58 protein-coding genes, 1 tRNA gene and 1 pseudogene (2 of these 60 running past the window's edge) are annotated in these 54,699 nt (G+C 69.1%); 36 read left to right on the top strand and 24 right to left on the bottom strand.

Annotated elements, in window-relative coordinates; translation table 11 throughout:
• Positions 1-522: the 3' portion of a Fe-S cluster assembly ATPase SufC gene (gene sufC / locus FHG54_RS09590; protein ID WP_139417072.1), read on the top strand. It extends 261 nt beyond the left edge of the window; only the last 522 of its 783 coding nucleotides appear in the window; its start codon lies off the left edge, out of view; it ends in the stop codon at positions 520-522.
• Between the two features lie 20 nt (positions 523-542).
• Positions 543-872 carry a metal-sulfur cluster assembly factor gene (locus FHG54_RS09595; protein WP_139417073.1) on the top strand — a complete coding sequence of 110 codons (330 nt, stop codon included), beginning with the start codon at positions 543-545 and terminating at the stop codon, positions 870-872.
• Between the two features lie 74 nt (positions 873-946).
• Here the strand turns inward: FHG54_RS09595 and FHG54_RS09600 are convergent, their stop codons facing one another.
• Complete coding sequence (locus FHG54_RS09600) at positions 947-2,992, bottom strand: M3 family metallopeptidase (RefSeq protein ID WP_139417074.1); 2,046 nt, start codon at positions 2,990-2,992, stop codon at positions 947-949.
• Between the two features lie 53 nt (positions 2,993-3,045).
• On the opposite strand from FHG54_RS09600, the gene FHG54_RS09605 reads away from it, so the two are divergent.
• Both FHG54_RS09605 and FHG54_RS09610 read left to right on the top strand, forming a co-directional pair.
• Entirely contained in the window at positions 3,046-3,873 is an 828-nt protein-coding gene (locus FHG54_RS09605) for a methyltransferase domain-containing protein (protein WP_139417075.1), read from the top strand.
• A gap of 61 nt (positions 3,874-3,934) precedes the next feature.
• Positions 3,935-4,486, top strand: coding sequence for a cupin domain-containing protein (locus FHG54_RS09610; RefSeq protein ID WP_139417076.1), 552 nt, complete (start codon positions 3,935-3,937; stop codon positions 4,484-4,486).
• 45 nt (positions 4,487-4,531) lie between these two features.
• On the opposite strand, the gene FHG54_RS09615 is transcribed toward FHG54_RS09610, so the two are convergent.
• From FHG54_RS09615 to FHG54_RS09645, 7 genes are all read right to left on the bottom strand, one after another.
• Positions 4,532-4,756, bottom strand: a complete 225-nt coding sequence (locus FHG54_RS09615; RefSeq protein ID WP_139417077.1) for a hypothetical protein — start codon at positions 4,754-4,756, stop codon at positions 4,532-4,534.
• Positions 4,756-5,202, bottom strand: a complete 447-nt coding sequence (locus FHG54_RS09620) for a GNAT family N-acetyltransferase (RefSeq protein WP_139417078.1) — start codon at positions 5,200-5,202, stop codon at positions 4,756-4,758. The genes FHG54_RS09615 and FHG54_RS09620 overlap by 1 nt, the downstream gene beginning before the upstream one ends.
• 8 nt (positions 5,203-5,210) lie before the next feature.
• Positions 5,211-7,793: a valine--tRNA ligase gene (gene valS / locus FHG54_RS09625; RefSeq protein WP_139417079.1), complete on the bottom strand. Its 2,583-nt coding sequence runs from the start codon at positions 7,791-7,793 to the stop codon at positions 5,211-5,213.
• Positions 7,794-7,919: 126 nt separating this feature from the next.
• Positions 7,920-9,542, bottom strand: a complete 1,623-nt coding sequence (locus tag FHG54_RS09630) for a dipeptide ABC transporter ATP-binding protein (protein ID WP_139417080.1) — start codon at positions 9,540-9,542, stop codon at positions 7,920-7,922.
• Positions 9,539-10,414 carry an ABC transporter permease gene (locus tag FHG54_RS09635; protein ID WP_415858935.1) on the bottom strand — a complete coding sequence of 292 codons (876 nt, stop codon included), beginning with the start codon at positions 10,412-10,414 and terminating at the stop codon, positions 9,539-9,541. The genes FHG54_RS09630 and FHG54_RS09635 overlap by 4 nt, the downstream gene beginning before the upstream one ends.
• Entirely contained in the window at positions 10,411-11,322 is a 912-nt protein-coding gene (locus tag FHG54_RS09640) for an ABC transporter permease (RefSeq protein ID WP_233437740.1), read from the bottom strand. The genes FHG54_RS09635 and FHG54_RS09640 overlap by 4 nt, the downstream gene beginning before the upstream one ends.
• A 49-nt stretch (positions 11,323-11,371) precedes the next feature.
• Positions 11,372-13,033, bottom strand: a complete 1,662-nt coding sequence (locus FHG54_RS09645) for an ABC transporter substrate-binding protein (RefSeq protein WP_139417082.1) — start codon at positions 13,031-13,033, stop codon at positions 11,372-11,374.
• A 127-nt stretch (positions 13,034-13,160) separates the two neighbouring features.
• Here FHG54_RS09645 and FHG54_RS09650 point away from each other — a divergent pair, with 127 nt between their 5' ends.
• The 5 genes from FHG54_RS09650 to ndk all read left to right on the top strand — a co-directional run bounded on the left by FHG54_RS09650 (position 13,161) and on the right by ndk (position 19,356).
• Positions 13,161-13,556 (top strand): GntR family transcriptional regulator, encoded by a 396-nt coding sequence (locus tag FHG54_RS09650; protein ID WP_139417083.1) that lies wholly within the window; start codon positions 13,161-13,163, stop codon positions 13,554-13,556.
• A 232-nt stretch (positions 13,557-13,788) separates the two neighbouring features.
• A complete protein-coding gene (ileS, locus tag FHG54_RS09655; RefSeq protein ID WP_139417084.1) occupies positions 13,789-17,106 on the top strand; it encodes an isoleucine--tRNA ligase in 3,318 nt (1,105 codons plus the stop codon).
• Entirely contained in the window at positions 17,103-18,473 is a 1,371-nt protein-coding gene (locus FHG54_RS09660; protein WP_139417085.1) for a bifunctional folylpolyglutamate synthase/dihydrofolate synthase, read from the top strand. The genes ileS and FHG54_RS09660 overlap by 4 nt, the downstream gene beginning before the upstream one ends.
• The gene (locus tag FHG54_RS09665; protein ID WP_168197153.1) at positions 18,470-18,940 is read left to right on the top strand and encodes a DUF4233 domain-containing protein; all 471 of its coding nucleotides are present in this window, start codon (positions 18,470-18,472) and stop codon (positions 18,938-18,940) included. Before FHG54_RS09660 ends, FHG54_RS09665 begins: the two co-directional genes overlap by 4 nt.
• Positions 18,937-19,356: a nucleoside-diphosphate kinase gene (ndk, locus tag FHG54_RS09670; RefSeq protein ID WP_139417087.1), complete on the top strand. Its 420-nt coding sequence runs from the start codon at positions 18,937-18,939 to the stop codon at positions 19,354-19,356. Before FHG54_RS09665 ends, ndk begins: the two co-directional genes overlap by 4 nt.
• Positions 19,357-19,360: 4 nt before the next feature.
• On the opposite strand, the gene FHG54_RS09675 is transcribed toward ndk, so the two are convergent.
• Complete coding sequence (locus FHG54_RS09675; protein WP_139417088.1) at positions 19,361-19,987, bottom strand: vitamin K epoxide reductase family protein; 627 nt, start codon at positions 19,985-19,987, stop codon at positions 19,361-19,363.
• Between the two features lie 274 nt (positions 19,988-20,261).
• Between FHG54_RS09675 and FHG54_RS09680 the strand changes: the two genes are divergently transcribed.
• Positions 20,262-22,988: an Rne/Rng family ribonuclease gene (locus tag FHG54_RS09680; protein ID WP_139417089.1), complete on the top strand. Its 2,727-nt coding sequence runs from the start codon at positions 20,262-20,264 to the stop codon at positions 22,986-22,988.
• On the opposite strand, the gene FHG54_RS09685 is transcribed toward FHG54_RS09680, so the two are convergent.
• On the bottom strand, positions 22,977-23,270 hold the full coding sequence (locus FHG54_RS09685; protein WP_139417090.1) for a DUF4031 domain-containing protein: 294 nt from the start codon (positions 23,268-23,270) through the stop codon (positions 22,977-22,979). The two genes, FHG54_RS09680 and FHG54_RS09685, sit on opposite strands and share 12 nt — an antisense overlap.
• A 268-nt stretch (positions 23,271-23,538) precedes the next feature.
• Here FHG54_RS09685 and rplU point away from each other — a divergent pair, with 268 nt between their 5' ends.
• The 14 genes from rplU (at position 23,539) to FHG54_RS09755 (ending at position 33,529) form a co-directional block, all read left to right on the top strand.
• Positions 23,539-23,847, top strand: a complete 309-nt coding sequence (gene rplU / locus FHG54_RS09690) for a 50S ribosomal protein L21 (protein ID WP_139417091.1) — start codon at positions 23,539-23,541, stop codon at positions 23,845-23,847.
• Positions 23,848-23,865: 18 nt separating this feature from the next.
• On the top strand, positions 23,866-24,123 hold the full coding sequence (rpmA, locus tag FHG54_RS09695) for a 50S ribosomal protein L27 (protein WP_056009138.1): 258 nt from the start codon (positions 23,866-23,868) through the stop codon (positions 24,121-24,123).
• 72 nt (positions 24,124-24,195) lie between these two features.
• Positions 24,196-25,800, top strand: a complete 1,605-nt coding sequence (gene obgE / locus FHG54_RS09700) for a GTPase ObgE (RefSeq protein ID WP_139417092.1) — start codon at positions 24,196-24,198, stop codon at positions 25,798-25,800.
• Positions 25,797-26,615, top strand: a complete 819-nt coding sequence (proB, locus tag FHG54_RS09705) for a glutamate 5-kinase (RefSeq protein WP_139417093.1) — start codon at positions 25,797-25,799, stop codon at positions 26,613-26,615. The genes obgE and proB overlap by 4 nt, the downstream gene beginning before the upstream one ends.
• A gap of 9 nt (positions 26,616-26,624) precedes the next feature.
• Positions 26,625-27,893 carry a glutamate-5-semialdehyde dehydrogenase gene (locus tag FHG54_RS09710; RefSeq protein WP_139417094.1) on the top strand — a complete coding sequence of 423 codons (1,269 nt, stop codon included), beginning with the start codon at positions 26,625-26,627 and terminating at the stop codon, positions 27,891-27,893.
• A 51-nt stretch (positions 27,894-27,944) separates the two neighbouring features.
• Positions 27,945-28,163, top strand: a complete 219-nt coding sequence (locus FHG54_RS09715) for a hypothetical protein (RefSeq protein ID WP_139417095.1) — start codon at positions 27,945-27,947, stop codon at positions 28,161-28,163.
• Positions 28,164-28,179: 16 nt separating this feature from the next.
• The gene (gene nadD / locus FHG54_RS09720) at positions 28,180-28,779 is read left to right on the top strand and encodes a nicotinate-nucleotide adenylyltransferase (RefSeq protein WP_139417096.1); all 600 of its coding nucleotides are present in this window, start codon (positions 28,180-28,182) and stop codon (positions 28,777-28,779) included.
• A 35-nt stretch (positions 28,780-28,814) separates the two neighbouring features.
• Positions 28,815-29,900: a hypothetical protein gene (locus FHG54_RS09725; RefSeq protein WP_139417097.1), complete on the top strand. Its 1,086-nt coding sequence runs from the start codon at positions 28,815-28,817 to the stop codon at positions 29,898-29,900.
• A gap of 34 nt (positions 29,901-29,934) precedes the next feature.
• Positions 29,935-30,309 carry a ribosome silencing factor gene (gene rsfS, locus FHG54_RS09730; protein ID WP_139417098.1) on the top strand — a complete coding sequence of 125 codons (375 nt, stop codon included), beginning with the start codon at positions 29,935-29,937 and terminating at the stop codon, positions 30,307-30,309.
• Positions 30,310-30,412: 103 nt separating this feature from the next.
• Positions 30,413-30,488 (top strand) — tRNA-Ala (locus FHG54_RS09735).
• Positions 30,489-30,664: 176 nt separating this feature from the next.
• Positions 30,665-30,892 (top strand): helix-turn-helix transcriptional regulator, encoded by a 228-nt coding sequence (locus FHG54_RS09740; RefSeq protein WP_139417099.1) that lies wholly within the window; start codon positions 30,665-30,667, stop codon positions 30,890-30,892.
• A gap of 485 nt (positions 30,893-31,377) precedes the next feature.
• Positions 31,378-32,025 carry a tyrosine-type recombinase/integrase gene (locus FHG54_RS09745; protein WP_139417100.1) on the top strand — a complete coding sequence of 216 codons (648 nt, stop codon included), beginning with the start codon at positions 31,378-31,380 and terminating at the stop codon, positions 32,023-32,025.
• Between the two features lie 395 nt (positions 32,026-32,420).
• Positions 32,421-33,005 carry a helix-turn-helix domain-containing protein gene (locus tag FHG54_RS09750; protein WP_139417101.1) on the top strand — a complete coding sequence of 195 codons (585 nt, stop codon included), beginning with the start codon at positions 32,421-32,423 and terminating at the stop codon, positions 33,003-33,005.
• A gap of 143 nt (positions 33,006-33,148) precedes the next feature.
• Entirely contained in the window at positions 33,149-33,529 is a 381-nt protein-coding gene (locus FHG54_RS09755; protein ID WP_139417102.1) for a hypothetical protein, read from the top strand.
• Positions 33,530-33,585: 56 nt separating this feature from the next.
• Here the strand turns inward: FHG54_RS09755 and FHG54_RS09760 are convergent, their stop codons facing one another.
• Both FHG54_RS09760 and FHG54_RS09770 read right to left on the bottom strand, forming a co-directional pair.
• A complete protein-coding gene (locus tag FHG54_RS09760; RefSeq protein ID WP_139417103.1) occupies positions 33,586-34,635 on the bottom strand; it encodes a hypothetical protein in 1,050 nt (349 codons plus the stop codon).
• Between the two features lie 103 nt (positions 34,636-34,738).
• Positions 34,739-35,335: a TetR/AcrR family transcriptional regulator gene (locus FHG54_RS09770; protein WP_139417104.1), complete on the bottom strand. Its 597-nt coding sequence runs from the start codon at positions 35,333-35,335 to the stop codon at positions 34,739-34,741.
• Positions 35,336-35,428: 93 nt separating this feature from the next.
• Between FHG54_RS09770 and FHG54_RS09775 the strand changes: the two genes are divergently transcribed.
• From FHG54_RS09775 to FHG54_RS09790, 4 genes are read left to right on the top strand one after another with little or no spacing between them, the layout of a single operon-like run.
• Entirely contained in the window at positions 35,429-36,904 is a 1,476-nt protein-coding gene (locus FHG54_RS09775) for an MFS transporter (protein ID WP_233437741.1), read from the top strand.
• 12 nt (positions 36,905-36,916) lie between these two features.
• Positions 36,917-37,516 (top strand): hypothetical protein, encoded by a 600-nt coding sequence (locus tag FHG54_RS09780; RefSeq protein WP_139417105.1) that lies wholly within the window; start codon positions 36,917-36,919, stop codon positions 37,514-37,516.
• Between the two features lie 24 nt (positions 37,517-37,540).
• On the top strand, positions 37,541-38,023 hold the full coding sequence (locus FHG54_RS09785; protein ID WP_139417106.1) for a GNAT family N-acetyltransferase: 483 nt from the start codon (positions 37,541-37,543) through the stop codon (positions 38,021-38,023).
• Positions 37,921-38,556 (top strand): dihydrofolate reductase family protein, encoded by a 636-nt coding sequence (locus tag FHG54_RS09790; RefSeq protein WP_139417107.1) that lies wholly within the window; start codon positions 37,921-37,923, stop codon positions 38,554-38,556. The genes FHG54_RS09785 and FHG54_RS09790 overlap by 103 nt, the downstream gene beginning before the upstream one ends.
• A gap of 39 nt (positions 38,557-38,595) precedes the next feature.
• Here FHG54_RS09790 and FHG54_RS09795 read toward each other — a convergent pair whose 3' ends face one another.
• The 3 genes and pseudogenes from FHG54_RS09795 to FHG54_RS17140 form a co-directional block, all read right to left on the bottom strand.
• On the bottom strand, positions 38,596-39,150 hold the full coding sequence (locus tag FHG54_RS09795; RefSeq protein ID WP_139417108.1) for a hypothetical protein: 555 nt from the start codon (positions 39,148-39,150) through the stop codon (positions 38,596-38,598).
• Entirely contained in the window at positions 39,147-39,404 is a 258-nt protein-coding gene (locus FHG54_RS16785; RefSeq protein ID WP_232333790.1) for a hypothetical protein, read from the bottom strand. Before FHG54_RS16785 ends, FHG54_RS09795 begins: the two co-directional genes overlap by 4 nt.
• Positions 39,405-39,548: 144 nt before the next feature.
• Positions 39,549-39,656 (bottom strand): annotated as a pseudogene (locus FHG54_RS17140) (TetR family transcriptional regulator); the annotation flags it as partial.
• Positions 39,657-39,816: 160 nt separating this feature from the next.
• Here FHG54_RS17140 and FHG54_RS09805 point away from each other — a divergent pair.
• Positions 39,817-40,329, top strand: a complete 513-nt coding sequence (locus FHG54_RS09805; protein WP_139417110.1) for a glutathione peroxidase — start codon at positions 39,817-39,819, stop codon at positions 40,327-40,329.
• A gap of 108 nt (positions 40,330-40,437) precedes the next feature.
• Complete coding sequence (locus FHG54_RS09810; RefSeq protein ID WP_139417111.1) at positions 40,438-40,953, top strand: hypothetical protein; 516 nt, start codon at positions 40,438-40,440, stop codon at positions 40,951-40,953.
• On the opposite strand, the gene FHG54_RS09815 is transcribed toward FHG54_RS09810, so the two are convergent.
• From FHG54_RS09815 to FHG54_RS09840, 6 genes are all read right to left on the bottom strand, one after another.
• Entirely contained in the window at positions 40,954-42,423 is a 1,470-nt protein-coding gene (locus tag FHG54_RS09815; RefSeq protein ID WP_139417112.1) for a dihydrolipoamide acetyltransferase family protein, read from the bottom strand.
• On the bottom strand, positions 42,420-43,442 hold the full coding sequence (locus FHG54_RS09820) for an alpha-ketoacid dehydrogenase subunit beta (RefSeq protein WP_139417113.1): 1,023 nt from the start codon (positions 43,440-43,442) through the stop codon (positions 42,420-42,422). Before FHG54_RS09820 ends, FHG54_RS09815 begins: the two co-directional genes overlap by 4 nt.
• Complete coding sequence (pdhA, locus tag FHG54_RS09825) at positions 43,439-44,572, bottom strand: pyruvate dehydrogenase (acetyl-transferring) E1 component subunit alpha (RefSeq protein ID WP_139417114.1); 1,134 nt, start codon at positions 44,570-44,572, stop codon at positions 43,439-43,441. Before pdhA ends, FHG54_RS09820 begins: the two co-directional genes overlap by 4 nt.
• Positions 44,573-44,680: 108 nt before the next feature.
• Positions 44,681-45,175: an Lrp/AsnC family transcriptional regulator gene (locus tag FHG54_RS09830; protein ID WP_210415425.1), complete on the bottom strand. Its 495-nt coding sequence runs from the start codon at positions 45,173-45,175 to the stop codon at positions 44,681-44,683.
• Positions 45,175-46,008 carry an oxygenase MpaB family protein gene (locus tag FHG54_RS09835; RefSeq protein ID WP_139417116.1) on the bottom strand — a complete coding sequence of 278 codons (834 nt, stop codon included), beginning with the start codon at positions 46,006-46,008 and terminating at the stop codon, positions 45,175-45,177. Before FHG54_RS09835 ends, FHG54_RS09830 begins: the two co-directional genes overlap by 1 nt.
• 53 nt (positions 46,009-46,061) lie before the next feature.
• Positions 46,062-47,192, bottom strand: a complete 1,131-nt coding sequence (locus FHG54_RS09840) for an aggregation-promoting factor C-terminal-like domain-containing protein (RefSeq protein WP_139417117.1) — start codon at positions 47,190-47,192, stop codon at positions 46,062-46,064.
• Positions 47,193-47,270: 78 nt separating this feature from the next.
• On the opposite strand from FHG54_RS09840, the gene FHG54_RS09845 reads away from it, so the two are divergent.
• Both FHG54_RS09845 and FHG54_RS09850 read left to right on the top strand, forming a co-directional pair.
• Positions 47,271-48,443 (top strand): glycoside hydrolase family 3 N-terminal domain-containing protein, encoded by a 1,173-nt coding sequence (locus tag FHG54_RS09845; RefSeq protein ID WP_233437742.1) that lies wholly within the window; start codon positions 47,271-47,273, stop codon positions 48,441-48,443.
• 115 nt (positions 48,444-48,558) lie between these two features.
• Positions 48,559-49,122, top strand: a complete 564-nt coding sequence (locus FHG54_RS09850) for a YceI family protein (protein ID WP_139417118.1) — start codon at positions 48,559-48,561, stop codon at positions 49,120-49,122.
• Positions 49,123-49,183: 61 nt separating this feature from the next.
• Here FHG54_RS09850 and FHG54_RS09855 read toward each other — a convergent pair whose 3' ends face one another.
• Positions 49,184-50,290 (bottom strand): winged helix DNA-binding domain-containing protein, encoded by a 1,107-nt coding sequence (locus FHG54_RS09855; RefSeq protein WP_168197154.1) that lies wholly within the window; start codon positions 50,288-50,290, stop codon positions 49,184-49,186.
• 156 nt (positions 50,291-50,446) lie between these two features.
• Between FHG54_RS09855 and FHG54_RS09860 the strand changes: the two genes are divergently transcribed.
• The 4 genes from FHG54_RS09860 to FHG54_RS09875 all read left to right on the top strand — a co-directional run bounded on the left by FHG54_RS09860 (position 50,447) and on the right by FHG54_RS09875 (position 53,736).
• Complete coding sequence (locus tag FHG54_RS09860; protein WP_139417120.1) at positions 50,447-52,045, top strand: ABC-F family ATP-binding cassette domain-containing protein; 1,599 nt, start codon at positions 50,447-50,449, stop codon at positions 52,043-52,045.
• A 69-nt stretch (positions 52,046-52,114) separates the two neighbouring features.
• Positions 52,115-52,657 carry a PadR family transcriptional regulator gene (locus tag FHG54_RS09865; RefSeq protein ID WP_139417121.1) on the top strand — a complete coding sequence of 181 codons (543 nt, stop codon included), beginning with the start codon at positions 52,115-52,117 and terminating at the stop codon, positions 52,655-52,657.
• A gap of 68 nt (positions 52,658-52,725) precedes the next feature.
• Complete coding sequence (locus FHG54_RS09870; RefSeq protein ID WP_210415426.1) at positions 52,726-53,331, top strand: serine hydrolase domain-containing protein; 606 nt, start codon at positions 52,726-52,728, stop codon at positions 53,329-53,331.
• 27 nt (positions 53,332-53,358) lie between these two features.
• Positions 53,359-53,736 carry a hypothetical protein gene (locus tag FHG54_RS09875; RefSeq protein WP_139417122.1) on the top strand — a complete coding sequence of 126 codons (378 nt, stop codon included), beginning with the start codon at positions 53,359-53,361 and terminating at the stop codon, positions 53,734-53,736.
• A gap of 59 nt (positions 53,737-53,795) precedes the next feature.
• Here FHG54_RS09875 and FHG54_RS09880 read toward each other — a convergent pair whose 3' ends face one another.
• Entirely contained in the window at positions 53,796-54,662 is an 867-nt protein-coding gene (locus FHG54_RS09880; protein ID WP_168197155.1) for an SURF1 family cytochrome oxidase biogenesis protein, read from the bottom strand.
• Positions 54,659-54,699 carry the final stretch of a hypothetical protein gene (locus FHG54_RS09885; RefSeq protein WP_139417124.1) on the bottom strand. It continues 217 nt past the right edge of the window, so 41 of the gene's 258 nt are visible here — the last part of the coding sequence; the start codon falls outside the window, past its right edge; it ends in the stop codon at positions 54,659-54,661. Before FHG54_RS09885 ends, FHG54_RS09880 begins: the two co-directional genes overlap by 4 nt.

Here is a 54,699-nt window from a genome sequence, read left to right on the forward strand (position 1 = left end):
CTCGCGATGCAGTACCCCGTCGAGATCCCCGGAGTGACGGTCACCAACTTCCTCCGCACCGCCAAGACGGCGATCGACGGCGAGGCGCCCTCGATCCGCGGCTGGATCAAGGACGTCCGCACCTCCATGTCGAACCTCAAGATGGATTCGGACTTCGCCGAGCGCAACGTCAACGAGGGCTTCTCGGGCGGTGAGAAGAAGCGCAACGAGATCCTCCAGCTCGAGCTTCTGAAGCCGAAGTTCGCCGTGCTCGACGAGACCGACTCGGGCCTCGACGTCGATGCGCTGAAGGTCGTGTCAGAGGGCGTCAACCGCGCCCACTCGAACACGGGCCTCGGCGTGCTCCTCATCACGCACTACACGCGTATCCTCCGGTATATCAAGCCCGACTTCGTGCACGTCTTCGTCGCAGGCAGGATCGCCGAGCAGGGCGGTGCCGAACTGGCCGACCGTCTCGAAGAGGAGGGGTACGACCGGTACCACGTGGCAGAGGCTGCGGCCGAGGCCCTGCCCGCCGAATAGGCAGAGGGTAGAATCGCATCATGGTCACCTCACTCGCACCCGAACGCTTCGACGAGGTCACCGAAGCGCTGAAAGACGTGATGGACCCCGAGCTCGGAGTCAACGTCGTCGACCTCGGCCTCATCTACGACCTCGGCTGGGACGACGAGAACGACGCGCTCATCGTCCACATGACGCTCACGAGCGCGGGATGCCCCCTCACCGACGTGATCGAAGAGCAGACCGCAGAGGCGCTCGACGGCACCGTCGACGCATTCCGCATCAACTGGGTGTGGATGCCGCCGTGGGGCCCCGAGCGCATCACCGACGACGGCCGCGACATGATGCGGGCGCTCGGCTTCGCCATCTGAGCCTCGCGATCTAAGTCGCCACATCGAGATCTCCGGATGCCCCGGGCAGCACGCTGCTCGGGGCATCCGCCGTCTCAGGCGAGCCCGCGTCGCCGCAGCAGGGGTCCGATCGACGGCTCGCGCCCGAGGAAGCGGCGGATCGATTCGCGAGGGTCGCGCGAACCGCCGGGAGCGAGGATCTCCGCCCTGAAGCGCTCGCCGTTCTCGCGCGTGGCGCCGCCGTCGGCTTCGAACCGAGCCATGATGTCGGCGCCGGGCACCTCGCTCCAGATGTAGGAGTAGTACCCCGCGTCGTAGCCGCCCGCGAACACGTGCGCGAAGTACGTGCTCGAATAGCGCGGCGGCACGAGCGGGTCGTCGAGGCCGGCGGCGGTGAGGGCACGGCGCTCGAACTCGGCGACGTCGGTCACGGCGGCGGCATCCGCGGCGGAGAGGCGGTGCCACGCCTGGTCGAGCACGGCGGCCGCGAGGTACTCGGTGGTGGCGAAGCCCTCGCCCGACGTGCGCGACGCCAGCAACCGGTCGACGAACTGCTGCGGAATCCGCTCACCCGTCTCGTGGTGCACCGCGTACTCGCCGAGCACCTCGGGTCGCAGCGCCCAGAGCTCGTTGACCTGGCTGGGCAGTTCCACGAAGTCGCGGTAGACGTTCGTGCCGGCCACCGACGGGTGCACGACATCGGAGAGCAGACCGTGCAGCGCGTGGCCGAACTCGTGGAAGAGCGTCTCGGTCTCGTCGAGGGTGAGCAGGGTCGGCTCGCCCGCGGCGGGCCGCGCGACGTTCAGGTTGTTCACGACGACCGGGAGCGTACCGTCGAGCGTGGACTGGGCGACGAGCTCGCTCATCCACGCGCCGCCGCGCTTCGAATCCCGCGCATACAGATCGAGCAGGTAGAGGCCGACAGATGCGCCGTCCTCCTCGAACACCTCGAAGACGCGAGTCTCGGGATGGTAGCCGACGAGGTCTGGGCGCTCGACGAAGCGCAGCCCGTAGAGCAGCGTCGCTGCGCGGAACACGCCGCTGGCGAGCACGCGCTCGAACTCGAGGTACGGTCGCAGCTTCTCGAGATCGACATCGTGGCGCTCCCGCCGCACCGCTTCGCTGAGCAGCGCCCAGTCGGATGCCTCGAGCGCGCGCCCGCCCGAGGCCGTTGGCTGCTCGGCAAGGGCGCCGGCTTCGCGACGGGCGTTCGCCGTCGCGGGCGGGATGAGCCGGCCGAGCAGTTCGGCGACGGCCTCCGGGGTGCCGGCCGTCTGGTCGACCGTCACGGCGGCGGCGTGGTCGTCGAAGCCGAGGAGCCGGGCGCGTTCGGCACGGACGCGCACCAGTTCGAGCAGCGTGGCCCGCGTATCGTACGGCCCGCCGCGGCATCCGCGTGCCCGTGATGCACCGAACAGGCGGTCTCGCACGGCATCGTGCTCGAGAGCGGCGAGCGCCGGCTGCGCGGTCGGCAGCACGAGCGTGATGAGCCAGCCGTCGAGGCCGCGGGCGCGGGCCGCCTCCCGCGCCGCCGAGCGGCGACCCGCATCGAGGCCGGCGAGGTCGTCGGCGTCGGTGAGGTGCAGCGCCAGTTCGTTGGCGTCGGCGAGCAGGTGCTGCTGGAACTCGGTCGTGAGCTCGGAGATTCGGGTGTTCAGCGCGGTGAGCTCGGCGCGCTCCGCCGCTCCGAGCGCTGCACCGGCGAGGGTCGCGATGCGGTGGTGTCGCTCGAGCACGTACTCCGATTCCGGATCGAGCCCGAGCTCCGTGCGGGCGGCGTGCAGCGTTTCCACCCGCGCGTAGAGACGGGGATCGAGCAGGATCGCATCGCGATGGGTCGCCAGCAACGGTGCGAGCTCCATCTCGATGGCGTCGATCGTGGCGTCGCTGTCGGCGGCACTCGCGTTCTCGAAGACGGGAAGCACGCGGCGGAGCAGTGCTCCCGAGCGTTCGAGCGCGACGATCGTGTTCTCGAAGGTCGGCGCAGCGGCATCCGTCGCGACCCTCTCGACGGCGAGCCGTTGCTCGCGCATGCCGGTCTCGATCGCCTCTCGATAGTGTTCGGGCCGGATGAGTGCGAAGAGCGGGAGCCGGTACGGCAGCGGAGACGGCTCGAGGAACGGGTTGAAATGCTCGCTCATTCGTGCACCGTCCTTCGCTGTTGCGCGCGCCGTCATGAGCCTAGTCTCGAAGCATGAGCACCGATCGTCCCGAGCGCGTCGTTCGCGATGCGTACACCCACGGCCACCACGCGAGCGTGCTGCGCTCGCACTCCTGGCGCACGGTCGAGAACTCGGCCCGCTACCTCGTGCCCCACTTGCACGAGGGTGCGCGCGTTCTCGACGTGGGCAGCGGCCCGGGCACCATCACGATCGACCTCGCACGCCGCGTGCGACCCGGCACGGTCGTGGGCATCGACGCCTCGGCCGATGTGCTCGCCTCGGCGGCCGGTCTCGCCGAGAGTGAAGGGGTCGCGAACGTCGAGTTCGCCGTCGGCGATGCCTACGCGCTCGACTTCGCGGACGACACCTTCGACATCGTGCACGCGCACCAGGTGCTGCAGCACCTCTCTCGGCCCGTCGACGCTCTCCGCGAGTTTCGGCGTGTCACGAAGCCCGGCGGGGTGGTCGCCGTGCGCGACGTCGACTACGGCGGCGTGTTCTGGAACCCGGTGTCGCCGGGGCTGTCGCGTTGGCTCGAACTGTACCGATCGGTGCACGAGTGGAACGGCGGAGAGCCCGATGCCGGTCGCCGCGTGAAGGCCTGGGCCAGGGCTGCGGGATTCTCCGATGTCGTGGCCACGGGCAGTGTCTGGGTCTTCGCGACCGAACTCGAGCGCGAGTGGTGGGGCGGCGCCTGGGCCGAACGCATCACCGAGTCGCAGTTCGCCGCCCACGCGATCGAGTCGGGCCACTCGAACCCCGATGAGCTGCGGCGCCTCGCGGATGCCTGGCGGGAGTGGGCCGCCGACGACGACGGCTGGCTGCTCATGCCGCACGGCGAGATCATCGCGCGCGTGTAGCACTCCGGCCCGCCTGCGTGCGCCCGGCGGCGCGCCGGCTCTCAAGCGGTACAGTGTCGGCATGACCTCACGCCCCTCAGCGGAGGACATCCGCCGACGCCTCCAGCTCGAACCGAACCAGACCTGCGGATTCGTACGGGTGAGCTACACGAGCGACCTGCAGCTTGCTGCCGGCGCCCTCGCGTCACCGCTGGGGGCGCAACGCCCCGTCGGCACCGGGTTGCTCTTCATGGTCACGCCGGCAGCACCGGTGCGGCTTCACCGGATCCTGAACGACCAGCTGTACCACTACTACCGAGGAGACCCTCTGGAACTCCTGCTGCTCCACGCCGACGGCAGCAGCGAACGGGCGACCATGGGACCGGATCTGGAGCACGGTCAACATGTGCAGCTGACGATTCCCGGCGGCACGTTCCACACGGCACGGGTGATCGGCGATCGTGAGTGGTTCCTCGGCGGCAGCACCGAGTGGCCGGGGGTCATTCCCTCCGACGTCGAACTCGGCGACGTCGACGCGCTCTCGGCGCGGCATCCCGACGTCGCGGAGGACATCCGCTCGTTCCCGCTGCCGGTCCGCACCGCCGGCGGGCACCCGCGCCTGCGCAGAGGGTGACTTGGTCGGCGCCCGAAACCCGGGCCTACGACGGGGCCTGCGCGTCTACCAGTCCTCGTCGGCGTCGTGCGCGTCGACGATCGTGTCGCGCACGACCGTGCCGTCGTCGAGCTCGGCGATCGGTCGGCCTTCGAGCCACGTGAGCGTCCAGTGGCGATTCGCGCCGTCGCCGGTGAATGCCGTCTCGGCGGCCGCGATTCGCTCCCGCAGCTCGTTCGGCACGCTGACCGGCGGTACCGCGCCGAAGGCCCAGCGCGTGCCGAGACGCATCAGGAGTCCATCTCGTAGGTGACCCAGCTGGTGCGCCTCGCGAGCTGGTCGTAGACGCGCTGCGCCGGGGCGTTGTCGTCTGCGGTGATCCAGCTGACGCCGCCCTGCCCGATCTCGGCCGCACGCTCGTGGACGTACTCGATGAGAGATCGGCCGATGCCCGACCCGCGGGCGCTCTCGTCGACGTACAGGTCGTCGAGGAACATGCCGCGTGTCGCCGTCAGCGAGCTCGGCACCGCCCGGAAGTGGGCGAACCCGACCGGCTGCCCCTCGTCATCGACGGCGAGCGCGGCCTGCAGCGGCTCGGATTCGTCACGGATCCAGTTCCAGACGATGAGGGCCTTGGCATCGTCGAGTTCGGTCTCGTAGAAGCGGCAGTACGCCTCGAACAGCGGCAACCACCCGAAGAAGTCGTCGTCACCGGTCGGTCGGATCTCATAGTTCATGCTTCCCCCTATTCCGACAGCGCCTCGAAGACGACGTCGCGAACTTCGAACGACTCGGCCTCGACGAAACCGAGCCCCGCGATGCGCCCCACCGCACGCAGATCTGATGCGACCGACTCCAGCAACGCGATCGTCGCCGCCGGCGCTGCGATCGCGGCGGTCGCGACGGGCGTCTTCTGCGACGCCTTCACGTCGGTCTTCGCGCGACGGATGCCGGTGAGTGCGAGCCCGGCGAGTTCGAGGAGCTCGACACCGGCATCGCCACGGGCGGCGAGGTCGTCGACCGTCGGCCAGGCAGCCACGTGCACGGAGCCGTCATGCGACCAGCGCCACGCCTCTTCGGTCGCGAACGGAATGACCGGAGCGAAGAGCCGGAGCAGCACGTCGAGCGCGGTCTTCAGCGCCGCGACGGCCGAGGCCTGCTCCGGGCTCGGCTCACCGTAGGCGCGTTCCTTCACGAGCTCGAGGTAGTCGTCGCAGAAGGTCCAGAAGAACGTCTCGGCGAGCTCGAGCGCGCGTGCGTGGTCGTACGCCTCGAGCGAGCGGGTGGCGCGCTCGACGACGCCGGCGAGCTCGGCGAGCATGCTGCGATCGACCGGCACGGTCACCGGGGCATCCGCCCGCCCGTCGAAGCCGAGGATGAACTTCGCCGCGTTCAGCACCTTGATGGCGAGGCGGCGTCCGATCTTGACCTGTGTCGGGTTCTGCGGGTCGAAGGCGGCGTCGGTGCCGAGGCGCGAGGATGCCGCCCAATAGCGCACCGCATCGGAGCCGTGCTGGTCGAGGAGGCCGGCGGGCGTCACGACGTTGCCCTTCGACTTCGACATCTTCTTGCGGTCGGGGTCGACGATGAAGCCCGAGATCGACGCGTTCGCCCACGGCGCCACGCCGTGCTCGAGCTCGGCACGCAGCGTCGTCGAGAACAGCCAGGTGCGGATGATGTCCTGACCCTGCGGGCGCAGCGAGTATGGGAAGACGAGGTCGAAGAGCTCGGGGTCGCGCTCCCAGCCGCCCGCGAGCTGCGGGGTCAACGAGGAGGTCGCCCAGGTGTCCATGACGTCGTGCTCGCCGATGAATCCACCGGGCTCGCCGCGCTGGGCCTCATCGAAGCCCGGCGCGGCGGCCGAAGAGGGGTCGACCGGCAGCATCTCGCGGGTCGCGACGATCGGCTCGTCGAACTTCGGGTCGCCGGCCGCGTCGAGCGGGTACCAGACGGGGATGGGCACGCCGAAGAAGCGCTGACGCGAGACGAGCCAGTCGCCCGAGAGTCCGCCGACCCAGTTCTCGTAGCGCACGCGCATGAAGTCGGGGTGCCAGTCGATCTCACGGCCGTGGCCGAGCAGCCGCTCGCGCAGCGCCTCGTCGCGCGCGCCGTTCCTGATGTACCACTGGCGTGTGGAGACGATCTCGAGGGGCTTGTCGCCCTTCTCGAAGAACTTGACCGGGTGCGTGATCGCCTTCGGATCGGCGAGCAGGTCGCCCGAGTCCCTGAGCTGCTGCACCACGGCCTGCTTCGCCGAGAAGATGGTCTTGCCCGCGAGCTCGGCGAACGCCGCCGTGCCGGCCTCCGAGGTGATGGCCTCGGGGGCCTCGGCGATGACGCGGCCGTCGAAGCCGATGATCGCGCGGTTCGGCAGGTCGAGTTCGCGCCACCACACGACATCGGTGATGTCGCCGAACGTGCAGATCATCGCGATGCCCGTGCCCTTGTCCTTCTGGGCGAGGTGGTGCGCGAGCACGGGCACCTCGACGCCGAACACCGGCGTCGTGACGGTCGTGCCGAAGAGCGGCTGGTAGCGCTCGTCGTCGGGGTGGGCGACGAGGGCGACGCACGCGGGAATCAGCTCGGGCCGGCTCGTCTCGATCTCGATGTTGTTGCCGTCGGGGCGGTGGAACGAGACGCGGTGGTAGTGGCCCGGCTGCTCGCGGTCTTCGAGCTCGGCCTGTGCGACCGCGGTGCGGAAGGTGACGTCCCAGAGGGTCGGTGCGAGCGCCTGGTAGGCCTCGCCGCGCTCGACGTTGCGCACGAAGGCGAGCTGCGAGGCGAAGAGCGATTCGTCGCCGATGGTGCGGTACGTCTGGGTCCAGTCGACCGAGAGGCCGAGCTGGCGCCACAGCGCCTCGAACTGCTGCTCGTCTTCGACGGTCAGCCGCTCGCAGAGCTCGATGAAGTTGCGCCGGCTGATCGGCACCTGGTCGGCGGCCTTCGTCGACTTGCCGTCGCCGCCTTCGTACGGGGGCACGAACGCCTCGACATAGGCGAGGGTGGGGTCGCAGCGAACGCCGTAGTAGTTCTGCACGCGGCGCTCGGTGGGCAGGCCGTTGTCGTCCCAGCCCATCGGGTAGAAGACGCTCTTGCCGCGCATGCGCTGGAACCGCGCGACCACGTCGGTGTGCGTGTACGAGAAGACGTGGCCGATATGCAGTGAGCCCGAGGCGGTGGGCGGCGGGGTGTCGATCGAGTAGATGCACTCGCGCGTCGCAGAACTGCGGTCGAACCGGTACGTTCCCTCACGCTCCCATGCGCCGCCCCAGACCGATTCGAGTCCTTCGAGGGCGGGCTTGTCGGGAATGCGCGCAGTGTCGGTCATGATGCTCCGGTTCGATATCGGCGGCACCGTGTCGGTGGTGAGGTGCCTGAATATGCCACGTTGCAGCCTACCGGAGAGCGTGCCCCGAGCAGGCAGCCCGATCGTGGCGCGGCCCGGCCGTTCGAGTCAGTTGGGGAGGCGGGGCGAGTCGGCGACGAGCCGCGCGGTGTACGCGTGCTGCGGGCGGGTGAACACCTGCTCCGCGTCGCCGGTCTCGACGAGCTGCCCGGCCTGCATGACCGCGACGCGATCGGCCATGTGGCGCACGACGCCGAGGTCGTGGGAGATGAACAGCAGGGCGAGTCCGCGCTGCCGCTGGAGGTCGTCGAGCAGGTCGAGGATCTGCGCCTGGATCGTGACGTCGAGCGCCGACACCGGCTCGTCGCAGATCACGATCTCGGGCGAGGCGGCGAGCGCTCTGGCGATCGCGACGCGCTGCCGCTGACCGCCCGAGAGCGTCAGGGGCCTTCGATCCGCAACGGATGCCGCGAGCCCCACCTGCTCGAGCAGTGCTGCGACGGCACCGGGCGCGCTGCGGCGTGGGCCGTCCACGGCGTCGGCGAGGAGGCGCCCGACGGTCCACCTCGGGTCGAAGGAGCCGAGCGGATCCTGGTAGATCGCGCCGATGCGGCGGCGTGAGGGTCGCCGGCGCCGCTCATCGAGCGTCGACCACTCCTCGCCGTCGAGGTGCACCGTGCCGCGATCGGGCCTCGTGAGCGCGAGCGCGAGACGCGCCACCGTGGTCTTGCCCGAACCGGATTCGCCGACGAGGCCGAGCGTCTCGCCGCGGCGCAGCGACAGTGAGACGTCGTCGACGGCGGCGAAGCGGCCCCCCGGCACGCTGAACGTCTTCGTCAGGTGGGAGAGTTCGAGGAGCGGGGCCACGCCGGCGACCGGCCTCGGAGCCGGCGACGGCCTGTGCGATGAGGCCGCGGCGGGCGAGGCCGACAGCCGAGCCCCGCGAGGGATGTCGGCCGGCACCGCAGCGATGAGCGACCTCGTGTACTCCTCGCGCGGCGACTCCAGCACGTCGCGGGCAGCGCCGGCCTCGATGATCCGGCCCTGCCGCATGACGAGGATGCGGTCGGCCGTGCGCGCCACCACCGCGAGATCGTGACTGATGAGCAGCATTCCCGTTCCGCGTTCGCGGATCTCGTCGAGCAGGCCGAGGATGCGCGCCTGCACGGTGACGTCGAGGGCGGTCGTCGGCTCATCGGCGATGAGCAGCGGCGGATCGAGCGCGATGGAGGCCGCGATGAGCGCCCGCTGACGGAGCCCGCCCGAGAGCTCGCCGGAACGCCGACCGATCGCGAGGGCGGGATCGGGCATGCCGACTTCCGCGAGGAGTCGCAGTACGCGCTCCCGGCGCTCGGCCGCCGGCAGTCGCAACAGGATCCGGAGCGGGTCCTCGATCTCGCGACCGACGGTACGCAGCGGGTCGAGCGAGCCGAGCGCGTCCTGCAGGATGAGGCCCGCCCGGCGGCCGCGCACTCCTCGCCAGTCGCCTTCGGTCGCCGCGCGCAGTTCGACGCCGTCGATGCGCAATCGCTGTGCCGAGGTGTGGGAGTCGGCGCCGGCCAAGCCGAGGAGGGCGCGCGCGGTCACCGATTTGCCCGAGCCGGACTCGCCGACGATGGCGACGCATTCGCCCGGCATGATCGTCAGGTCCACGCCGTGCACGACGTCTGCGCCGCCGAATCCGACTCGCAACTGCGAGACCTCGAGCACGGGTGCCGGTGTGTTCGTCATCGCTCGCCCCGTCCGCGTCGGGTGAGCGCGCGCCCGAGCACCGTGGTCGCGATGGTCGTGCCGACGATCATGAGGCCGGGGAACACCGTCATCCACCAGGCGGTCGCCAGGTACGTGCGGCCGGCTGCGAGCATCGCCCCCCACTCGGCAGCGGGCGGCTGCGCGCCGAGCCCGAGATAGCTGAGGGCCGCCGCCCAGACGATCGCCTGACCGATGCCGAGCGTCGCGAGCACGAAGAGCGGGATGAGTGCGTTCGGCAGCACGTGTTGCGACAGGATGCGGGCGGGGGAGCGGCCGAGCACCCGGGCCGCCTCGACGTACTGCGACGATCGGATCGAGACGAGCTGGCCGCGAATGATCCTGGCGTAGCCCGGCGCCGTCGACAGGCCGACCGCGACGGTCGCCGTGACGGGCCCGGGGCCGTACACGACGATCACGAGCAGGGCGAGGAGCAGACCGGGGAAGGCGAAGAGCACCTCGACGAGCCGATTGACGCCGAAGTCGACGATGCGGCCGCCGAAACTCGCCAGCACGCCGAGCACGAGTCCGAGTGCGAGGCCGATCGCGGTCGCCGCGACCCCGATGAGGAGCGAGGTGGCGGTGCCGGCGACGACCCGGCTGTAGATGTCGCGGCCCGACTCATCGGTACCGAACCAGTGCGCGAGCGACGGCGACTCGAAGGCCTCGGCCGGGGCGATCTCGTTGGGGTTCTGGGTGGCGACGAGATCGGGCGCGACGGTCGCCGCGAGCAGGAAGAGCACGAACGTCGCGGCGATCACGGTGCCGAGACGGGGCATCCGGCCGCGCCGGCGCACCGGCGCGTGCGCGGCCGACGAGACCGCCGTGGCCTGCTGGAGTTCGAGATCGCTCACCGACCGGCCTCCTGACGCAGCCGCGGGTCGGCGATGCGGGCGACGAGGTCGGTGAGCACCGTCATGAGCACGTAGACGAGGGCGACCAGCAGCACCACGCCCGTGACGACGGGGATGTCGCGCAGGGTCACGGCCTGCAGCAGGGTGCGACCGAGCCCCGGCATCGCGAAGATCGTCTCGACGACGACCGCCCCCGACAGCAGCCAGCCGAGCGCCCACCCCGACAGGCTGATGGCGGGAAGGGCGGCATGGCGGATGGTGTGACGCACGCGCACGCCCACGGCGCTCTCGCCGCGGGCCCTGGCCGAGACCACGAAGGGCTGCTGCATGGCGCCCAGCAGGCTCTCGCGCATGACCTGGGCGAGGAAGCCCGAGAGCGGGATCGCGAGCGTCACGACGGGAAGCACGAGTCCGGCCGGGGTGCCGGTGGCGACCGGCGGCAACCAGCCGAGCCCGGCGGCGAAGACCGCGATGAGCACGGCCGCGAGCCAGAAGTGCGGGAGTGCGGCCGCCGTGATCTCGACACCCTCGCCGACGGCGCTCGCGATCCGGCCGCGCCCGGTCGACCAGATCGCGACGGCGAGCGCGAGAATCCACGCGAGCACGAGCGCGAGGGCCGCGAGCAGGAGGGTGCCGCCGAGCTGCGCGGCGAGCAGTTCGGCGACGGGGAGCTTGAGGGTGTACGACACGCCGAGGTCGCCCGTGACGAGCCGGCCGAGCATCGCGAAGTACTGCGTGATGAGCGGTTGGTCGAGTCCGTAGTCGCGCCGCACCTGGTCGAGGGCCTCCTGGGAGGCCTGTGAGCCGGGCCCGCCGAGGATCGCCTGTGCCGGGTCACCGGGAATGAGTCGGATCGCGAAGAAGGTGAGCGTGGCGACCGCCCACAGCACGAACACCGCGCCGGCCATGAGGAGGCCGGCGCGGCGAAGGGGTGCGCCGCGACGGGAGCGGCGGTGGTCAGCCGGCGAGCCAGGCGTCATAGAACGTCGGCGTCGAGACGGTGGGCATCGCGCGAGCGCCCTGCACCGAGGAGCTCAGCAGGAAGCTGTTCTGCTGGTCGTAGAGCGGCAGAAGGTAGGAGCCGCCGAGGATCAGCTGCTGCGCGCGCTCGTACATGTCGGCACGTGCCTCGGGGTCGCTCGTGGCCGCAGCCTCCTCGAGCAGCGAGTCGACCTCGGGGTCGTCGAGCTGCGCGAGGTTCGCGAAGTACCCGCTCGGTGCCGGGGTGATGCTGTCGGAGTGGTAGAGGATGCGCAGAACATCCGGGCCGACCTTGGTGTAGGGGGCACTGACGATCTCGTACTCGTGCGCCGCGAGCGCGCCGTACCAGCTCGAGAGGTCGAGCAGCTCGATGTCGACGTCGAAGCCGGCGACCTTCGCAGTGGCCTGGACCTGCTCGAAGAGCGATTGCTCGGCGGGAACCGACTGGTTCGTGCTCACCGGGAACCGCACGGTGAGGCGTGCGCCGTCTTTCACGCGATAGCCGTCGGCGTCGCGCTGCGCCCAGCCGGCCTCGTCGAGCAGTGCATTCGCCGTGTCGAGGTCGGGTTCGAAGAGGGACTCGTCGGAATATGCGACCGCCTCCACCGAGGAGAGGGCGGAATACGATCGTGCCGCAGTGCCGAAGAAGAGCGCGTCGATACCGTCGTCGACCTCGACCGCACGAAGGAAGGCCTCGCGCACCCGCTCGTCGTCGAAGGGCGCCTGGCCCGAGTTGAGTTCGATGCGGTTCGCCGCGCCGGGGCGGGGTGCGTCGAGCCAGACGAACGAGTCACTCGACTTCGCCGCCGCGATGGTGTCGGGCTGCGGGTTGTCGATGACGTCGACCTGGCCGCCCTGCAGGGCGGCGTAGCGCGATGCGGAGTCGGGAACGAACCGCCATTCGATCGCCTCGAGGTAGGCCGGTCCGTCGTGCGCGGCGTCGGCGGGCGGTGACGTGTAGTCGTCGTTGCGCACGAGCGACACGCGATCCTGCTTGACCCACTCGTCGACGATGAACGGTCCGGTGCCGATCGGCGCCTGGCAGTTCTCGTCCATGCCGCGAGCGAGTCCGGCCGGGGATTCGATCGCGAGCCACGGCTGGGTCAGCGATTCGAGCAACGCGCTGTCGGGCGCGCTCATCACGAATCGCGCGACCCGGTCGCTGACGACGTCGACCCGGTCGACCTTGCCGAGGGCGAGGTAACCCGTCGACGACTGCGTGGCCGGGTCCTTCAGATGTTCGACGTTGACCTTGACGGCCTCGGCGTCGAGCGGCGTGCCGTCGGTGAAGGCGACGTCGTCGCGCAGCGTGAACTCCCACGAGAGGCCGTCGTCGGATTCCGTCCACGACTCGGCGAGCCAGGGGATGATCTCGCCTGAGGTGTCGCGCGAGACGAGCGACTCCAGGAACTGCCCGGCGAGGAGCGCCTGCGGGTAGTTTCCGCCGACGTGCGGGTCGAGGCAGGTCGGTTCGGCATCACCGCTCGCATAGCTGAGCGTGCCGCCCGAGACCGGTTCGCCGGATGTTTCGGACGTCGGTGCCTGGCAGCCGGCGAGCACGATCGTCGAGACGAGGGCGACGCCGATGATGCCGAGCCTGCGGGCGGTCGGGGAAGTGGTCACGGGTGCAGCACGCATCGAGGTCCTTGCGGTGGGGAAAGTGGGGCCGGGCTCGCGTCGGCGTGGGCCCGCATTCATCCTGACACCGGAGCAGGGCCACGACAAGGAACTTGTTCTAGTTCACCTAGAAGAATAGTCTGAACCAATGCTGATCGGTCTCGATGCGACCCGCGACGCGCCGCTGTTCGAGCAACTCGCGTCGGGGCTGCGTGCGTCGATCATCGACGGGCGTCTCTCGGGCGGCGAGCGGTTGCCCCCGGCGCGAGAGCTCGCCGCGTCGCTCGACCTCAACGTGCACACCGTGCTCCGCGCCTACCACCGCCTGCGTGACGAACGCCTCATCGAGCTCCACCGCGGGCGGGGCGCCGTCGTGGCCGTGCGCGTCGGCGGGCACAGCGCACTCGCCGGCGCCGTGCACGATCTCGTCGACGAGGCGAAGAACCACGACCTGCCCGAGGCCGCGCTGCTCGCACTGGTCGGGGAGGCGTACCGCTCGGCGCCCCGTGCTTCGGGAGTGCTGCGCCCCACGCCGACGCGGTAGGCTTGACAGACACGACGTTGATCCGGCCATCACCGGGAAGTCTTCGGAAGAACCAGGGCGGGCGCCACGCGGCATCCGCTCGGCAGTAGAACCGAACGGGGCGGCCCGTCACAGCCGGCAATGAGGGGTGAGTCGGTCGCAAGGCGCGGCTCGCAAGCGAGGTGGTACCGCGGCGGCGCTCGATCGAGCACCGGCGTCCTCGTGAGAGCATCCGTCCCCGCAAGGAGCGAGCGTGTACCCCCGCACCCCAGACGACCACGGCGTCGCCCCCTCACCCGAGTTCCCCGCCGTCGAGCGCGACGTGCTGGCCTTCTGGAAGGCCGACGGCACGTTCCAGGCCTCGATCGATCGGCGCGAGGGCAACCCCGAGTGGGTCTTCTACGACGGCCCGCCGTTCGCCAACGGGCTGCCGCACTACGGCCACCTGCTGACCGGGTACGCGAAAGACCTGTTCCCGCGGTTCCAGACCATGCGCGGCAAGCAGGTGCACCGCCGTTTCGGCTGGGACACGCACGGGCTGCCCGCCGAGCTCGAGGCGGAGCGCCAGCTCGGCATCACCGACAAGAGCGAGATCGAGGAGATGGGCATCGCGGCCTTCAACCAGGCCGCTCGCGACGCAGTGCTCCGCTACACGAAGGAGTGGCAGGAGTACGTCACGCGTCAAGCACGCTGGGTCGACTTCGAGCACGACTACAAGACGCTCGACGTGACCTTCATGGAGAGTGTCATCTGGGCGTTCAAGACCCTGCACGAGAAGGGTCTCGCCTATGAGGGCTATCGTGTGCTGCCGTACTGCTGGCGCGACCAGACGCCGCTCTCGAACCACGAACTGCGCATGGACGACGACGTCTACAAGATGCGTCAGGACCAGACCGTCACGGTGACGTTCCCCCTCGTCGGGGCGAAGGCGGAGTCACTGGGGCTGACCGCCGTGCGCGCGCTCGCGTGGACGACGACCCCGTGGACCCTGCCGACGAACTTCGCCCTCGCGGTCGGCCCGGGCATCGAGTACGCCGTCGTGCCTGCGGGCCCGAACGGCACACCCGACGCGACGGTGCTCCGCGAGGAGATCGGCACGGCCGCCACAGGCGGTGCGGCATCCGACACCGAGGTGCTCGGCGGCGAGTACCTGCTCGCGATCGACCTCGTCGGCAACTACGCGAAAGAGCTCGGCTACGAATCGGCCGATGATGCTCGCGCCGCGGTCTCCCGCACCGTTCGCGGCAGCGAGCTCGAGGGCGTCGCCTACGACCGCCTCTTCGACTACTACGCCGACGTCGAGGAGTACGGCCTGCAGAACGCGTGGCGCATCCTCGTCGCCGACTACGTCACGACCGAAGACGGCACCGGCATCGTGCACCAGGCCCCCGCCTACGGCGAGGAGGACCAGAAGATCTCCGAGGCCGCCGGCATCCCGGTGATCATCTCGCTCGACGAGGGCGGCCGCTTCCTGCCTGCCGTGACGGATGTCGCAGGACTCCTGTGGAGCGACGCGAACAAGCCGCTCACCCAGCTGCTGAAGGCCGAGGGGCGCCTGCTCCGCCAGGCGAGCTACGACCACTCGTACCCCCACTGCTGGCGGTGCAGGAACCCCCTCATCTACAAGGCGGTCTCGAGCTGGTTCATCCGCGTGCCCGAGTTCAAGGGCCGCATGGGCGAGTTGAACCATGACATCAACTGGGTGCCCGACAACGTGAAAGACGGTCAGTTCGGCAAGTGGGTCGCCGGCGCACGCGACTGGTCGATCAGCCGCAACCGCTACTGGGGTTCGCCGATCCCCGTGTGGAAGAGCGACGACGCCGAGTACCCCCGCATCGATGTGTACGGCTCCCTCGAAGAGCTCGAGCGCGACTTCGGACGCCTGCCGGTGAACCCCGAGGGCGAACCCGATCTGCACCGTCCGTACATCGACGAGCTCGTGCGCCCGAACCCCGACGACCCCACCGGTCGCTCGATGATGCGGCGCATCCCCGACATCTTCGATGTGTGGTTCGACTCGGGCTCGATGCCCTTCGCACAGGTGCACTACCCGTTCGAGAACCGGGAGTGGTTCGACAGCCACAACCCCGCCGACTTCATCGTCGAGTACATCGGGCAGACCCGCGGCTGGTTCTACGTCATGCACGTGCTCTCGACGGCACTGTTCGACCGGCGCGCCTTCTCGAACGTCGTGAGCCACGGCATCGTGCTCGGCAGCGACGGGCAGAAGATGTCGAAGTCGCTGCGCAACTATCCCGACGTCTCAGAGGTCTTCGAGCGCGACGGCTCCGACGCGATGCGCTGGTTCCTCATGTCGAGCTCGGTGCTGCGCGGCGGCAACCTCATCGTCACCGAAGAGGGCATCCGCGAGGGCGTGCGGCAGTTCATGCTGCCGCTCTGGAGCACCTGGTACTTCTTCTCGCTCTACGCGAATTCGGCCCGCGAGGGCGGCTACGAGGCATCCGCTCGCACCGATTCGACCGACGTGCTCGACCGCTACCTGCTCGCGAAGCTCGGCGAACTCGTGACCGGCGTCACCGCGGACTTCGAGGCATTCGACTCGCCGCTCGCCGCGGCGAAGCTGCGCGACTTCGGCGACGTGCTGACGAACTGGTACGTGCGTCGTTCGCGCGACCGCTTCTGGGCGGGCGTCGCCGACGACGGCTCGGGCGGCGAGGCGTTCGACACGCTCTACACCGTGCTCGAGACGCTCACACGCCTCTCGGCTCCGCTGCTGCCGCTCGTCTCCGAGCAGATCTGGCGCGGCCTCACTGGCGGGCGCAGCGTGCACCTGGCCGACTGGCCCGACGCCGTGGCCTTCCCGGCCGACCACGATCTCGTGACCGCGATGGACTCGGTGCGCGAGATCAGCTCCGCTGCGCTGTCGCTCCGCAAGCAGTCGGGTCGTCGGGTGCGGCTCCCGCTCGCGCGCCTCACGGTCGTTGCGACGGATGCCGCGGCGCTCGCGCCGTTCGAGGCGATCCTGCGCGACGAGCTCAACGTCAAGGCCGTCGACCTCGTGACCCTCGATGCCTCGAGCGCCGAACGCTTCGGGGTCACCAAGCGTCTCACCGTCAACGCGCGTGCTGCCGGACCGCGACTCGGCAAGACCGTGCAGCAGGCGATCCGGGCCGCTCGTTCCGGCGACTGGAGCGCCGAGGGCGACACGGTCGTCGCCGGCGGCATCCAGCTGGAAGCGGGGGAGTACGAGCTCGTGCTCGAGGCCGGCGGCTCCGGCGACGCGGCGAACGCGCTCGCCTTGCTCGCCGACGGCGGCTTCGTGATCCTCGACACCGCGACGACCCCCGAGCTCGAGGCCGAGGGCCTTGCGCGCGACGTCGTGCGTGCGGTGCAGGAGTCGCGCAAGGCGGCCGGTCTCGAGGTCGGCGACCGCATCCGGCTCACGCTCACGCTCGATGAGGCAGGCGCCGCGGCGGCCGAGCGCCACCGCGAGCTCATCGGCGGCGAGACGCTCGCGATCGAGCTCGCCGTGATCGCCGGAACCCCGGGCGACGATGCGAGGCCGGTCGGGGAGTCCTCGCGACTGACCGTGGAGGTGGCGAAGGCATGACCGACGAACTCGACTTCACCGACGCGGCCGATGCCGTGTACCGGAGCCTGCTCGAACGGGTCGGCGAAGCCGCCCCCGAACGTCGGCTCGACGCGACGCGACGCGCCGTGGAGATCCTCGGCGACCCGCATCGTGCTGCGCCGGTGATCCACATCACCGGCACGAACGGCAAGACCTCGACGAGCCGCATGGTCGAGTCGATCCTGCGCGCCGGGGGCCTGCGCACCGGGCTCATGACGAGCCCGCACCTCGAGCGGTTCACCGAACGCATCCTCATCGACGGCGAGCCCGTCTCCGACGAGGCGGTCGCCCGCAACTGGGAGGAGATCGAGCCGTTCATCGCCATGGTCGATGCCCGGCTCGCCGCCGACGGCACGGCCCGGCTCACCTTCTTCGAGGCACTCACGGTGCTCGCGTTCGCCTGCTTCGCCGATGCGCCGGTCGACGTCGTGGTGCTCGAGGTCGGCATGGGCGGCGAATGGGACTCGACGAACGTGGCCGACGGCCAGGTCGCCGTGTTCACGCCCATCGCCCTCGATCACGAGTCGGCGCTCGGCACGACCGTCGAGCAGATCGCCCGCACCAAGGCCGGCATCGTCAAGGCGGAGGCCGCGGTGGTGACGGCCTTCCAGCCCCCCGAGGTGCTCACGGTGCTGCGCGACCGGGCCGCCGAGCATGGCGGAACCTTCGCCGTCGAGGGCGGGGCCTTCGCGGTGCTCGACTCACGCGTCGCCGTGGGCGGTCAGCTCATCTCGGTGAAGGGGCTCGCGGGGGAGTACCGCGATCTCGCGCTGCCGCTCTTCGGCCGCCACCAGGCCGAGAACGCCGCCGTGGCCATCGCCGCGGTCGAGTCGTTTCTCGGGGCCGGCACGATGCGCATGGCCGACGAGGTGCTCCAGCAGGGCCTCGGAGCGGTCACCTCGCCCGGGCGCCTGCAGATGGTCGGCACCGAGCCGCCCGTGCTCGTCGATGCGGCGCACAATCCGCACGGCGCGCTCGCCCTCGGCGCCGCGCTCGGGGAGTACTTCGACTTCGACGAGGTCGCGTTCGTGCTCGGGGTGCTCGGCGGCAAAGACGTCGCCGGCATCGTGGGGGCGCTCGCACCGCTCGCCACCCGGTTCATCGTCACCGCCCCCGAATCCGACCGGGCGATCGGGGCCGACGAGCTCGCGGCATCCGTCGCACGTGAGCTGGGGCCCGAGCGGGCCGGTTTCGTCGAGGCCGCCGAGCGACTCGACGACGCCCTCGACGAGGCTCGCGACTGGGCCGCGGCCGCGCCGAAGCGCGCGGTCGTCGTCGCGGGTTCCATCGTGCTCGCGGGCGAAGCCATCGCCATCGCCGCAGACCGTGGATGGGGGCGATCGTGAGCGACCCGACGTCTCCGCCCGAACCCGACGACACCGCGGGCACCGATTCCGGTGCCGCCGATTCCCGAGCCGGCGACTCGTCTGTCATGGCTCCGCGCTCCATCCGCCGGAGTCTCGCCACCATCGTGCTGGGCTTCGAGATCATCGTGGTCTTCCTCGCCGCACTCGTGATCTGGGGCCTCTCCAGGGGCGACAGCGAGGGCTCGCCGCCCTCATGGGTGTACCTCGCTGCGGGCGGCGTCATCATCCTCGCCCTGATCGCGACGATCGGGCTCCTGCGATTCAACTGGGCGTACGCGCTCGGCTGGGCGATCCAGGTGCTCATCATCGCGTCGGGCCTCCTCAACCCCGCGATGTTCTTCGTGGGTGCGCTCTTCGGCGGCATGTGGTGGTACTGCATGGTCGCCGGCGCACGAATCGACCGAGAACGCGCGGCCGCGGCCGCGCAATGGAAGGAACAGCAATGACCACACCCATCGAAGAGACCCTCGTGCTCGTCAAGCCCGACGGTGTCGCACGCAACCTCACCGGTGAGATCCTCCGCCGCATCGAGGCGAAGGGGTACTCGCTCGTCGACATCCGCCTGCTGCAGCCCGACCGCGAGCTGCTCGCCCGGCACTATGCCGAACACGAGGGACGGCCGTTCTACGAGCCGCTCATCGAGTTCATGGAGTCGGGACCGATCGTCGCGATGCGCGTCGCCGGCAACCGCGTGATCGAGGGCTTCCGGGTGCTCGCGGGCACGACCGACCCCACGACGGCGGCGCCGGGCACGATCCGCGGCGACTACGGCCGCGACTGGGGGCTCAAGGTGCAGCAGAATCTCGTGCACGGCTCCGACTCGGTGGAGTCGGCCGAACGCGAGCTCGCGCTCTGGTTCTGAGGTCTCAGCCCAGGGCGTTCTGCAGGTCGATGAGCACGCGCGGTACGGCATTCATCTGCGCTTGCGCGAGCAGCACGACCACCGCGTAGCAGACGACCGTGATGAGCGGCACCCACGACAGCCAGCTGCCCGCGAGTCGGCGAACACGTGCCGACACCGGAATATGTCCTTCGCGGAGGTTGTAGAGCGTCAGCGCCCAGAAGGTCGGAATGGTGACCGCCCACGTGAGCATGCACCACGGGCACAGCACGTCGAGCACGTAGATGCTCTGGTAGATGAGCCAGCCCACGAAGATCAGCGCACCGGCGACGCCGACGTTGAACGCCGCCCAGAACCAGCGCGAGAACGTCGCCCCGGCGAGTATCGCCACCGCGATCGTGATGACCACGGGCCATGCCATCAGACCCAGGAACGGGTTGGAGAAGCCGAAGACGGCGCCCTGCCACGAGGAGAGATTGGTGCTGCAACCGACGAGCACGCCGACATTGCAGGAGGGAATATGCGCCGGATCACTCAGCAGGAGCACCTTCTCCATCGAGAGTTCGAACGCGGCGAGGAGGCCGAGGGCCCCGGCGATCAGGAGGAAGACGGCGAGGCCGACGGGTCGGGAACGGCGGGGGGAGTCCGGCATGCTCGGATTATGGCATGCCGATTCCGCCCTCTGCTGCGAGAGCATGCGATAATCGAAGGAGTCGTCCGGGCCGCGCCCGGAACGACGCCAACGAGGGCTTTGAGGATGCAGCGCATCCGAGTGGGCGGTGAAGGCACCGCAAGACGTGGCGACACAGGCAACCTGCCGGTCGCAGTGATGAAGGATTCGGCGGCTCGGCGCAAGCGCGGGGCCGCTCCAGACGAGTACGGGACGACGGCGCGGCTGTCGGAACCGGCGTAGGAGTGCACCAGAGATGGTGGAAGGCAACGAGAAGAACACGAACGAACCCGAGGCCGGCAGCGGCTCGACCCGCCGGAGGGGCGGCCTCTTCGGCTCGCGCCGCGGCGGTCGCGCCAAATCCTCCACCAAGGCGGTGCCCGAGGTCACGACCCCGGCGGCGACTGAGAGCGCCGTGACGGATGCTGCGGCGCCCGTCGTCTCGGCTGACGAGAGCGCCGAGGCCCCGAGTGCCGATGCCGCGTTCGTCGAGGCGACAGGAACGCCGGAGGCCGGCGCTGCGGTCGATGCCGTGCCGGCCGAAGGGGCCGGCGCCGAGGCATCCGCTGAGCGTGACGCTGCTGCGACCGAGACCGCCGCGGCAGCGGGGCACGCCGCAGCCGACGAACCGGTCTCGCCCATTCCGGCGGCGCTCACCACGACGTCGCTCGTCTTCCACGCGCCGCCCGTGCTCGCGGGCTTCGACCGAGCCGAACACGACGGCCGTGACGGTCGCGAGCGAGACGGCCGCGGCGGACGCGAGCGCGACGATGACGAGTCGTCGTCCGTTCGCCGGCGCACGCGTCGTCGGAGCGGCGAAGAGGGTCGCTCGAACACCGACGAGCCGGCGAACACGGTCGTCAAGGTACGCAAGCCCCGTGAGCCCGAACTCATCACCGAGCCGCAGAAGGTCAAGGGTTCGACGCGGCTCGAGGCGAAGAAGCAGCGCCGGCGCGACGGGCGCGACGCCGGCCGTCGCCGTGCTGTGATCACCGAGGCCGAGTTCCTCGCCCGCCGCGAGTCGGTCGATCGCTCGATGGTCGTGCGCGAGAAGGGCGGCCGCATCCAGATCGGCGTGCTCGAAGACGGTGTGCTCGTCGAGCACTACGTGGCCCGCAATCAGGATGCCTCGCTCATCGGCAACGTCTACCTCGGCCGCGTGCAGAACGTGCTGCCGAGCATGGAAGCCGCCTTCGTCGACATCGGTCGTGGCCGCAACGCCGTGCTGTACTCGGGTGAGGTCGACTGGGAGGCCGCCGCCGAGAACGGCGAGAAGAACCAGCCGCGCCGAATCGAACTCGCGCTGAAGCCCGGCGACCGCGTGCTCGTGCAGGTCACGAAAGACCCGGTGGGCCACAAGGGCGCCCGCCTCACGAGCCAGGTCTCGCTGCCCGGCCGCTACCTCGTCTACGTGCCCAACGGCTCGATGAACGGCATCAGCCGCAAGCTCCCAGACACCGAGCGCGCACGTCTGAAGAAGATCCTCAAAGAAGTGCTCCCCGACAACCAGGGCGTCATCGTGCGCACTGCTGCCGAGGGCGCGACCGAAGAGCAGCTCACGCTCGACGTCAACCGCCTCATCGCGCAGTGGGCCGACGTCTCGACGCAGCTCGAGAAGGTACAGGCTCCCGCGCTGCTGCACTCCGAGCCCGACCTGCTCATCAAGATCGTGCGCGACGTCTTCAACGAGGACTTCCAGAAGATGGTCATCGAGGGCGACGATGCGCGGCAGACCATCGAACGCTACCTCCGCGCAGTGGCTCCCGACCTGCTCGAGCGAGTCGAGGCCTTCGCGGGCGAGCGCGACTCCTTCGACGAGTTCCGCATCAGCGAGCAGATCGAGAAGGCGCTCGACCGCAAGGTCTGGCTGCCCTCGGGCGGCTCGCTCGTGATCGACCGCACCGAGGCGATGACCGTCGTCGACGTCAACACGGGCAAGTTCGTCGGCTCCGGCGGCAACCTCGAAGAGACCGTCACGAAGAACAACCTCGAAGCGGCCGAAGAGATCGTGCGCCAGCTGCGCCTGCGAGACATCGGCGGCATCATCGTCGTCGACTTCATCGACATGGTGCTCGAGTCCAACCGCGACCTCGTGCTGCGCCGCCTCGTCGAGTGCCTCTCGCGCGACCGCACGAAGCACCAGGTGGCCGAGGTCACCTCGCTCGGCCTCGTACAGATGACCCGCAAGAAGCTCGGTCTCGGACTGCTCGAGTCGTTCAGCGAGCCGTGCGAGATCTGTGCCGGGCGCGGCATCATCGTGCACCACGAACCGGTCATGAAGCACCGCCAGACATCGCAGTCGCAGCCCGAGCGGCGACGTGGTCGCGGGGGCAACCAGCAGCAGTCGCAGGCTCCGGCCGCGTCGACCCACGCCGGCACCCACGCGATCACCGACGATGTGAAGAACGCGCTCGCGCAGATCGCGGCCTCGACGATCCCGCACACCGAGCACAAGCACGACGAACCGGCAGCGGATGCCGCAGGGCAGAAGTCGCCCGCTGCTGCGGCCGTCGACGGCGGCGCGCCGACGGCGGATGCCGCGGAGAAGCCGGCCGAGACCTCGGGTGGCGGCGGCCGTCGCCGCGGCCGCCATCGCCGGGTCTCGCAGGAACAGGGCGCGGCTGCCGCTGCCGCGGCCGTGCCGGTCGACGAGTCGTCGCCCGCGCCCGCCGCAGCGTCCGAGCCCGCTGCGGTGTCCGAGCCGGCAGGGGTGTCCGAGCCTGCCGGGGTCTCCGAGGTCGCGCAGATCCTCGACCTGCCCGTTCCGCCCGCATCGCGAAAGCGCCCCGCCCAGAGCGCAGAGACCGAGGTGCTCCTCGACTCGGTGCTCGATGCGCTTCCGGCCCCGAAGCGGGCCGGCGAAGGGCGCGCGCGCAGCCGTCGCGTCTCCACCGCGGCCCTCAGCACGACGGCCGGCGGCTCGCCCGTGATCACTCGGGCCGACGGCTCGGGTGACGACGCGGCATCCGACTCAGCCGAGTGACGACCGGGCTGCGCGCTCGCGCCGTTCACGCGGTGTGACGCGCAGCCCGCTGCTGCCCAGTCGCCGCACGAGCTCTCGCGGCGAGACCGGCACGGCCCCCGCCGCCACGAGGTCGTCGTATCGTTCGACCGGCACGTCGTAGTGGTCGAGATCGAACGATCTCGACGGCAGCCCGGCACTCTCAGCGAACTCGCGGAGTTCGGAGATCGACTCGTCGCTGACGAGATGCGCCCAGACGGTGCCGTGCTTCGGCCACAGCGGTGTGTCGATGAGCACGGTCATGGCCCGATCCTACGTGCATGCCCGCGACTCGCCGGTGGCTCTCGCGTTTGACCGACCCCCGCGACATCCGGTAAACTCGACCGTTGGTGCCGCCGCTTATCCCGGTGCGCCCATCCGCAGGCCTCCAGAACTCAGGTCCCTGAGTTCCAGAGACGCCTGCACACAGTTTTCTGGCAGTGACGACCCTCTCCTTCCCGCTGGGGTCCCGCGCAGTGACACCCCATCAGACAGTCGGAGCCCTCGGGTTCCCCAGAGATAGGTACGAGTAGTGGTTTACGCAGTAGTGCGCGCCGGCGGCCGGCAGGAGAAGGTCGAAGTCGGCACCATCGTCACGATGGACCGCATCAAGGCAGACGAAGACGGCAACGTCACGCTCGCCGCGGTGCTCCTCGTCGACGGCGACAAGATCACCTCCGACGCCAAGGCGCTCGAGAAGGTCACGGTCACGGCCGAGGTGCTCAACGATCTCCGCGGTCCGAAGATCGTGATTCAGAAGTTCAAGAACAAGACCGGCTACAAGAAGCGTCAGGGGCACCGTCAGGACCTCACGCGCGTCAAGGTCACCGGAATCAAGTAAGGGCCTGGGAGAAGCGAAATGGCACACAAAAAGGGAGCAAGCTCCACCCGCAACGGTCGTGACTCCAACGCGCAGCGCCTCGGCGTGAAGCGCTTCGGCGGCCAGGTCGTCGGCGCCGGCGAGATCATCGTCCGCCAGCGCGGCACCCACTTCCACCCGGGCGCGGGCGTCGGTCGCGGTGGCGACGACACCCTGTTCGCGCTCGAGGCCGGTGCGGTGCAGTTCGGCAACAAGGGCGGCCGCAAGGTCGTCAACATCGTGGCGGTCGGCGAATAGTCGATCGATGTTCATCGTGAGGGCGGGCTTCGGCCCGCCCTCACGTGTTTCACTCGGTTTGGAGAATGCAGCATGGTCAGCTTCGTCGACGAGGTGACGCTGTTCCTGCGTGCCGGTCACGGCGGGAACGGCTGCGTCTCCGTTCGCCGAGAGAAGTTCAAGCCGCTCGCGGGCCCCGACGGCGGCAACGGCGGCAACGGCGGCGACATCGTGCTCGTCGCCGACCCGCAGGCGACCACGCTGCTCGGCTACCACGGGCGCCCGCATCGCTCCTCGGCCAACGGTCAGCCCGGCATGGGTGACAACCGGTCGGGAGCCCTCGGCGAGACCCTCGAGCTCCCGGTGCCGATCGGCACGGTCGTGAAAGACGCGAACGGCGTCGAACTCGCCGACCTCACCGAGCCCGGCACGCGCTTCGTCGCGGCCGCGGGCGGCCTCGGCGGTCTCGGTAACGCCGCCCTCGCGACCACGAAGCGAAAGGCGCCCGGCTTCGCGCTGCTCGGCACCCTCGGCGACGAGGCCGACATCACGCTCGAGCTCAAGACCATCGCCGACGTCGCGCTCGTCGGCTACCCGTCTGCGGGCAAGTCGAGCCTCGTCGCCGCCATGTCGGCGGCGCGACCGAAGATCGCCGACTATCCGTTCACCACGTTGCACCCGAACCTCGGCGTGGTGCAGGCGGGCGACCACCGCTTCACGGTGGCCGATGTTCCGGGGCTCATCGAGGGCGCCAGCGAGGGCAAGGGGCTCGGGCTCGAGTTCCTGCGTCACGTCGAACGCTGCTCGGCGCTGTTGCACGTGCTCGACTGCGCGACCCTCGAACCCGGCCGCGACCCGATCACCGACCTCGAGGTCATCCTCGCTGAACTCGCCGCCTACCAGGTGCCCGAGGGACAGGTGCCGCTCCTCGAGCGCCCCCAGCTCATCGCGCTCAACAAGATCGATGTGCCAGAAGCGCATGAACTCGCCGACTTCGTGCGTCCCGAGCTCGAGTCGCGGGGCTACCGCGTCTTCGAGATCTCGACCGTCAGCCACGAGGGGCTCCGCCAGCTCGGCTTCGCGCTCGGCGAGCTCGTCGACACGGCGCGTGCCGAAGTCGCGGCGACGCCGGTGCCCGAGCGCATCGTCCTCCGGCCGAAGGCCTCGAGCGACCCGGGCTTCACCGTGCGCGCCGAAGGCGGCAGCTACGGCACCATGTACCGGGTGCTCGGCAAGAAGCCCGAGCGCTGGGTGCAGCAGACCGACTTCACGAACGACGAGGCCGTCGGCTTCCTCGCCGACCGTCTTGCGAAGCTCGGCGTCGAAGACGCACTCGTGCGCGCCGGCGCCGAAGCCGGATCGACCGTCGTGATCGGCAAGGGATCGGGCGTCGTCTTCGACTGGGAGCCCACGCTCACCTCGACGGCCGAGCTCATCACCGCGCCGCGCGGCACCGACGCCAGACTCGACGAGAACCGCCGCGCCACCCGCGCCGAGCGCCGCGACGAGTACTACGAGCGCATGGACGCCAAGGCCGAGGCCCGCGCCGAACTCGAGCGAGAGCGCGCCGCGGGCATGTGGTCCGAACTCGACGAGCAGACCGCGGCCGAAGCCGCCGAGGGCGATGCCGTCGACGTGCCGGCGAAGTCTGCACTCTCCGACGCCGGAGAGGACTCGAGCGACGAGGCACGGGAATGACCCTCGCCACGCGCGATGAGATTCCCGCGGCCACCCGCATCGTCGTCAAGGTCGGCTCCTCGTCGATCAGCGGCGACAACGCCGAGCAGATCGGCCTCCTCGTCGACGCACTCGCGACGGCGCACGCGCGCGGCGCAGAGATCGTGCTCGTCTCCTCAGGTGCGATCGCCACGGCGATCCCGTTCCTGAGCCTCGACGGCCGGCCCACCGACCTCGCCACGCAGCAGGCGGCGGCCGCCGTCGGGCAGAACGTGCTCATGTGGCGATACCAGACGAGCCTCGACCGCTACGGCGTGCTCGCGGGGCAGGTGCTGCTCACGGCGGGCGACCTCGAGAACGCGACGCCCCGATCGAACGCGCAGCGCGCGATGGACCGGTTGCTCGCCCTCCGCATCCTGCCGATCGTGAACGAGAACGACACCGTCGCGACGCACGAGATCCGCTTCGGCGACAACGATCGGCTCGCCGCCCTCGTTGCCGAGCTCATCGGCGCCGAGCTGCTCGTGCTGCTCTCCGACGTCGATGCGCTGTACACGAAGCCGCCGTACCTCGACGGCGCGCGCCGCATCGACCACGTCGCGCACGGTGACGAACTCGCCGGAGTGGAGATCGGTTCGGTCGGCCGGGCAGGGGTGGGCACCGGGGGAGCCGAGACCAAGGTCTCGGCCGCTCGCATCGCGGCCGACGCCGGCACGGCTGTGCTGATCACGGCCACGCCCCTCGTCGCCGAGGCGCTCGCGGGCCACGACGTCGGCACCTGGTTCGACGCGGCGTCCGAGGGGCGCACGGCGGAGCACGACGCGCCCCTCGCCTAGGCTGTTGCCATGGAGCAACCCGACCTCGACGTCTCGGTGATCGATGCCCGCCTCGCCGCGGCGAAAGACGCTTCGCGGCGCCTCGCGCGAGCGTCGACCGCCGAGAAGGACGCGGCACTCGAACAGGTGGCGCAGTTGCTCGCCGAGCGGTCGGCCGCGATCATCGAGGCGAATGCGCACGACCTCGAGGCGGGTCGCGCCACCGGCATCGGCGCTGGTCTGCTCGACCGCCTCGCCCTCGACGACCGGCGCGTCGCAGCCCTGTCAGGCGCGGTGCGCGAGGTCATCGGCCTCACCGACCCGGTGGGCGACACGGTCAGCGGCCGCTCACTGCCGAACGGGGTGCGCATCGACCAGATCCGGGTGCCGCTCGGCGTCATCGGTGCGATCTACGAGGCCAGGCCCAACGTCACGATCGACATCGCCGTGCTCGCCCTGAAGAGCGGCAACGCCGTGGTGCTGCGCGGCGGTACCGCTGCCGAGCAGACGAACCGAGTGCTCCTCGGCGTGCTCCGCGACGCGCTCGACGCCGTCGGCCTGCCCGCCGACGCCGTGCAGACCGTCGACGACTTCGGGCGCGCAGGTGCCCGCCACCTCATGCAGGCGCGCGACTACGTCGACGTGCTGATCCCTCGCGGCAGCGCCGGACTCATCCGGGCGGTCGTCGACGAGGCGAAGGTGCCGGTCATCGAGACCGGAGCCGGGGTCGTGCACATGTTCCTCGACGAGAGTGCAAGAGAAGACTGGGCGGTCGAACTCGTGCACAACGCCAAGACCCAGCGTCCGAGCGTGTGCAACGCGCTCGAGACCGTGCTCGTGCACGCCGATGCCGCCGCGCGGCTGCTGCCGCCGGTACTCGCTCGCCTCGAGGCATCCGGAGTCACCGTGCACGGCGACGAACGGGTCCGTGCGATCCGGCCCGAGGTGCTGCCCGTGACCGATGAGGACTGGGCGACCGAGCACATGTCACTCGAGATCTCGGTCGGCGTCGTGGATTCGATCGAAGATGCGATGCGACACATCCGCCGCTACTCGACGAAGCACACCGAGTCGATCGTCACGAACGATCTCGGCAACGCCGAGCGATTCCTGAACGAGGTCGACGCGGCCGCCGTCATGGTGAACGCATCGACCAGATTCACCGACGGCGCCGAGTTCGGCTTCGGCGCCGAGGTCGGCATCTCGACGCAGAAGCTGCATGCGCGGGGACCCATGGGGCTTCCCGAACTGACCAGCACCAAGTGGATCGTGCGTGGGGCCGGTCATGTGCGCGGCTGACTTCGCTAGACTGTCTGGAGCACGACCCGCAGGATTCGAAAGGAACGGCGAATGAGCCTCATCACCGCAGCGCAGACCGCGACGGTGTTCACCGAGACGGTGCACGCGAGAGAACTGCCGATCGAATCCTGGGTCTACGGTCTCATCGCGCTCGTCGTCTTCGCCGCCCTCGGCTTCGTCGTCGCGTCGTACCGCGACGTGGCCAACCGCCACGCCGCCAAGGCCGCGGCCTACGCCGCACGTCACGGAGACGAGCACGGCGGCCACTGAGGCGGGCGAGCACGCGATGACGGTCGCGGAGCGCCGGCCGCGCGTCGGGGTCATGGGCGGCACGTTCGACCCGATCCACCACGGCCACCTGGTCGCGGCGAGCGAGGTCGCGCAGTCGCTCGACCTCGACGAGGTCGTGTTCGTGCCGACCGGGCAGCCGAGCTACAAGTCGAACGTCACGCAGGCCGAACACCGCTACCTCATGACCGTGATCGCCACGGCGTCGAACCCGAGGTTCACGGTGAGCCGGGTCGACATCGACCGCGAGAAGCCGACCTTCACGATCGACACGCTGCGCGACGTTCGCGCTGAGCGGCCCGACGCCGACCTCTACTTCATCACCGGGGCAGACGCGATCGCGCAGATCCTGTCGTGGAAAGACGTGCAAGAGCTCTGGGACCTCGCCCACTTCGTTGCTGTGAGTCGTCCGGGACATGTGCTGTCTGTTTCTGGATTGCCCGAGCAAGACGTAAGCTTGTTGGAAGTTCCGGCACTGGCGATTTCGTCGACCGACTGCCGGAGCAGGGTGCGCCGGGGATTCCCGGTGTGGTACTTGGTGCCCGATGGGGTCGTCCAGTACATCTCCAAGCACCATCTCTACCGGAGTGTCGAATGACGTCGTCGCAAGATCCGCCGCTGACGCGCCGCGAAATGCGCGAACGCGAGCGACTGCTGGAGCAGCAGACGAGTTCGGCGAGCCCGGAAGCCGCGGGGCAGACGCTTCCCGTGCCCGACGCGCCGCGTTCTGCCGCAGTGCCCCCGCCGCCGGTTCCGGCCGCCCCGGCCCAGTCGGCGCCGACGCCCGCGGTGCCCGCCCAGTCGGTGCCGGCATCCGCTGTACCGGCACCGTCGTTGCCGGTCTCAACGACGAGCCCGGTGTATGCACCGCCTCGCCCCGCCGGTGGCTTCGGTGCACCCGCTGCTCCGTTCCCCTCCGCTCCGCCCGTGCCTTCCGCACCGCCCGCTGCAGTGCCCCCGCAGAACGCGTTCGCGCCGCGACCCGCGGCGCCGCAGGCACCCGGAGCGGCTCCGCAACCACCGGCGCAGCCGGCGCCCGGCGCGACGAGTCCCGAACGCACCCTCACGCGCCGTGAGCTTCGCGACATGCTCGACGGTCATCAGGTCGACGAGTTCGACGACGCAGAGGCCGAAGCACCGGGCGCGACTCGCGAGCTGCCGGGTCGTGCAGCCTCGTTGCCGGTTTCAGCGCCCCCGATGCATCCGGGTCAGGCAGACGATGCGGCCGACTCGCCATCACCCGCCGTCGGGCACTGGACCAGTCAGCTGAACGCGCCGGCCGAGGCGGCTGAGCCGTTCGACCAGCTGCTTTCTCGCGGAGGCGTCAGCCAGGGCGTGCCGACGACCACCAACGCGCTGATCCTGCCGACGTTGCCCGACCACGGCTCGTTCGGAGCCACTCCGCTCGAGTCGAGCGAGATCATCGCCACCGGTTCGATCGACCTGCCGCGTTCCTACGGCGCAGCAGGCGTGCACCCGAGCCGCGTCGACTCCTCAGATGTCGACCGACTCTTCGACCAGGCAGAAGAGGTCAGCACCGGCGCTGCGCCGGTTGCCGCGACGCGTGCCATCAGCACCCAGGGCGCGGCCCGCGCCATGATCTCCCCGCCGAAGAAAGAGGGCATGAACGTTCCGCTCGTGCTCGCCGTGACCGCCGGCGTGCTCACGCTCGGCGTTGTCGCCACCCTCGTCATCGGCGCCGTCTCGGGGCTGTTCTGATCCGAGATCTCCATCACGCACCGGAAGTGAGCGCATGACAGCATCCGAACAGGCCCTCGAAACGCTCGCGCTGGCGGCGCGAGCAGCCGATTCGAAGGGCGGCGACGACCTCGTCGCGCTCGACGTGTCGTTGCAGTTGCCGTTCGCCGATGTCTTCCTCCTCGTGACCGGCAACTCCGAGCGCAACGTCGTGGCAATCGCCGACGAGATCGAAGACGTGCTCGGTCACGCCGGCACGCAGACGAGGCGCCGTGAAGGGCACAATGCCGGGCGCTGGATCCTGCTCGACTTCGGCGACCTCGTCGTGCACGTGTTCCACCAGGAGGAGCGGCTCTACTACGGCCTCGAACGGCTCTGGGCCGACTGCCCGGCGCTTCCGGTCGCTCCGCTGCTCGCGGCGAACAGCTGACCGGAGCGGGTCGCGCCGGTCGAGGGCCTGTCGATTTCGGTCGATTTCGTTCGCGGGTGGCGGCTGGTGTAAGCTCGATTCGTTGCTTCGAACGAGGCAGAACGGGTCTGTGGCGCAGCTGGTAGCGCACCTGCATGGCATGCAGGGGGTCAGGGGTTCGAGTCCCCTCAGATCCACCAAAAACCCCTGATGAATCGCAAGATTTGTCAGGGGTTGTCTCGTTGAAATCGGCCCGAAATGGGCCGTTGGGGCTGTTTTGGGTCTGTTTTCAGAACGATGACGGGCCTCGACAGGCATCCACATGCGAAGTCCTGAGACGGCAAGCATTTCGGCTTGATGCGCACTCCTAGCGAGTATGAACACATCAACGCATCCCACCGTCCCGGCATCCCGTTTCGTCGACGAACTCGGGGACTACCTGAGCGTCGACGAACTGGCGCAGTATCTGCAACTGTCCAAAGAGACCATCTACCACTGGCGTCTCGACGGAACGGGCCCGAAGGCCACCAAGCTCGGCAAGCATCTGCGCTTCAGTCGCGAGAACGTCCAGGCCTGGCTGCAGGCCCGAACGGACCGACGGTGAACGCGGCGATGGACTCCTGCTCTGCGCAGACAGAGGACGAAGGCCATGCCACGCAGCAGAATCGAACCCGGATCGCACGGGGAGATCACCTACCAGGACCTGCCCGACGGCCGCATTCGCGGCACCGTTATCTTCCGCCGCATGGACGGGAGCTATGGCAAACTCCGCACTGTCGCCACTTCGCGGGCGAAAGCGCGGAGGACGCTCGTGGAGCGTGTCGGAGACGCCTACGAGGCGGTTCATTCGCACGGTGACGGGCTGACGCCGGACTCGCTCTTCCTCGAGCGCGCAGGAGTACATGGAACACGTGGCGTTTGCCGGCGACCAACGCGATACGACCCGGCATGAGAACAACCGGCTCATTCAGAAGAAGATCGCACCCTTGATGGGATCGCTCGCGCTGCGAGATCAAGTCGACTACGATCCTGCGGGTCTACAAGACGATCCATCGGGATACACTGCGTCAGGCTGACACGTGCAAGGCGTTGATCAGCCAGATCTGCTCGTACGCCGTCATGAACGACCTCATGGTCGCGAACCCGGCCCGCGAGGTCAAGAGCGCGAAGCGGAGGCCGAAGCCGATCTACGCGCCCGACGCCATGCAGTTGGAAGCCTTCCGGGCGATCATCCGCGACTACCAGAACCGGGAGGACCGGATGGGGCCGCGGCCATCAGATCTCTTGGGCGACGTGGTCGACCTCATCCTCGCGACCGGCGCCCGCGTCAGCGAGGCGGTCGGACTCAAGTGGCAGTTCGTCGCCCTCGAGTCAGAGCACCCGAGCATCACGATCGCGGGCAAGGTCGTGGACGCCAAGGGCCAACCCAAGCATTACGAGGATTACCTCAAGTCGGAGTCGGGCTGGCGCCGTATCCTCGTTCCCTCCGAGTTGCTACCGATGCTTCGCCGTCGCAAGCTGTCGAGCAATGGCAACGACTTCGTCTTCCACACGCGGACAGGGGCACCCAATGGAACTCAAGACATCCATCGAGCGCTCCGACGCGTCCGGGAATGGGCCGACCTCGACGAGGAACTCGTGCCGCACGCACCCCGGAAGTCGGCCGTCACGGCGGTCGCCGATGCGCTGGGATCGAAGGCGCCGCGCAGTTCGCCGGCCACAAGCGTTCCCGGGTGACGGAGCAGTACTACGCCAAACGTGCCGTTCAAGCACCGGACACCTTCCAGGTGCTTGGTGCTCTTCAACGGTCCAGGACGGGCAGCGAGGTCGTTGGCATCGACGCCAAGCGCGCTGAACGATGAGCGCGAGCGCACGTGGCGTGGTGCCGCACCCGGTGCGGCGCCACTCGGGATCTCGAGCTCAGCCGTATCGGTGCAGCGACGGACGCGCCACCGAGTTCGCTGCGCGAGAGGGCCACACGGCGCAACCTGCGCTCGAAGCGCATCGGGCAGTTTCCAGACCGCGCCACCAGGGTTCCATGTCAGAGAGGTGCGCACGCGCTCCCAGGAGCGGGATTCTGCGCGTACGTGCGCTGCTGGCGCCGATGTTCAAGCTACGGCTATAATTGGTGCATGTCCGATCTCATTCGCGCAGCGCGCACTCGTGCCAGGTTGACCGGCGCGCAGCTCGCCGAGCGGCTGGAGGTCACGACCGCCGCTGTGTCGCAGATGGAGCAGTCGGAGCGCCGCGGCACGATTCAACTCGACACTCTTCGCCGCGCCCTTGCAGCACTTGGACAGGACATCCGGCTCGATACCGCGCCGAGCAGCCCCTACGCACCGTTCGCGCCGTCGAACGTGACAGATGAGATCAATCGGGCGCTCGACGAGGGCCGACCAGAGCTCGCACTCCGACTACTCACGCATGCGGCATCAATGATCGCGGAGAACCCTGATCGCTTCAGTGCCGAGTCCCTCGAGTGGCGACCGACAGAGGTCGGCGATCATCGGTGGGAGCAGCTGTTCCGAGCGGTGATGAGTGATGCGATTCCGGCAGGCCGGGCCAAGCCGAACTGGGCGACGGCGAAGCGATTGCCGCGGGCCTGGTATCCGTTCGGGCAGTACCCCAGCCTCAAGGCGAGGGCGAAGACATCGACGCCGGCCGGGCTGCGTGCCCTGAACATCATGGTCGACGAGCGATCGCTGGCGCGCGCATGAGCGACGGGCTCGTTCTCACTCCCGATCGGGCGAGAGAGCTCATCGACGAGCTCGAGCGACGGCTTGCTGCACGAGGCATCCGTGGCTCGATCCGGATCGTCGGCGGCGCCGCAATGGCGCTGCGATTCCCAGACGATCCCGAGGTGAGGGTCACCACCGATGTCGACGCCGCATACGAGCCGCGACCCGAGATCGATGAAGTCATCGCCGAGATCGCCCGCGATTTCGGATTGCCCGACCGATGGATGAACGCCTCGAGCACGCCCTGGAATGTGGTGGCGGACATGGGCCGCACCATCACGGTCGCCTCTGCTGAAGAGTTGGTGGCGATGAAGATGGCGGCCGGGCGCGCACAGGACCTCGCTGACCTTCGGATTCTCGCTCGGCACCTGGGCGTCACCAGCCCCGACCAACTCGTCCAGATCGCGTATGACGTGTTTGGCGAAGATTCGACCGCGCTCAGCGATCCGCGTGAGTCGTATCTGCTCTTCGCGCAAGATGTGTTGGCCGACCGACGTCGATGATCCAGGGTCGAGCGACACACGTGAGCGAACGAGCGTGACCGTCCAACGCTCGGACTCTAGGGCGTAGAGGAGCCCTGGACAGCCCCTGCCTTCTTCGCCACGTCCGCCCCCTTCGAGATCAGGTCGACGACTTCGTTGAGCTGTTGATTGCTAACGCCCGAGTGCTTGGACGCATCCCGACTGGTGAACCGGGACAACGTGTTTCGGATGAAGACTGTGTCGCCGAGCTCGCGGCGAACCTGAGCTCGTTCGTCATCTTCGGCGCTGGCATAGAACGGCTCAAGAGCCGTCAGCGCGAGCGCGACATCTTCCGCGCTGTCCGCTTCCTTGAAATGTCGGCGCCCCTCCACGCTCAGGAAGGATCCGACTCCCACCAGAGCGAGTACGAGTGCTCCACGCAGGATCCCGTCGCCGATGGTGAGCGTGAATCCCTTGTCGATCGCGGTCCAGAGTACCCAACCGCCCACAACGACTGCGAGGACAAACGCCGAAAACGCTGCCCACCGCAGCCACACCGCGTTGAGGCGCTCGCGCTTCGCGCGTGCAGCCCAATCACGCGCCGTCAACTGGCCAGCAGCCTGTTCTACCAACCGTCGTCCCGTCACGGCAGCAGTGGCGAGAAGAGCAATTTGCTCAGCCATCTTCTGCTCGATCGCGGCATCCGCCGACGAGCGTTCCTGGTTCCATGTGGCAAGCCCGAGTTCCCACTCCTGGCGAAGCTGGCCTTCGGCGGATTCGACTACCTGCGAAATCGTTGCAGCGTCGGCAGTGATCTTGTCCCGCTGGCGCGAGATCGTCTGCGAGAGTGCGACTACCTCCTTTGACTTCTCGCTCAAGGTAGCTATCAGCTCTGTAGCCTTGGCCCGCAGGACATTCAGTTCGTCGTTCCGCATGGCGATTGCGTCGCTAAGGGCAGAGACGTATACGTCGTTCACATACTTTGGGGGCGGTCCTGGCAGAGCCCGAACGTTCTGGCGCAGGCTAGGAAAGTATGACTGCCGCATGAAGTTCGCGAAGCTGTTCTCATCGGCGGCGAGCTGCGTCAGGGCGTTGCCACGCCTCGCGCGAATCGACCGCGACGATCGCGCGTCGTTGCGGTTTCGCATCGGGCGAATCGCTCCGCCAGGCATTCGCCGCTCGCTACGGAATACCTCCGTCACGATTCCGCGCAGTGAACGGATAACACTGGGGAGACGGAGCGGATACTCGTCAATCACCCTGGTTCGTCGGGGGAGCGTAAGCGCTGAGGATCACTTCGGCGATGAAATGTGCAGCGTTGCTCCGGTCGAGCCGTGCGGCCGTGATATCGGCCGCGGCACCTTTCATCACGTGGTGCATGGTGCTGGCGAGCCAGTCGGCGGGGAGGTCGGTGCGGAACGCGCCTTCGGCTTGGCCGCGTCGGATCAGGTCGTTGACGCGCTGCTCGGGTTTGGCGTGCAGGTCGTGGATGCGGGCGGGCGACATGGTGGCTTGGGCTGCCTGGAGGATGGTGCTCGCCTGTGCGGTCAACTGCCAGCTGGCCTCGATCAGCGACCGCAGCGCCTGGCGCGGTTCGCAGGTGAGGTCGACGGTTTCGAGCACCTCGTCGCCGTCGGCGAGAGCGCGCACCAATGCCGCTTCGACGAGCAGTTCGCGCGACGGGAAGTGGCCGTAGAGGGTGACCCGGCCGACGCCGGCGGTCTGCGCGATCTGCCCGAGGCTCGCATCGGGATCACGGCCGAGGCATTCGACCGCCGCGCGAGTGATCTTCTCGATGTTCTTGCGGGCGTCCGCCCGTTGGGGCGCCTTCGATGCCGTGCTGGTCACACCGATCTCCTAAATTGAATAGACATATTCGAGTTACAGTCGTACGCTGTAACTCGATACTACCCGTTCGACTTATTCGTTGGGAGTCGCGCCGTGTCCGAGCACACGCCCGAGAACATCGACACCGCTGAAGCCACAGGCACGCCACCGCCGGTCACCCCGCACCCGCGGCGTTGGCGGATCCTGTGGCTGGTCGGCATCGCCCAGCTGATGCTGATCCTCGACGTCACGGTCGTCGCGATCGCGTTGCCGCACATCGGTGCCGATCTCGGGCTCAGCCGTGAAGCGCTGACTTGGGTGATGAGCGGGTACACCCTCGCGTTCGGCGGGCTGTTGCTGCTCGGGGGGCGGGCCGCGGACCTGTTCGGGGCCCGGCGTCTCGTGCTGATCGGCCTGCTGATGTTCGTGGTCGCGTCGCTCGTCGCCGGTCTCGCGGTGTCTGGGCCGATGCTGCTGACCGGCCGGGTCGGGCAGGGCGTCGCAGCGGCGATGCTCTCCCCGGCGGCGCTGTCGTTGGTCGTCACCCTGTTCGACGGCGACGAACGGAACCGGGCGCTCGGCATCTGGTCGGCACTCGGCGGCGGCGGTGCGGCGCTGGGGGTGCTCCTCGGCGGGCTGCTCACCGGCGGCCCCGGGTGGCCGTGGGTGTTCATCGTGAACGTGCCCGTCGGGTTCATCCTGCTGCTCACCATCCGTGCCCAGCTGCCACCGCAGCCACGACCCGCGGTCACCGGCCGACTCGACGTGCTGGGGGCGGTGCTCGTCACCGCCGCAACGGGAACGCTGATCTTCGCCCTCATCCGGGCCGGGGATGCCGGGTGGGGAGGGTTCACCGGGATCGGCCTCGTCGTGGCATCCGTCGCCCTGTATGCCGGCTTCGTGGTGCGTCAGCTCACCGCCCGCAGCCCGCTGATGGACCTCAGGCTGCTGACTCGTCGGCCGGTCGCGACCGGTACGGTGCTCATCCTGGTCGCGACGGCCCTGATGATCATGGTGTTCTTCCTGGGCACCTTCTACCTGCAGCAGTACCAGGGCTTCGACCCGCTCACCACCGGGCTGCTGTTCCTGCCCGTGGCCTTGGCCACCATGGTCGGTGCGAACCTCGCCGGCCGCGTCGTCGGACGACTCGGCGCCCGGATGCTGGGTGTGGTCGGGTTGCTCGTCGCCGCAGCCGGGATGACCGTGCCAGTGCTCTGGGACGGCACCGTGGCGATGGTGGTCGGCGTGACGATCGCCGCCGCCGGCACCGGGGTGGCGTTCGTCGTCGCCTCGGCGACCGCGCTCGGTCAGATCGCACCGCACGAGGCGGGCCTGGCGTCGGGGATCGTGAGCACCTTCCATGAGTTCGGCGCGTCGATCGGCGCTGCCGTCGTCTCGAGCATGGCCGCCGCGAGCATCACCGGAGCCGGAGCCGGAGCCGGAGCCGGCAGTGCCGGTACCGGCACTGCCGGCTTCGAACGCGGATTCACGACCGGCGCGATCGTCGCGATCGCCGCCGCCCTCGTCGTTCTGTTCATCACCCCGCGACCGCCGGTCGCGAACGCCGACCCCATCGGCGACAACACATGAGGAACGCACGCCATGCCTGAGAACAACTCCGCATCACAGCCCGTCACCACGGATCCGCGTCCCGGCCTCGGCGCCCTTCTCCGGTCGCGTTGGCCCAGCATCCTCGGACTCGTGATGATCGCCGCGACCTCCTTCCGCGGCGCCGACGTCTACGTGGTCACCCTGCTGACCATGCTCGCCGCCCTCATCTACCTCACCGCCGCCGCGACCGCACGCCGCAGGGCCGCATGGGTCGCGTTCGCGATCTCGGCGGTGGTCATGCCCGTCGGCATCCTCACCCGGCTCGACCTCACCATCCCGCTGATCGCCATCGCCGTGCTGCTCGTCGCCTACGGGGTGATCACCCTGGAACGGGACGGATGGCGCGAGCTCGCCGTGCAGGCCGCCGGATTCGCCGGATTCACCGCGGTCAGCGTCATCGCCCTGAACCTCGGCCCCGCGGTCGCGGCCTACGTGGCCACCGCGGGAGTCATCGGGCACGGGGTGTGGGACCTGATCCATCACCACCGCGACAAGGTCGTCACCCGCGCGTACGCCGAGTTCTGCGCCGTGCTCGACTTCGGCATGGGTGCGCTCCTGCTGATCGTGACCTGGGTCACGGTGCTGCATTAGGGCGGGATGCCGATCATGAGCGAGATGACCATTCGCACGGCCGTCGATGACGATGCCTCGACCATCGCGGCGATCTGGGAGGCCGGCTGGCGCGACGCCCACCTCGGCAAAGTCCCTGACGCCCTCGCTCGAGTGCGCACCACGGCCACGTTCGTCACCCGCGCCCGGACGAGCATCCCGGCCACACTCGTCGCCACCAGTGACGGGGTCGTCGTCGGCTTCGTCATGGTCGACCACGACGAGCTCGCACAGATCTACGTCGATGCCCGGCACCGTGGCAGCGGCGTCGCAGCCGCACTTCTCGATGCCGCAGAACACGTGATCGCGGCATCCGGATACCCGAGCGCCTGGCTCGCCGTCATCGCGCCCAATGAACGCGCCCGACGCTTCTACCAGCGGAACGGATGGCTCGACGATGGCGAGTTCGTCTACCGGGCCGCCACGCAGGACGGTGCCGTCGACGTCCCCAGCCGCCGCTATACGAAACAGGTCTGGACGGATTCGTGACTGGACCGAACGTCACCCGGGAACATCAATTGGGAGACGGCGGCGACGTGCTGCATCAGTGGCTGGAAACGCCGGATCCGCGAGATACGGCGCTGCTGGAGAAGATGGCAGGCGGTGTCGGAGCCGTCCTGATGGGCCGGCGATCGTACGACCTGGCCGAAGGCGATGGCGGATGGGGCGACGGTGGTCCGGTCGGTGCGGTGCCGTGCTTCGTGCTCACCCACGAGCCCCCGGAGCTCGAGAGCGTTCACGCACCCTCGGTGTTCACGTTCGTCACCGACGGTATCCACAGTGCCGTGCGTCAAGCAATCGCCACCGCTGGAGAGAACGTCGTCGCCGTGCATGGTGCCAGCGCCGCCCGGCAATGTCTCGCCGCCGGGCTCATGGACGAGATCCAGATCCACCTCGCACCCGTGCTGCTCGGAGATGGCACACGTCTCTTCGAGCACCTTGACGGCCGGATCGCGCTCGAGCGCACGGAGGCGATCGCGACCCCGAACGCGACGCACCTGCGGTTCAGGGTGCTCCGTTGAAGCGATGAGCAAGAGAGGTCGTTCACGGCCATACACCCACTACACCGATGCCGACGCAACGGCGCGGCGACGTATGCCGCGAAGCCACGAACCGCGGATGATGCCGCTCCCGGCTCGGATGGCCAACCAGTACAGGCAGAACGCGCGCGCGGCGAACGCGTCGGTCGCTTGGCAGCGGGTCTCGGTGGAGAGAATGCCGTCGCGGTACAGGAAGTTCATCGCGATCTTGACAGAACGAGGCGGCGCGGCGTTGCGGAATCCCGTCATCGGGTCGTGGTCCAGCGCCAAAGTCGGTAAGCCGGGGCGAGTTTGCAGAACGCCGATGATGAGGAGTTCTTCGTTGTCGCGATGTGCTTCGACATACGGGCCCTCGATGAAGAGGTCGAGCACGCGTTCGTCGCCGCGCCGCGCCACGCGCCCGAGCGATGTCGCGCGCATGATCCGACGGAACAGAGGCACTTCGTCCCATTCGAGCGTATCGGCGGCGTCGATCACGTCCGTGCGCTTGCCGGGTATCGCGATGCTGTGGAACTCGTTCCACGTCCATTCCGGCATGGCGCGCTCGAGCGCGGCTCCTGCTCGTCCATTGGTCATCGTCCTGCCACCTCCTCCGGCTTGAGCAGTCGGGCGGCGGCTCGGGTGAACCTGCCCCAGGTGTCTTCGGGGAACGCCTCGGATACCCGGTCGATGAGCAGCAGCGGGGCGAGGTTGAGCGTGGCGAGCACGACCGACTCGTCAGCATCGGCATCCGGCCGCGCGGCGGCAGCGTACTCGACTGCGGCGTTGAACAGCGTGCGTGATGCCTCGACCTCGTCGGTGAGCACTCGGGCAAGATAGCGAACATCCATCGGGCGGGCAGCGAACTCTTCGACAGCACGGTCTGGCACAAAGTGTGCCAATGCCTCCGCACGGGCCAGCACCACCGTCGTACATCGATCCGCGAGGTTCCGTTTCGAGCCGAAGTGATGGACGATCAGCGCTTGGCTCGTCCCCGCCTCTTGTGCGATCCCCTGCAACGTGGTTCCGGCGACCCCGCGCTCTCCGAAACAGCTGATGGCGGCTTCGATGATGCGATCCGATCCGGAGGATTGTGGTGTCATGCGCCCAGACTAACTGTTTATTCAGTCAGGCACCAGCGCGAACCAGCGAGGCGTCCGGGATGCGTCGGACTCCCGATCGGCTGTGGTTGCCGAACACCGCCCGTCTTGGCATTCGATGTGAATCGGCACGGGGTGATGTCGCCACCCGTAGGCTCGAGGGGTGGACATCAGAGAGATCCCCCTCACGACGATCGACGGCGACCAGACATCGCTCGCCGCATACGCCGATCGGGTCGTGATGATCGTGAACGTCGCGTCGAAGTGCGGCCTCACTCCGCAGTACGAGAAGCTCGAGGCGTTGCAGCGCGAGTACGGCGACCGCGGGTTCACGGTGCTCGGCTTTCCGTGCAACCAGTTCGCCGGGCAGGAGCCGGGCAGCAGTGACGACATCAAGGAGTTCTGCTCCATGACGTATGGCGTCACGTTCCCGCTCATGGAGAAGGTGAAGGTCAACGGGCGTCACCGGCATCCGCTCTACGCCGAACTCACAGCGGTCGCCGATGTCGCGGGAAGAGCCGGCCGCGTGAAGTGGAACTTCGAGAAGTTCGTGGTGAGCCCCGACGGCCGGGTGCAGCGCTTCCGACCGGCGACGCAACCCGACGATCCCGCCGTGATCGCGGCGGTCGAGACGGGGCTCGCTCAGCTGCGGACTCCTGATCTGGAGACCACCTGAGGTCGCCGCCGACCGGGTTCCGCGCGCACCGCGCGGCACCTTGACCAGTCGACCCGCCCGACCCACAATTGGGGGGTTGATCCGAAATGCTAGGGGAGCGGAGCAGTAATGTCCGACGCGTACACACGTCCGACCATCGACGAGGCGGGCGCCACCACTGCGCTACCGGACTTCGCGCCGGCACCAGGAGATGAGCCCACTCCGGCCGCGGCACCTGCGCCGCGAGACTCGGCTGACCGGCGCAAGTGGAGCAGCGAACTGCGGTTCATGCTCGTCGTGCTCGCCGCGATCGTCGTGCTCTTCCTCGCCTTCGCGCTGCTGATCGCGTTCAGCCCGACCGGCGCGGCCATCAGCGCCCTGGCGATCATCGCGGCACCGATCGCCACCATGGTGGCGGCGTACTACGGCATCTCGCTCGCGCTCCGTCAGGTGAAAGACGCACGCGACGCCGCGGAGGCCAGCGAGGCACGCGCTCGCGCATCCGAGGTCACCGCTCGTGAATCCGACGCGTGGGCCGCTCAGATGGAGTCGGGCCTCCGTGTCGCCGTCGCGAAGCTCAAGGCCGGCGCTCAAGACACTCGCGATGTCGAGCGCGCCGCCGGCACGCCCGACGACTTCTTCTGATCAGAGTTCGGCGAGCACCGACACCGGCCGCTCGATGCACTGCGCCACGAAGGTGAGAAGGGCCGCGGCCTCGGCACCGTCGCAGACTCGGTGATCGAACGACAGCGTCAGTTCCGTCACCGTGCGCACGGCCAGCGCACCGTCGACGACCCAGGGGCGCTCGATGAACCGGCCGACGCCCAGCATCGCCGCCTCGGGGTGGTTGATGATCGCCGCTGAGCCGTCGACACCGAGCGTGCCGTAGTTGTTGAGCGTGAAGGTGCCGCCGGTCAGCGCCGACGGCGAGAACGCGCCGGTGGCGGCTTCGTCGGTGCGTGTCGTGATCGCGTCGCGCAGCGCGCGCAGCGGCATCCGTTCTGCGCCGTGCACGACCGGAACGAGCAGGCCCCGAGGTGTCTGCGCGGCGAGGCCGAGGTTCACGGCCGAGTGATAGACGAGCTCTTCGCGTTCGGCGTCGAAACTGGCGTTGAGCGCGGGGTGCTTCGCGAGCCCGGCGACGACGAAGCGGGCGATGAGGGCGGTGATGCCGAACCGTTCGCCGGTCGCCTCCTGCAGCTGACGGCGAGCGCCGCGCAGTTCCGTCGCGTCGACGTCCATCCAGACGGTCGCCTCGGGGATCTCGCGGCGCGAGCGCGAGAAGTGCGCCGCGGCCGCGCGCGCCATGCGGTCGAGCGGCACACGACGGTCGCCTTCGCCGTCGGCGACGGGCGACGGCGTCTCGCCGGTCACCGTCGACGACGTCGAGGGGGCAGCGGATGTCGCCGCACTCGGCGTCATCGCCGGCTCGCCCAGCTCGGCGATGAACGACTCGACGTCACGTCGCATCACGAGGTGGTCGTGGCCGGTGCCGAGCAGCTGGCTGGCGTCGAAGCCGTGTTCGCGAGCGAGTCGCCGCACGATCGGGGAGACGACGGGGGAGCGGCGCGCGGCGTCGAGCCGGGTGGCTCCGTTCGAGCCCGGCCCGGTCGAGCCACCGGCGGTCGCCGGCGCGCTGACACCGGTGCTGAGCGACCCTCCGCTGCGGCGACCGAACCGCTTCGGCGCTGAAGCGGCCCGCTTCGTGACGGTCGATTGGCGGGTGCCGTAGCCGATCAGCACAGCGCCGGACTCCTCTGCGAGGGCGGAATCGTTCGTGACGACACCGGGCTCGGCCGGCGCCGCGACCTCAACGGGCGCCGTGACCTCAACAGGCGCCGCGCCCTCAACGGGCGCCGCGGCATCCGCAGCCCCCACCTCGCTGCCGAGCGTCAGGAGCACGCTGCCGGCATGCAGCACCTCGCCGACCTCGCCGCCGAGCGCCTCGACGACACCCGCGAACGGCGTCGGCAACTGCACGACCGACTTCGCCGACTCGAGTTCGACGACGACCTGGTCGGTCGTCACCTCGTCGCCGGGTGCGACGAGCCAGGCGACGATCTCGGCCTCGGTGAGGCCCTCGCCGAGGTCGGGCAGGATGAAGTCGCGGCTCATGCGTCCCACTCCCAGGTGTCGAGGGCTGCGAGCACGCGGTCGGGGGTCGGCAGGTGGTACTCCTCGAGTTTCGGCGAGGGGAACGGGATGTCGAAGCCGGCGATGCGCAGCACCGGGGCCGCGAGGTGGTGGAAGTTGCGCTCGGTCACCCGCGCGGCGACCTCGGCGCCGTAGCCGCCGAACTGCGCGGCCTCGTGGATCACGGCGGCGCGTGACGTCTTTCGCACGGATGCACCGACGGTGGCGTCGTCGAAGGGGGAGAGGCTGCGGAGGTCGACGACCTCGATCGAGAGTCCCTCATCTGCGGCGGCGTCGGCCGCTTCGAGCGCCGTGCGAACCGTCGGTCCGTAGCCGATGAGCGTCACGTCGGTGCCCTCGCGCACGACTTCGGCGCGGTCCATCGGCGCTGTCGTCACCGGCAGGGCGAGCGGCGCCTTCGACCAGTAGCGGCTCTTCGGCTCCATGAACACGACCGGGTCGTCGCTCTCGATCGCCTCGCGGAGCATCGAGTAGGCATCGGCGGGATTCGACGGCATCACGACGGTCAGACCGGGCGTCGACGCCCAGTACGACTCCGAGGAATCGGAGTGGTGCTCGACGCCGCCGATCGCGCCGGCGCACGGAATGCGCACGACCATGGGCAGCGTCACGCGCCCCTTGGTGCGGTTCCGCATCTTGGCGACGTGCGAGACCATCTGCTCGAACGCCGGGTAGCTGAACGCGTCGAACTGCATCTCGACGACCGGGCGCATGCCGTACATCGCCATGCCGACCGCGGTGCCGACGATGCCCGACTCGGCCAGGGGGGAGTCCCAGATGCGCTCGTCGCCGAACTCGGCCTGCAGGCCCTCGGTCACGCGGAAGACGCCGCCGAGCGGGCCCACGTCTTCGCCGTAGACGACGACGCGATCGTCGGCCGCCATCGCATCGCGGAGGGCTGCGTTCAGAGCGCCGGCCATCGTCAACTGCGTCGGGGCGGATGCCTCGGCCGGCGCGTTGCTCGTCACGGTCGCGGTCATCGCGCAGCCCCCTGGTGGCCCGCGAACGCGCCGGCCGCGAGCTCGGCCTCGAGGGCCGAACGCTGCTCGACGAGGGCGCTGCGCTCCCGCCCGTAGACGTGGTCGAAGAGTTCGAGCGGGTCGAGCTCGGCTTCGGTCGTCATGACCTCGCGCGTACGGGCGGCGAGCGCCTCCGCGGCATCCGCGATCTCGGTGCGCATGGCCTCGGTGAGCGCTCCCTCGGAGACGAGGTACTTCTCGAGACGCTCGATCGGGTCGCGGCGCTTCCAGTGCTCGACGTCGCGCGCGGTGCGGTAGCGGGTGGGGTCGTCGGAGTTCGTGTGCGCCTCGATGCGATAGGTCACGCCCTCGATGAGTGTGGGGCCGCCGCCCTCGCGCGCACGGTCGACCGCAGCGCGTGTGACGGCGTACATCGCGGCGATGTCGTTGCCGTCGACGTGGTAGCCGGGCATGCCGTAGCCGACGGCCTTGTCGGCCAGCGTCGCGGCGCGGGTCTGGCGCTCGAGGGGCACGCTGATCGCGAACTGGTTGTTCTGCACGACGAACACGGTGGGCGTCTGCCAGACCGCCGCGAAGTTGAAGGCCTCGTGGGTGTCGCCCTCGCTCGTTGCACCGTCGCCGAGAAAGGTGAGCGCCACGATCGGATCGCGGCGCAGACGTGCCGCGTGCGAGAGTCCGACAGCGTGCAGCGCCTGTGTCGCGAGCGGTGTGGCCTGCGCAGCCGTGCGGTGGGCGTGCTGGTCGTAGCCGTTGTGCCAATCGCCTCGGAACGACTGCAGGATGTCGGCGGGCTCGATGCCGCGGGTCAGGAGCGCGATGGTGTCGCGGTAGGTCGGGAAGAGCCAATCGGCCGCAGTGAGTGCCGCGACGGATCCGATCTCGCAGGCCTCCTGGCCGTACGCCGAGGGATACGTGGCGAGCCGCCCTTGCTTTGTGAGTGCCGTGACCTGCACGTCGAAGCGGCGGGCGACGACCATCTTGCGGTAGAGCCCGAGCAGCGTCTCGGTGTCGGGGAGGCCGAAGCCGCCGGTCGCCGCACCGGTGACCGCATGGCCGGCATTGTCCAGCAGGCGCAGCGGTTTCTCGCTCGGCAGGGTGCGGGTTGAGACGTGCTCGACGTTGAGGCTCATGCCTTCATCGTCGAACACTCTGGCGGGCTGCGGTGGGGCTCTCGAACAACCGTGAACGAACGGCACCGCGGTTCCGAAAGCGCGACCGATCGTCCGTCTGGAATGCGGTCAGCTGCGCCAGATGTCCAGCGTCTGCGCGGGCGGATGACCGTCGATCTCGGCGAGGATCAGGTGCGATCGCGTCGACACCACGCCCGGCATGTCGTGGATGTCGCGGAGGATCGCCTGACTGAGCTGCTCGTGGTCGGGCGCACTCACCGTGAGCATGATGTCGATGTCTCCCGAGACGGCCTGCACCTTCTCGACGAACGGCAGCGTCGCGAGCTTCGCCGCGATCTCCTCCCACGAGACCTCGCCGATGCGCACGACGACGATGGCCGAGATGTTCAGGCCGATCGCCTTGCGGTCGATGTGGGCGCCGAAGCCCGTGATGACGCCGCGCTGCTGCAATTGTTGCACCCGGTTGTGGGCCGCCGTGCGCGAGATGTGCACGCGCTCGGCGAGGGTGCGCACCGAGAGACGGCCGTCGCGGCTCAACTCGGCGACGATGCGGCGATCGATACTGTCGAGCGCGTCGTTGCGGTGCGGTACCTGCTGGGTCATCATCGTCCTCGTGGTTCAGTCCCAGCGTACCGGCTGCGACGTTCTGCGCGCCGCAGGGATGCACGCATCGGCGCGTGCCTGATCGCTCGGGGGAGGAGCGGCCAGACCGTGGCGATCACGCCGAGCCATCCGTTCGCGACGCGTTCGACGCGAGGCGTCCACCGAAAGCCGTAGGCCGCTCTGACCGGCGCGGGCAGCAGTGCGGCCGTCATGAGGCGCACGAACGGCAGCAGCACCCCCGCGCCGAGCGGCAGAGCGGATGACCCGGTCAGCAGGCTCCTCGCGACGGTGCGCGCCTCGTCGCCGACCTCGAGTGCGACGAGCCGTTCGTGCCACCAGTCGTCGAACTCGGCACGGGTCTCGGGCCAGCCCTCACCGGCGGCCTGGAGCCGCCCGCCGAGCGGTGCGTACCCGCGAACGATGCCGTCGGCGGTCGCAGCCGGCAGCGGTCCCTCGAGCCTCTCGTGCAGCGTCAGTGCGACGGCGAGCAGGGTGGAGGCCACCCATCGCTGTGCGTCCGCGTCGAACGCGCTGTACGCGGGTCGGCCGCCATCGGCATCGCCGCGTACCGGGGCATGGAGGCGATTGACGGCGCGCACCGCCTCGGCAGCGAGCCGCTCGTCGCCGAAACCGATCGCGTAGACGTAGTCGAGCGTGCCGAACAGGCGGTCGAGCGGCCGTTCGCGGAACCCGCTGTGCTTCGCGACGCCGCGCGCGACCCGAGGGTCGGCCAGTTGCAGCAGGATCGCGGCGCCGCCGCCGAGGAGCAGCACTCCCTCGGCGCCGTGACGGCGGAAGTCCGCGCGTTCGTCGTCGGTCGTCTCAGCATGCATCAGTACCAGTCTGTACCGCCGGCGGGGGATGCCTGCACGAGTTGTCTGAACCGCTAGTACCAGTTGACTCGCTCGGAGTGCGCCCACGCACCGCACGGTGCTCCGTAACGGCCCGAGATGTACGACAGTCCCCACTCGATCTGCGTCGCGGCGTTCGTGCGCCAGTCGGCGCCGGCGCTGGCCATCTTGCTGCCGGGCAGGGACTGCGGAATGCCGTAGGCGCCGCTCGACGCGTTGTACGCGTCGGCCCGCCAACTCGACTCGCGAGTCCACAGCTTCACGAGGCACTCGTATTCGCCGGCTCCCCAGCCGTACCGCGCGACGGCGCTCGCGGCATAGGCCTTGGCCCCGGCGGTGTCGACGACGATGCCGGGCGGCGGGGCGCTGCCGACACCCCCGGACGAGCCGGCCGCCTCTCGCGCGGCCTGCTCGCGTGCTTCGGCCTCCTGCCGCAACTGCTCGCCGGCCTGATACTGCCGCTCCAGGGCGGCGGTGCTGTCGCGCAGGCTCGCGAGTTGCGCGTAGAGCGTGTCGACGACGGTTCGCTGCTGCGCGAGCTCGGCCTCAGCGGCCTCGTGCGCGGACTCGGCTGCTGCGGCTGCTTCGGCCGCGGCCTCCGCGAGTCGCGATCGTTCCTGCTCGGCGACGTCGGCCTGGGCCGACACTGCGGCCGACTCGGCCTTCGCAGCTTCGGCCTGATCGGCGATCGTGCCGTAGACGTTCGTGAGCTGCGCGGCACGCGACAGGCCCTGCAAGAGGTCGGTCGACGTGTCGTCGGCGAACAGCAGGCGCAGCGTGACATCCGCCCCGCCCGAACGTGCGAGCACGGCGCCGACCCGACCGAGTCGTTCGCCCGACGCGACCGCTTCGGCGTCTGCGGCCGTCGCTGCCGCCTCGAGGGTCGCGGCTCGCTGCTCTGCCGTTGCGAACGCGGTCGCAGCGGAGGCAGATGCGCCGGCCGCCGCGACCGCGGCATCGCCGAGCGCAGCGGCTGTGGTCTCGAGCGCGGCCACTAGACCGGCGATGCGGGTCGCCTCGGCCTCGCGCGACGCGACATCCTGCTTCGCGGCGGCAACCTCTTCCCAGCTCGGGTAGTCCTCGGCGAACACCGGCGCAGCGGGCAGCGTGAACGTCGCGACGATCAGCGCCGCCGCAGTTGCCGCGTACCTCGGTCCGATCCGCACGACACCCCCTCCGAGGCCGCGAGTCTACCCACGACAGCTCTCGGCGCCCGTTCGGACACGCGCCGTAGAGTCGTTCGCGTGCGAGTCACCCGAACAGCGAGACTGCCGCTCCTGATGGCGGCGGTGCTCTTCGCGATGACGGCATGCGCCGGCACTGCCGCGAGTCGCGATACGTCGCCTTCGGCCGCACCGACCCAGGGCGCCGCTCCTGCTCCGGCGCCGATCGACCCGATCGCGGAGTGGGTCGACGAACGGATGTCGCAGCTCACGGTCCAGCAGAAGGCGGCGGCGCTGCTCATGGTGCACGCACCGGGCCTCGACCCCGCACCCGTGCGCGCCTACGTCGACGCGGGCGTGTCGGGAGTCATCCTCATGGGCGACAACGTGCCCGCCGGCCCGGTCGAGCTCGCAGCCTTCACGGCAGCCGTGCAGTCCGGCCTCGAGACACCAGTGCTCATCGGCATCGACGAGGAGGGCGGCGAGGTGCAGCGCCTGCCGTGGGACGGCGCGCCGGCCGCCGACACCCTGCGCGCGGAGCCGCCTGCAGCCGCACAGGCGGCATTCGCCGCCCGGGCCGCCGCGCTCGCCGACAGCGGCGTGACCGTGAACTTCGGCATCGTCGCCGATGTCACGCCCGACCCCGACTCGTTCATCTTCGGGCGCGTGCTCGGCACCGACCCCGTCGGGGCGGCCGAGCGGGTTTCGGGTGCCGTCGCGGGGGAGCGCGGAGTCGTGGCGAGCACCCTCAAGCACTTCCCGGGCCACGGTGCCGCACCCGGCGACTCGCACTCGAGCGTGCCGTCTGCTGCCCTCACGATCGACGAATGGCGGGCCGGCCCTGCGTTGCCGTTCGCGAGCGGCATCGACGCCGGTGCCGAACTCGTCATGACGGGCCATCTCAGTTATCCCGCGGTGGATCCGGCTCCGGCGTCACTCTCGCCGGAATGGCACCGCCTGCTCCGAGACGAGCTCGGCTTCGACGGCGTCATCGTGACCGACGACATGCTCATGCTCCAGCACAACGGCTTGGCCGAGTATGCGGATCCGGGGGAGAACGCCGTGCGTGCCGTGGCGGCTGGAGCCGATCTCCTGCTGTACGTACTGCCGGCGGATCCCGCATCGGTGGGCATTTCCATCGACGGACTCGTCGGCGCGATCGTCGGGGCAGTGCAGACGGGGCGCATCACGCCGGTGCAACTCGACGCCGCGGTCGAGCGGGTCCTCACCCTGCGTCGCACGCTTTCGAGCTGAACCCGTGAAGCGGCTGACACATCTCGATCGGGCTGGAATACCGGTGCAGTCTATGCGTTTGTATACGTGTGGCCGAACGGCCGCACGACATCGAACACACAGGAGACCGCTCAACATGACGACCACCGCATCGACGATCGAAATCCCCGGGTACCGCGCCGGCAGCTGGAAGATCGACCCCACTCACAGCGAGGTCGGCTTCAGCATCCGCCACATCATGATCAGCAAGGTGAAGGGCAAGTTCGAGCGCTTCGACGCGACCTTCATCACGGCCGAGAACCCGCTCGACTCGAGTGTGACCGCGTCGGCCGAGGTCGCCTCCGTGACCACGAACGAGCCGAACCGCGACGCACACCTGCGCACCGGCGACTTCTTCGAGGCCGAGACCTACCCGACGATCGACTTCGTCTCGACCGGCGTGCGCGTCGAGAAGGGCGACTTCAAGGTCGACGGTGACCTCACGATCCGCGGCATCACGAAGCCGGTCACGTTCGACTTCGACTTCGGCGGCTTCGGCGGCGACCCCTTCGGCAACTACAAGGGCGGCGCTACGGCGAAGGCTGTCGTCAACCGCGAGGACTTCGGTCTGCAGTACAACGCGGCGCTCGAGACCGGCGGCGTGCTGCTCGGCGACCAGGTGACGATCACGCTCGAGCTGCAGGCCGCCCTCGAGCAGTAGGCAGCGGGCGTGGCTTCGCGAAGGGTCGGATGCCTCGTGCACCCGGCCCTTCGTCGTCGGTTCACGTCGACGTGATCTCGCCGAGCTCGGTCGACCAGAATGCGGCCCAGCGGTCGAACGCGGGGCGGAAGCGGCTCACCGCCGGACGGCCGCGGAACCGCGTCACGTCGATCGACGTCGTGCCGCGACGCTCGGGCGCACGGCGCCAGGTGCCGACGACCTCTCCGTCTGCGACGAGGATCGGGAGGAACAGGCCGTTCTTGCCTGGCACGACGCGCAGTGCGTCGGCGTCGGAGCAGAACGCCGTGCGGTCGCCGTAGCCGAGGAAGTACTCGTCGAACGATGCGAGCACGTGGCGGCCCGACGGCGCGGCCGAGGCGGTTTCGGCCGAGGCCGAGGGGGCGTCGACTGCGACGAAGCGCTCGGCGTCGAACGGGGTCACCGTCTCGCCGGCGGCGGCCTGCGCGACGCGCGCCTGCGTGAGCGTGAGGCCCGTCCACCAGGCGAAGTCGCGAACAGTGACCGGTCCATGACCGCGTGTGTACCCGGCGAACAGCCGCCCGAGGATCTCGTCGGTGTCTTCGGGCTCGTCGGAGCGGCGCGGCGACCACTCGTCGAGCAGCACGAAGCGTTGCCTCGCGCGGGTCTCGACCGGGCCGCAGCAGAGCAGCCCCTCATTGGCGAGGCGCCAGATGAGGTGATAGCCGCGTTGGCCTGCGGTGTCGACGCCGGCCGCCGCCCAGGCGACCTGCAACTCATTGCGCGTCGCGGACCGCCCGCCCTCGAGCTCGCGCACCGCGACGCGGCGGGCGACGGCATGCACCTCGTCGTCGATGCCTTCGTCGCGGTGGGTCTTCGCCGCCTGCTGCATGAGTCGCGCCGCCGTGAGGCGGAGGATGGGCCGCAGCATCTCAGGGGCGACGAAGTGCAGGGTGCCGCGCATCGGCCACGAGCGAAGCAACTGCCGCCTGTCGATGGCTTCGTCGATCGTCGCCTCGGTCGTGCCGGCGACCCGAGCCCCGAGCACCCACTTCGCGGCGGCGAGATCTTGCGCCTGAAGGCAGACCAGCCGCTCGACGGCAGTGACGGGGGAGTCGAACCCGTCGTCGAGACCGTGAGCGGCCAGTCGGGCGGTGCGCACCGCCGAAGTCGAGGCATGCGTCGTCATGCTCCGAGTGTGGCGGAAGCCGGCGACATCCGCTCGATGCCCCGTTCTGCGAGACGAGCATGCTCGCGTTGCGACGGTGCCGTTCCGGGCGGGATAGACTGGGAGGCTGTGCCACTCGGCACGCCAACCCACCCAGTCGTCTTCGGAGGAATCGCCGTGCTCGCCGTCCATGATCTCGAGATCCGCGTCGGTGCACGCGTGCTGATGGAGAACGTGAACTTCCGCGTCTCCGACGGCGACAAGATCGGCCTCGTCGGTCGCAACGGCGCCGGAAAGACCACCCTCACGAAGACACTCGCCGGCGAGTCGCTCCCGACCGGCGGCCGGATCGATCGCGGCGGCGAGATCGGCTATCTCCCTCAGGACCCGCGGTCGGGCGACCCCGAGATGCTCGCGCGCACGCGCATCCTCGATGCCCGCGGGCTCGGGTCGCTCGTGCTCGGAATGCACGAGGCCTCGATGAACATGGGCAGCGACGACCCAGAGGTCGCCGATCGGGCCATGAAGAAGTACGGCAACCTCACCGACCGCTTCACGGCGCTCGGCGGCTACGCGGCTGAGGCGGAGGCCGCCTCCATCGCCTCGAACCTGAACCTGCCCGATCGCATCCTCGACCAGCCGTTGAAGACCCTCTCCGGCGGCCAGCGTCGCCGCATCGAACTCGCCCGCATCCTCTTCTCCGATGCGCAGACGATGATCCTCGACGAGCCGACCAACCACCTCGACGCCGACTCGGTCGTGTGGCTCCGCGAGTTCCTGAAGGGCTACAAGGGCGGCGTCATCGTGATCAGCCACGACGTCGAACTCGTCGGCGACGTCGTGAACCGGGTCTTCTACCTCGACGCCAACCGGTCGGTGATCGACATCTACAACATGGGCTGGAAGCACTACCAGCGCCAGCGCGCCGCCGATGAGGAGCGGCGCAAGAAGGAACGTGCGAACGCCGAGAAGAAGGCCGACGTGCTGAAGCTGCAGGCCGCGAAGTTCGGCGCCAAGGCGTCGAAGGCCGCAGCGGCGCACCAGATGGTCGCGCGCGCCGAGAAGCTGCTCGCCGGTCTCGAGGAGGTGCGCGCCGTCGACCGGGTCGCCAAGCTCCGCTTCCCGACGCCGGCACCCTGCGGTCGCACGCCGATCACCGCGTCGGACCTCTCGAAGAGCTACGGTTCGCTCGAGATCTTCACCGCGGTCGACCTCGCGATCGACCGTGGTTCGAAGGTCGTCATCATCGGTCTGAACGGTGCGGGCAAGACCACGCTGCTCCGCATCCTCGCCGGCGTCGACCAGCCCGACACGGGTATCGTCGATGCCGGGCACGGCCTGCGTGTCGGCTACTACGCGCAGGAGCACGAGACGATCGACGTCAAGCGATCGGTGCTTCAGAACATGGTCAGCGCATCGCCGAACCTCACCGAGACCGAGGCGCGCAAGGTGCTCGGTTCGTTCCTCTTCACGGGCGACGACGTGCACAAGCCGGCCGGCGTGCTCTCGGGCGGAGAGAAGACCCGGCTGGCACTCGCGATGATCGTCGTCTCGGGGGCGAACGTGCTCCTCCTCGACGAGCCGACGAACAACCTCGACCCTGCGAGCCGTGCCGAGATCCTCGACGCCCTCGCGCACTACGAGGGCTCGGTCGTTCTCGTCTCGCACGACCCCGGCGCGGTCGAGGCGCTGAACCCCGAGCGCGTGCTCATCATGCCCGATGGCACCGAAGACCACTGGAGCCGCGACTACCAGGAGCTCATCGAGCTGGCGTAGCCCGGCGGCGATACTGAGCCGGCGAGATCAGCTATAGGATCGCGCACATATATGCGCTAGCCTATAGGTATGTCTCTTCGCCATGCGATCCTCGGGCTGCTCTCCATCCGGCCGATGAGCGGCTACGACCTGAAGAAGACCATCGACGAGAGTGTCGGGCACTTCTGGACGGCGGATCAGTCGCAGATCTATCGCACGCTGACGGGTCTGGTCGATGAGGGGATGGCGTCCCGCGAGACCGTCGTGCAGAGTGGGCGGCCCAACCAGCACGTACATGGTGCGACGGAGCTCGGGTTGGCAGAACTCGACAGATGGCTCGCGTCGCCGATGGAGCCGCAACCGACTCGGGAACCATTCCTGGCCCGCCTGTTCTTCGCAGACCGGATGCCAGCGCATGAGATTCGGAAACTGCTCCACGCGCGCAGACACGACGTGACTCTGCAGTTGGCGGCGCTGGAGATGATCGCTGTTCCGGCCGCTGTGCCGGAGAACGTCACCGAGACCGAATTCGTGCTTCGCATGGCCACACTCGCCAACGGCATCGCCCACGCCAGGGCCGAGCTCGACTGGCTGGAGTCCATAGAACGTCAGCTCGGGGAACTCGCGTCGTGATGCAGCCCCGCTCACTCGAGCTCGATCGCACCGCGAGGCGCTACGCCGCGAAGCCGAGCGTGTCCGAGATGAGTTTCGCCATCGAGCAGCCCTCCACCGGCTTCACCTGGAGGTTCGGCGATGTCGAGCAACCGTTCTACATCGCCGGCATCACCAAGCTGTACACGGTCGCGATCATCATGCAGCTGCGTCACGAGGGGATTCTCTCCCTCGACACGCGGGTCGCTGCGGTGCTCGGCGACGAGGCGATGCGCGGCTTGGTCGTTCACGACGGGCACGACTACGGGGCCGAGATCGTGGTGTGCAGCGACACCAATTACGACCTGCTCGGGCGCATCATCGAAGTCAGCACGTCGAACAGCTCTGACCACGAACTTTCGCAGCGAGTCATCGCACCGCTCGGCTTGGAATCGACCTGGTTAGTCACCGAGCGCTCGCTCGACCGCCACCACGAACCCATCGACTACGGCATCGGAATGATGCGCTACCGGACGCCGCGCTGGCGATCACCGCGCTCACCGATCTCAGAGATGATCGGGCATTCCGGATCGCTCGGAACCGTGCTCCACTACGCGCCAGAACGCGATCTCTACATGTCGGGCACGGTCAACCAGATGCGCTCTCGCAGTCTTCCGTATCCACTGCTGTCGAGGCTCGTCGCGGAGTGCGCCTGAGCGTCGCAACTCGAAGGGGCAGTACGCATGGTCATCGGTTCGCTCGTCATCGCACTCACCGTGGTCGCGGCGCTGTCAGTGCTGCAGGTGCTGGCCGCGTCTGGCCGACCCGTTGGGCAGTTCGTCTGGGGCGGCGCGCATCGCGTGCTGCCTCGGCGGTTCCGCATCGGGAGTGCAGTATCGATACTCCTCTACGCCGGGTTCGCAGCGCTGCTGCTCAGCCGAGCAGCGGTGGTGCCGGGCGGCGAGAGCACGATCGTGCGTGTGCTCACGTGGGTGCTGTTCGGCTACTTCGCTCTTGGAATGCTTCTCAACGCGATCTCGCGCAGTCGGGCCGAACGCTTCACGATGGCGCCGACCTGCGCCGTGCTCGCGGTGACGACGCTCGTCATCGCGCTCAGCTGACGGTGCCGAAGCAGTCGGCCCTCGCGTCGCATCTCACGTTCGATTCGAGTGCGCGTGGATCACCCTGAGCGCTCGGTCCGGGCGCTCGCCTCCCGACCGTCGAGCACGCCGTCTTCCAGATCGGCATCGGCGTCTCGCCGCTTCGGCTTCCGTTTTCGCGCGGCGCGAGTCGCGGCATCCGTCGAGCCGGAGGTCTCGGCGAGCGCCTTGCGCTCCTGGTTCGCCGCCCACGCGAGACCGATGAAACCCATCATGGCGAAGACGTACCACTGCAGCGCATACGAGAGGTGCGGGCCCTCGTCGCGCTCGGGGCGCGCTGCTGCGAGCGGTGGTTCGCCGGCATCGGCGCCCGATTGCACGAGCACGCCGTATGCGGCGGTGTAGCTCGGATCGCCGACGCGCTCGGAGAGCTCTTCGAGGTCGATCGTCGCGAACTCGTTGCCGGTCGACGTGCGACCGTCGATACGCCCTTCACCGGCTTTCAACCGAGCCTCGACTTCGACCTGGCCGCTCGGCGGTGGCGGCACCTCGCTCGGCCGGCCCTCGGAGTTCTGTGCGATCCAACCGCGATCCACCATGAACACGGAGCCGTCGTCGAGCCGGAACGGCGTGATGACCTGGAAGCCGGTGGTGCCCCCGAAGGGCCGGTTGCGCACGACAACCTCCTCGCTCGGCAGGTACTCGCCCGAGAGGGCGACGACCTGCCAGCGCTGATCGATGTCGAACGCGTCGGGCTCGGGCAGCGCCTCGGCGACCGGCACCGCGGGCGCGTCGTAGTTCGCGTCGATACGGGCGACCTCGGCGAGCGCCTCGGTGCGCCGGTTGAACTGCCAGGAGCCGAGCGCCGAGCAGACGATCGCGAAGATGATCGTGAGCAGGAGATATCCGGCCCATCGCCGATGCAGGAGGAACCGCCACTCGTTCACGAACGGTCTCCTTCGGCAGTGCCCGGTCGAGGCTCGT

The sequence above is a fragment of the Agromyces laixinhei genome (genome assembly GCF_006337065.1).
In the GTDB taxonomy this organism is placed as follows: domain Bacteria; phylum Actinomycetota; class Actinomycetes; order Actinomycetales; family Microbacteriaceae; genus Agromyces; species Agromyces laixinhei.

What these genes read in the sequence shown, in the direction of transcription:
- FHG54_RS09595 (WP_139417073.1), top strand. Translation starts at nt 543, where the DNA reads ATGGTCACCTCACTCGCACCCGAACGCTTCGACGAGGTCACCGAAGCG.
- FHG54_RS09600 (WP_139417074.1), bottom strand. Translation starts at nt 2,992, where the DNA reads ATGAGCGAGCATTTCAACCCGTTCCTCGAGCCGTCTCCGCTGCCGTAC.
- FHG54_RS09605 (WP_139417075.1), top strand. Translation starts at nt 3,046, where the DNA reads ATGAGCACCGATCGTCCCGAGCGCGTCGTTCGCGATGCGTACACCCAC.
- FHG54_RS09610 (WP_139417076.1), top strand. Translation starts at nt 3,935, where the DNA reads ATGACCTCACGCCCCTCAGCGGAGGACATCCGCCGACGCCTCCAGCTC.
- FHG54_RS09615 (WP_139417077.1), bottom strand. Translation starts at nt 4,756, where the DNA reads ATGCGTCTCGGCACGCGCTGGGCCTTCGGCGCGGTACCGCCGGTCAGC.
- FHG54_RS09620 (WP_139417078.1), bottom strand. Translation starts at nt 5,202, where the DNA reads ATGAACTATGAGATCCGACCGACCGGTGACGACGACTTCTTCGGGTGG.
- valS (WP_139417079.1), bottom strand. Translation starts at nt 7,793, where the DNA reads ATGACCGACACTGCGCGCATTCCCGACAAGCCCGCCCTCGAAGGACTC.
- FHG54_RS09630 (WP_139417080.1), bottom strand. Translation starts at nt 9,542, where the DNA reads ATGACGAACACACCGGCACCCGTGCTCGAGGTCTCGCAGTTGCGAGTC.
- FHG54_RS09640 (WP_233437740.1), bottom strand. Translation starts at nt 11,322, where the DNA reads ATGGCCGGCGCGGTGTTCGTGCTGTGGGCGGTCGCCACGCTCACCTTC.
- FHG54_RS09645 (WP_139417082.1), bottom strand. Translation starts at nt 13,033, where the DNA reads ATGCGTGCTGCACCCGTGACCACTTCCCCGACCGCCCGCAGGCTCGGC.
- FHG54_RS09650 (WP_139417083.1), top strand. Translation starts at nt 13,161, where the DNA reads ATGCTGATCGGTCTCGATGCGACCCGCGACGCGCCGCTGTTCGAGCAA.
- FHG54_RS09660 (WP_139417085.1), top strand. Translation starts at nt 17,103, where the DNA reads ATGACCGACGAACTCGACTTCACCGACGCGGCCGATGCCGTGTACCGG.
- ndk (WP_139417087.1), top strand. Translation starts at nt 18,937, where the DNA reads ATGACCACACCCATCGAAGAGACCCTCGTGCTCGTCAAGCCCGACGGT.
- FHG54_RS09675 (WP_139417088.1), bottom strand. Translation starts at nt 19,987, where the DNA reads ATGCCGGACTCCCCCCGCCGTTCCCGACCCGTCGGCCTCGCCGTCTTC.
- FHG54_RS09680 (WP_139417089.1), top strand. Translation starts at nt 20,262, where the DNA reads ATGGTGGAAGGCAACGAGAAGAACACGAACGAACCCGAGGCCGGCAGC.
- FHG54_RS09685 (WP_139417090.1), bottom strand. Translation starts at nt 23,270, where the DNA reads ATGACCGTGCTCATCGACACACCGCTGTGGCCGAAGCACGGCACCGTC.
- rpmA (WP_056009138.1), top strand. Translation starts at nt 23,866, where the DNA reads ATGGCACACAAAAAGGGAGCAAGCTCCACCCGCAACGGTCGTGACTCC.
- obgE (WP_139417092.1), top strand. Translation starts at nt 24,196, where the DNA reads ATGGTCAGCTTCGTCGACGAGGTGACGCTGTTCCTGCGTGCCGGTCAC.
- proB (WP_139417093.1), top strand. Translation starts at nt 25,797, where the DNA reads ATGACCCTCGCCACGCGCGATGAGATTCCCGCGGCCACCCGCATCGTC.
- FHG54_RS09710 (WP_139417094.1), top strand. Translation starts at nt 26,625, where the DNA reads ATGGAGCAACCCGACCTCGACGTCTCGGTGATCGATGCCCGCCTCGCC.
- FHG54_RS09715 (WP_139417095.1), top strand. Translation starts at nt 27,945, where the DNA reads ATGAGCCTCATCACCGCAGCGCAGACCGCGACGGTGTTCACCGAGACG.
- nadD (WP_139417096.1), top strand. Translation starts at nt 28,180, where the DNA reads ATGACGGTCGCGGAGCGCCGGCCGCGCGTCGGGGTCATGGGCGGCACG.
- FHG54_RS09725 (WP_139417097.1), top strand. Translation starts at nt 28,815, where the DNA reads ATGCGCGAACGCGAGCGACTGCTGGAGCAGCAGACGAGTTCGGCGAGC.
- rsfS (WP_139417098.1), top strand. Translation starts at nt 29,935, where the DNA reads ATGACAGCATCCGAACAGGCCCTCGAAACGCTCGCGCTGGCGGCGCGA.
- FHG54_RS09740 (WP_139417099.1), top strand. Translation starts at nt 30,665, where the DNA reads ATGAACACATCAACGCATCCCACCGTCCCGGCATCCCGTTTCGTCGAC.
- FHG54_RS09750 (WP_139417101.1), top strand. Translation starts at nt 32,421, where the DNA reads ATGTCCGATCTCATTCGCGCAGCGCGCACTCGTGCCAGGTTGACCGGC.
- FHG54_RS09760 (WP_139417103.1), bottom strand. Translation starts at nt 34,635, where the DNA reads ATGCGAAACCGCAACGACGCGCGATCGTCGCGGTCGATTCGCGCGAGG.
- FHG54_RS09780 (WP_139417105.1), top strand. Translation starts at nt 36,917, where the DNA reads ATGCCTGAGAACAACTCCGCATCACAGCCCGTCACCACGGATCCGCGT.
- FHG54_RS09785 (WP_139417106.1), top strand. Translation starts at nt 37,541, where the DNA reads ATGACCATTCGCACGGCCGTCGATGACGATGCCTCGACCATCGCGGCG.
- FHG54_RS09790 (WP_139417107.1), top strand. Translation starts at nt 37,921, where the DNA reads ATGGCTCGACGATGGCGAGTTCGTCTACCGGGCCGCCACGCAGGACGG.
- FHG54_RS09795 (WP_139417108.1), bottom strand. Translation starts at nt 39,150, where the DNA reads ATGACCAATGGACGAGCAGGAGCCGCGCTCGAGCGCGCCATGCCGGAA.
- FHG54_RS16785 (WP_232333790.1), bottom strand. Translation starts at nt 39,404, where the DNA reads ATGGATGTTCGCTATCTTGCCCGAGTGCTCACCGACGAGGTCGAGGCA.
- FHG54_RS09810 (WP_139417111.1), top strand. Translation starts at nt 40,438, where the DNA reads ATGTCCGACGCGTACACACGTCCGACCATCGACGAGGCGGGCGCCACC.
- FHG54_RS09815 (WP_139417112.1), bottom strand. Translation starts at nt 42,423, where the DNA reads ATGAGCCGCGACTTCATCCTGCCCGACCTCGGCGAGGGCCTCACCGAG.
- FHG54_RS09820 (WP_139417113.1), bottom strand. Translation starts at nt 43,442, where the DNA reads ATGACCGCGACCGTGACGAGCAACGCGCCGGCCGAGGCATCCGCCCCG.
- pdhA (WP_139417114.1), bottom strand. Translation starts at nt 44,572, where the DNA reads ATGAGCCTCAACGTCGAGCACGTCTCAACCCGCACCCTGCCGAGCGAG.
- FHG54_RS09830 (WP_210415425.1), bottom strand. Translation starts at nt 45,175, where the DNA reads ATGACCCAGCAGGTACCGCACCGCAACGACGCGCTCGACAGTATCGAT.
- FHG54_RS09835 (WP_139417116.1), bottom strand. Translation starts at nt 46,008, where the DNA reads ATGCATGCTGAGACGACCGACGACGAACGCGCGGACTTCCGCCGTCAC.
- FHG54_RS09850 (WP_139417118.1), top strand. Translation starts at nt 48,559, where the DNA reads ATGACGACCACCGCATCGACGATCGAAATCCCCGGGTACCGCGCCGGC.
- FHG54_RS09855 (WP_168197154.1), bottom strand. Translation starts at nt 50,290, where the DNA reads ATGACGACGCATGCCTCGACTTCGGCGGTGCGCACCGCCCGACTGGCC.
- FHG54_RS09865 (WP_139417121.1), top strand. Translation starts at nt 52,115, where the DNA reads ATGTCTCTTCGCCATGCGATCCTCGGGCTGCTCTCCATCCGGCCGATG.
- FHG54_RS09870 (WP_210415426.1), top strand. Translation starts at nt 52,726, where the DNA reads ATGAGTTTCGCCATCGAGCAGCCCTCCACCGGCTTCACCTGGAGGTTC.
- FHG54_RS09875 (WP_139417122.1), top strand. Translation starts at nt 53,359, where the DNA reads ATGGTCATCGGTTCGCTCGTCATCGCACTCACCGTGGTCGCGGCGCTG.